Here is a 57,671-nt window from a genome sequence, read left to right as displayed (position 1 = left end):
CCCGGTAGAATCTATGACACCTGTCTCTAACAATGAAACATTTTCATCGACCTTTTTCTTCTCGTCGAACAGGAAAGTTTTACTGATATATTTACTAACCGAAATTCCGATTTCCTCGCTCGTCATATTTTATCCTTTACCATTTTTTATTTTCTCAACCAATCTTATCAATTCTTGTTTTAAATTCTATCTTTCTGCGATTTGAGTAATCATTATACGGAATATACTTAAAATATAAAAGCTGTGAAGATAAAATCCCCACAATTCCCATGTTATCGTTATTACTCAGAATTGATTTACCTGTTTTAATAACTGATTTGCATTTCTCGAATAGTGAACGTGCAGTCTTTGGATTGAATAATCCAGTTCTGACAAGTGATTGTTCAGAGAACATTTCATCAACATAATCCGGCGCGTCTTCCAAAAGAAAACTAACCGCATCCGGTGCACGATATGGCTGCTTTTTCCGGTTGATGATCGCATCGGGAATTTTTCCTTTCGCCAAACGTTTCAGGATGTTCTTTTCATTTAGTCCGATCAATTTATATTCAGGCGGAAGGTTATTCGCGAATTCCATTACATCTTTATCCAAGAATGGAAATCTACCCTCTACAGAGTGAGCCATCAGCATCCGGTCACCCTGGGATGAGATGATGTAAGGTGAGAATAAAGTTAAGATTTCCAGATATTGCGCACGAGAAAGCTGATCCCATGATGAAAATTCTATTGGAAGATCAGCCAAGATGTCGGGATATTTTTTTGCTTGAAGCTTCTTTTGAATCTCATCAGAAAAAAATTTCTTCAGGTTAGATGTTGTATTCCAACGTGGATCGTGTGAAAAAGAAGATGAGTTAACTTTGTCAAGTCCGCGTTTCCAGAATTCGATTGCCATCCCCTTTGCCTGTTGTGGCGATCTGGCGAGATACGGATATAATTTATCGAAAAGTTTTGAACGAATTTTCGAATCGGGATTATTCGCCATGAACCGGCGAATTTTATCTTCTCTGAATAAATCGTAGCCGGCGAACATTTCATCAGCACCTTCACCCGTGAGCACAGCTTTGAAACCGAAATTATTTACAAGTTTAGAGAGTAAATAAAGCGGTGCCGGAGCGGTTCGTAATACCGGTCGTTCAGTATGATAAATAACATCGGGAAATATTTCCGCGATATCTTTTCCGGTTACCGTAATTTCCTGATGTTCGCTATCGAGTGTGGATGCCATGATGCGTTGATATTCCGTTTCATCGAACTCAGCATCTGCAAACCTGATGGAAAATGTTTTAAACTCTCCCTCTTTAACCTGCCGCCCCATCCATGAAACAAGTGAACTATCGAGCCCACCCGACAAATAACTTCCAACAGGGACATCTGAACGAAGCATTCTAAGTTTGGTGGCATTCATTAACTTTTCATCTAAAATTTCAGTAGCTTCATGCAACTTCATTTTATTGATCTGCTGTCGTTCTTCTTTATCAATGATCGGGAACGAGGGTTGCCAATAAATTTTATCGCGTTGATTTCCACCGACATCATATATCCTCATCGTACCGGGTCGAATTTCTTCTATGCCCGAAAATATTGATACAGGCGCAACAGTACCCCAGTATGTGAAGATTTGATCCATTCCAATTGGATTAATTTCACGAGTAATGGAAGGATCGGCGAATATTGCTTTTACCTCGCTTGCGAACCACACCTGATTATTTTTTTCATAAACAAAGATAGGACGAACTCCCACCCGATCGCGGCAAAGGATAAATCTTTTTCGTTTACTATCCCATAACGCTATTGCCCACTGACCGTTAAATTTACTGAAGCAATCTTCTCCCCATTGTTCATATGCATGAACTATCACTTCGGTATCGGATTGAGTCCGGAACTGATGATGATAACGTTTAAGTTCATTCCGCAATTCTACGTAATTAAAAATTTCACCATTTAAAATAAGCCATAACGTTTCATCCTCATTGCATAGCGGTTGCTGACCGGTTGAAAGATCAATTATGGAAAGGCGCGCGTGAGCGAGTCCGGCGTATGCATCGCGGTAATAACCGAACTCATCCGGTCCGCGATGGTGGAGTGCACCAATCATTTGTCCTAATAATTCAACTGATGGTGGAGATAAATTATCGCGTAAATTTACATGTCCGGCAATTCCACACATAATATTTTAATGTTTTATCTCGATAACCGGTTCAACAAGAAGCGGACTTAAATGAAGGAATTTTGTTCCTCGCCTTTTTGATTCTATATCTTTGTAAACACGTTCAACTTGCTCTGCCGTTAATTCAACTGCCGGTGCAACATCTGCGGGAGAAATATTATGGTTGATGCCATACAAACATAAATCCATTTTGTCGTACGGCAAAGCGAAATAAAATTCTTCCTGCGTTTGTGGAAGAGAATAAGTATCGGTTGTGGGAGGTCTCGATCTGATTTCCTTCGGAACTCCAAGAGCTTCAGCGATCATATACACCTGAGATTTATATAAATGGGCGATTGGTTTGAAGTCGGCGCTGCCATCGCCATTCTTAACAAAGAAACCCTGATCATATTCCAATCTGTTCGGTGTACCGCAAACTGCGTAATTCAAACGGTCGGCGTGATAATATTCCATTATCTTTCGTGAACGCTGCTTCCAGTTTGTTGCGGCGATGAGTTTAAGATAAGCGCCTATAGGCATGCGAGTGGTTTTTTGTTCTCCCGTTGGTAATTCAACGGTTATGCGTAAAACATTTAATCTTTCTTTATCCAAAATTGATGGAATGGTTACTTTAGATTTCCAATTATATCCATACTCAGGAAATACTTCACGTATCGCTTCAGATTGCCGGCGGTAGCATCCTGCCCCTTCCAATAATGGCTTGATATCTTCCACTATCGAATTTATGCCAAAAGTTTTTGCCAATAAAGTACCGAGCAAGAGTGATTCCGATGATGAATCTCGTTCGGGCATAAATAAACCGAAAACATTTTCTTTACCCAGAGCGCTAACGCAAAGCGCGGCGCAAACTGAGCTGTCAATTCCTCCGGAGATTCCAACCACCGCACCTCTTTTATGAAGTGTATCGATAACGTGTTCACGGATTGCGGAAGCAATTTTTTCAATTTCTGCTTTTGTATTTATTTTCAAAACATCTTTTGAGAATTTCATATCTATGTATTTATTTTTGAATGGCTATAATTTACGAGGAATTTAGGGAGAGAGCAAATGACGGGCATCAAAACCCTCAAATTATTCTGTATAATGGAAGATTATAGGCAATAAAATATAGGCAGCGCTCATTCCGGCAATAATAAGTCCAGCTAAACCGGCAACCGACCAGATAAACATCTTAAAACCATCCGGGTCTTTTCTATAATCGGCATTCTTGAACGCACGGTAGAATGCAAAAGCAGACCAGCTTAGACTGATGATTATTACCGACAAAAATAACCAGAAAAGTATGTTATCGAATTTTGCCATCTGATTATCTACCTAAGATTGAAATAATTAAAATGCACTCTTGGATCATCTAATTCCATATCTTCAGTAGATTGCATAAGTCGGTAACTGCCACTTCCAATCATATCTATAAAAACGTATTGTGTCATACCGAGATTGTTGTGCGAAAAAACATTTTGGAATTTACTTGATTGTGCAGATTTATTATATGTCCAAATTTCAACTTCTTTAATCATGATATGACTAAATTTAACATTTATTGAATTCAAATCAGAATTATAATCTCCAATTGTATTTTGATGAAATGGTTCACGAATCACATCATAAGGAGATCCATTTAAAATATATATTCTGCCCCGATCAGTTTTCCATCCTTCTTTACCACATTCTTTGAAATAACGATTAGCATGACCGAATCTTTCTTCATAAATTTCTTTAAATTCATTTTTAGAAGTTTGCGGAGTTGGATCGTAGATAAGCCAAACATTGTTCTCAAAAGCGTATATTTCTTCATCAGAGGTAAGTTTACTTAATTCATCTTGTTGTAATTCGCTTGTCAGATAATATAACTTATCCGAGATTTCTTCTTTCACATTTTTTTCGGGTTTATGTATATCAAAGATTGATGCGCAACCGAATGCTGTGATAATAATAAACATCACAATTAAAAATTGACGATAATATTTATTGAATGAGGTTAGCATGAAATTAATTCCCGACATATACAATTTACCTTATGCAATCTACCAATAACAATCTCAACTGTCAAATGTAAAGGAAATAATAATTTCTTTTTCTGAACCGTTTTTCTTATATTGATTCTGTTATTTTCTTATTAACTCTAATGTGATTCTTAAAATCAGCAGGTATCTACTTAAAATCTGCTAATTTAACAGATTGCGGGAGTAATTCAGCGGTAGAATGTCAGCTTCCCAAGCTGAACGTCGCCGGTTCGATCCCGGTCTCCCGCTCTTCGAAAATGACACAACTTAGCGAGACCGCGAAGCGGGTGAAGCTAAGGTGTATGTCATTTTCAGAATCCCGTTGAGTTCCTAACAGGGAACGAAACGGGAAAGAAAAATTTTCGGGTGCTTAGCTCAGCTGGTTCAGAGCGCCGCCCTTACAAGGCGGAGGTCGCAGGTTCGATCCCCGCAGCACCCACGAACGAAAATCCCGCACTCAAGCGGGATTTTGAATTTAGTAACTCAATGTTTAAACGACAAAGTAAATCGGGAATTAGCTCAGGTGGTTCAGAGCGTGCGGGAGTTAACAAAAATAATCTTTTACTGTCACTCCCGCACTTTTTAAGCGGGAGTCCAGTCCCCAGATTTATTCAGATTCATGGATTCCTGATAGAAGCATTCGGGAATGACAACACTAAATTTACTTATTCGTTAATCCTCAGCGCCCACAAAAATCAAATTCCTCACTGAAAAGTGGGGCATTTTTATTTGGAACTGAAAATTATTTTACTCAAATTATTCTTACACATCATTCAACGATATTTTATGATTATAGCAATTGCCACTAAACGCGGACCAAAAGTTGAGGCGGTAAAGAAATGTTTCGAATCAATCAAACAATATTTTACCGATACGCCTACAGAATTTCTTACTTGCGAAATTGATGCCGGCATTGTTATGCCACGGTCAATTACTGAATTGATGGAAGGCGCTAAAAAGCGTACGATACTTCTCCAGCAAACAGTTAAAACTGAAAATCGACATGCTGATTTCTTTATCGGCATGGAAGGTGGTTTTCATTCAATGCATCACGATGAAAAAGAGCTTGTCTTTTTACAAAGCTGGGCTTACGTCAGCAACGGTGTTACGGGATTCTTCGGCTCATCAGGGAATATTTTAGTACCGGAAAAAATTGCTGCGGAAGTCATGAATAACAAACGGGACTTAAGCGAGGTGATAGATGAATTTGCAAAGCAATCGGATATCCGAAGTAAACAAGGCACATGGGGAATTTTAACGAAAGATTTATTAACGCGACAGCAATCGTTCGAAACCGCGCTTACTGCCGCATTCGCGCCATTCTATAATTCAGAAATATTCAGTTAATTATTTTCTCTTGACTGATGCGTACAGAGATGATATATCTGAATCTTTAAAGCCGTTGCTGATAGCACGCTCTAACACTTGATTAACAGCATCTCCTAACGACGATTGCAGTCTCACATCATCTTTCAATTCCATCAGATACCCAATATCCTTTTTGATTGCCGCTATTGAAAAATGCGGCGCGAAATCTTCTTTCAACAATTTTTCTTTCTTCGCATTCAATACGCCCGAATTTCCTGCGCCGTTTGAAAGTATTTCTAACACTTTCTCCTTATTAATCCCAACAGCTTCGCCAAACACTACCGCCTCAGCAAGAGTTGCCATAAACGAGCCTAGCACAAGATTATTCACAAGTTTCATCTTGGTTGCAAGACCAGGTTCTTCCAGAAAATATATTGTTTTACCGATTGAATTCAGAATCGAATTAATCCGATCATATGCTTCCTTTTCACCACTGACTAAAATTGTAAGCATACCCTGACTCGCAGGCACAACACTGCCGAGTACAGGAGCTTCAAGATATGATCCACCCTTTGATTTCACAAGCGAATGGAATTTCAGAACTTTTGCAAAATGGTTTGTTGTGGTATCGATAATGATTTTTCCTTTAATTTCCGACGACAATAAACCATTTGAACCATTCAATACTTCATCTACCGCTATGCTATCGAATAAATTCAGAATTACAACATCGGTGCTCTGAATTACTTCTCGAGGTGTTGCAACTTGCGCAATCGGAAGAGCAAATAATTTTTCTTTAGTTCGGTTCCATCCTACGATTTCATAATTCTTCGATAAAAGATTCTTTACAATAGCTTTTCCGAGAGATCCGAAACCGATAAAACCGATTTTCATAATGATACTCCTTGGTAAATAATTCTGTTGGATAAATAACAATGATAATTAGACGTGGTTTCGCAACATCAACTCTTTCGGGTGGGGATTCAGATAGACCTGATCGCGGATGTAAGGAACATTCCGCTTCATAACGTAATGTTTGATGAGAGTTATCGGCACAATTAACGGTATAAGCTCATGATGATAGTCATCGATGACGCGAAGAATATCGTCTCTTTCCATGACGGTAATTTCTTCACGGAGGAATCCGAGAATATGATGTAGTACGTTAACATTTTTCTTTGTTGTCGATTTAATTAAGAGTCCCTCCATAAACATAGCGCAATATTTTTCCTTGAGATCAGAAGGAGAATATTTTTTAGCATCGGCAACAATCCTGCCAAGAAGATCATAATGTTTCGGACTGTGCGATAGGAGCAGATATTTGTGGATCGTATGAAATTTCACAAGCGAGCCGCGAGTGAATCCATTTCCAAAAAGCATTTGTAACCTGTGGTAGCTGAATACGCGGACGATAAAATTATCTCGGATCCTTGCGTCGTTCAATCTCCCTTCTTCTTCAACAGGAATGTACGGAAACTCTTTTAAGTAAGCATTGGCATACAAACCCACTCCGGTTTTCGAAGGCATACCGTTTTCAGCATACACACGAACACGCTCCATACCGCAACTCGGAGAATCACTCTTTAATATGTAACCACTAAGGTTCAGCTCTCGAAGTCGGTGAACGCGCTCTGCTGAGTATTTTATCATTTTCTCAGTCCAATCAGTTCCTGATTTATGCCCAACCATTCGAGGGGAATCTGTTGAACCAACGAGCCGTACGGATTCACGCGGCACACCCATACCTACTTCCAGTTCTGGACAAACGGGAATCCATTCAAAATACTTTCCGAGAACATCGGTGAGATAGCGATCTTTTTTATGTCCCGCATCAAAACGGACATTCTCGCCCAGGAGACAGGTGCTGATGCCGATGCGAATTGGTAATTCTTTCACGACTTTCATGCAAACAATTTAGTTAAAACTCAGCACTTATACCAATCGATGGTAAAATACCAATTGCGTTAGATTGTTCAACCTGTTTCGTCCTTTCATTATATCGAGGAATATCAACCGGCTTACGGTTATAAATATTCTGGATATCGACATAAGTTATGAGTGTCCAACTGCTGAACATCCACCGGCGATCTGCCCTGATATCGAGACTGTGATTTACTCCTAAACGAGAACCGTTGTAATATGCGCTTGTTTGAGAGCCGTCGGAATTATACGGAGTATAAGGTCTGCCCGTAGCAAATCGGAATTTCGTGCTTATCTCCCACTTTTCATTGAACAGATAACCGCCGCCAATATTCATAATCCAGCGCTGATCAAAGCTTGATGGCCTTGAAACACCATCGAGCGCTTTGAATTTCGATTGATTGTAGCTGAGACTTAGAATTCCGTAGCAAGGGATTTCCGATAATTTTTTCTGAAGAAATAATTCAACACCGAATGTATTACCGCTGCCGGCACTTATCAGCGGATCAAGCCCGAAAGACGCGAACGATTCGGTTGAACCGCCAAAACCGGCACCGGTATTAGCTAGAACAAGATACGGTTGTGTAGTACTTGCAGGATAATCGGAATATTTCTTTATATATCCTTCTAAACTGATCTTAGTATCCGAACGTAAAAGATGATCAACACCAAGAACAAACTGATTAACACCAATATATCTTAATTGACGATTTAGAGGATTGGAGACAAGCCAGATGTATGACGGGGACTGATAATATCTCCCCACACTTGCATTAATATTTGTGATAGGCGATAGCATAAACGTTGCCGACAACCTCGGAGCAATGACGAAACTCTTCGCAATCAGATTGAAATGATCTGCCCGGGCTCCGAATGTTACTCGGAAACGTTCAAAACCGTGCGATAATTGGATATAACCGGATGCTTTCAGTGCAGTTGTATCGAAGTTTGAATTTACCGAAATCAAATTGCCATAGCTCGACTCAAAAGTTGGCAATATTATGTTGCTGTTGAAACCGATAATCTTACTTTGAATTCCAAATGAAAGTTCAGTCGTTTTTACTATTTCATAAGTTATGTCCCCTCTCAGCGACCACTCGCGCTCAAATGAATTATTGATAAATATCGGATTCATTAAAGTATCATTTTGTCTGTACCTATAATCTGTATACAGCTGACTTAAGGTAACGGTAGAGTAACCGCTTGAGAATAAATGCCGCCATGTAATTCCCGCTACTCCCTGGTTTTGTTTACTGTAAAGGATACGTGCATTATCTAATCTTTTCTTATCCGTATCATTGAAGAGTCGCACGTTGTCCAATGCAGCGATTCCAACTATGGAGATACGGTTTGACCCGTCAAAATCATAGTTTGCCTTCGTCATAAAATCCCAATACTCAGGCACAAACCCGAAACCCGCACCTTTAAAGATAAAATCGAGGTAACTACGACGTGCGGAGAAAAGATATGCTCCCTTCTCTGATATAGGTCCTTCTAGATTCAAACCAAACTGAGTGGCTGCAATTGTCGCCTTTCCACCAAAAGCATCCTTCCTTCCATCTCTCAGGTCGATTGAAAGAACCGATGAAATTTTATCGCCATAACGAGCACCGAAACCGCCGCTGGAAAATGATGTGGTGTTCACGAAATCAAGATTCACATAACTTAACGGACCGCCACTGGCACCCTGGGTCCCAAAATGATTTATATTGGGCACTTCAATATTATCTATGACATACAGATTTTCAGATGGTGCACCCCCGCGAACAATCAGATCATTTCTTCCCGCCTGAACTTGAGCAACACCCGGTAGAATTGATACGGCACGGACAACATCCTCGAATCCACCCGGAAGACGGCGAATTTCTTCATATGATTGTGTTTGATTGCTAACTGGTACATCGGGAGATTTCTGGAAGTATTCAGCAGTCACCTCCACTTCGCCAAAATTAAAAGTAGATTCTACAAGTTCGATATTAAGTTCGACCGGTTTTGCAGGGGAAACAAAAATGTCGGTTTTAATTACATCATTAAATCCGAGTAAAGACGCACGTATTGAATATGTACCTGCAGGAACATTTGTGATAATAAATTTACCCAAGGAATCTGTAGAAGTTCCAAGTTTTGTACCGAGTAAAAAAATGTTCGCTCCTTGCAAATTAGCTTTTGTGTGATTATCGATGACATGACCTGCAATACTGCCAACCGATCTATCATTCTGTTGAGAATATGCTTTCTGACTAATTAGAATAAAAATTAAATAAAAGTATATTAATATTAATTTCATTGAATAATTACCTTTTCATAAGAGCTATAAGTGTATCATTGATATCAATAAATTTGAATTTGAATCCGGCATCGATTAATTTTTTTGGAATGATTTTTCTTCCTCCCAATACAATTTCCGACATTTCACCCAAGAGTAATTTTAGAATAATTGAAGGCACAGGAAATAATGACGGTCTTTTCAAAACCTTTCCAAGTGAATAGGCAAATTCACTCATAGTTACAGGATTGGGAGAAGTAATGTTTAAGGCACCTTTTATTCCATTATTTTCTATTGCAAATTGAATAATTCTAATTACATCTTCTAAATGAATCCACGGGAACCATTGTTTTCCGGAACCAAGAGGTCCACCGATAAAATACTTGAACGGCGTCAACATTTTTTTTAATGCACCACCGGAAGGTGATAGCACAACCCCAATTCTTAATAGAACCACTCGTACGCCATATTTTTCAGTAACCATTGCATTTCGCTCCCATTCTTCGCACAAATCAGCAAGGAACCCCTCACCTTTTGTCTCCGATTCAAAAACATCTCCGTCACCAAAATTACCATAAAATCCCGCAGCAGAAGCATTAATAAAAACTTTTGGTTTATTGACCGCTTTGGATATTGCATCTGCTATTGCCATCGTCGGTTCAATCCTGCTATTTATCAAATTTTCTTTTTGTGTGTTACTCCAACGTTTAGAAGCAACATTTTCTCCTGATAAGTTTATCACTGCATCAGAGCCATCTATATATTTTATCCATGATCCGGCATGTTTACCATTCCAATTTACAATTTGTAACGATTCATTATATCCCGACTTAAACCCAACAGGTTTTCGGGAAAGTAATACCACCTGATGATTCGAAGCGAGCAACTTTCGGATTAATTCGGAACCTATAAAACCGCTACCACCTGCAATAATAACTTTCATTTTTTCATCCTTATTTATTATCGGAAAATATTTCACGGATAACTTCTGCGCGGTATGAAAATATTTTATCGAGTTGTCTACGAATAATTATCCTGCGCACAACTCTTCCAAGAATTCCAAAAGGAACAGCATATTTGACTTCATCGGTTATGAGCGTACCTCCCTGATGTTCTTTAAACGTATGGGTATGATGCCAGAATGAATATGGACCGCGTAATTGTTCATCGACAAACCGCATTGGCGGGTCGTAACTGGTGATAATGGAAATCCAACGTACACGAATACCAAAGATACGGATCATATAGCTTATAAGTACACCGGGCCGCATTTCGATTGGTGAAGGCGTAAGGATTATAAATCCTAGCGCTGTAGGAGTGATATGCGCGAGATTTTCTGGCCTCGAGAAAAATGTGAAAATTTCGTTTCGCGGCCGAGAGATATACTGTTCGTATTTCAAAGTAAATATTTTCATTTACTATTTTTATTCTTCTTTATATAAAGATCTGTATCAAATTTTCGCTTACATCCTGATTGATTCATATAACGTACTTTCCCAAATATTTTCCGCTCACCCCATGCTCTGTCATGCGTTCCGCCTATACTCCATGCGATACCAGCATAGCCGTTAGGATCTCTTCCATCAAGTTCATATTTATCGTTCAGGTAAACCGCTGTGGCAAATGCATCGGCCGGTGTCTTGCTCCACTCAAGAATTTTCTTTGCCCAATACATCCGCATATATCCGTGCATCTTACCGATCTGAACTAGTTCCATTTGTGCTGCATTCCATAATGCATCATGAGTGCCACCCCGTTCAAATTGCTGTTTAGTATAAATTATGTTCCTTGTATCTTTTTCATGCTGCTGCAAAGATTTTCTACTCCATTCCGGGAATCCCTTCATTGAATCATAATTAGGATTGTAAAAGCAAAAATTATCTGAGAGTTCTTTGCGCACGATTAGTTCTTCAAGAAACGCCTCAACAGATTTCAGCGGGTGACCAAACCGGTTTATCTCATATGCAACACGCTGAGCAGCTATTTGTCCGAAATGAAGGTATGGGGAAAGATCAGATTGAACATCAGCATTTGGATCGTTCCTTCCTGCCTCATAATGCTTGAATCTTTTTTCAATAAATCGTTCCAGAATTTTTAGGGCTGCTTTCTCACCGGGGATCAACCAATCGATAATCGATACAGATTTATCCACGTGCAATGATTGGTATGCTTTATTCCAATCTGTCAGGTGGAAGACATCCTTTAATGAAAAAGGATGTTTTTTTAACGATGGAAATTGATCTAAGAATTCGGGAAGCAATCTCTGGATTTTGGGACGAAAAGTATACGCACCATATTCCATCTTAGGCGACGCATTCCAGCATGGCACAATATTATGTGTGTCAACTTCATAAAAAGGGATGGAGACAGAATTGGCAACTTGTTCTTTCCAAACACGAGAAATGCGTAATGGAGAAAAATCGGTTACTAATATACCAACTTTATGTCGGGAAATAAATTTCGGAATAGTTTTATCGGGAGACCCGATAAGAAGATTAAAAGGTATCTCATATTTCCGTAATTTGTTTTCCAATTCTTGAAACCCACGAAGCATAAAATCATATTGCCGTATCGTTGCACCGAGAAATTCCGGGAGGAGGTTGAAAACGACAATTAGAGGTACAAGATGTTGCAACGCCAATTCTTGAGCAAAAGTAATTGCCCAGTTATCACCAACCCTCTGATCACGGCTGATCCAATAGACCACTGAACCGGATAGATATTGACGGTCATTGAGTATTTTTATCCGCCTAGGATCTGTCATTTTATTCGACTTATCATTCTATTAAAAGTATCAGCCCCCGCTCTCAATTATGAATATCGGGGGCTGATAAAACATGAATGAATGATTAATTAATTAAAGTAAAAGTGGAAACCGAGATTATTGAATCCAAGTGCCCTGAGACCGGTTATACCCCATTTATCTTCCCTAGCTACGGTCACTTGCTCCAATTGTAAGCCATGACCAACGCTCAGAGAAAATTGATCGGTAACAAACCACTCGGCACCTAAGTCGGCACTTATGATAGTTGTTCCCTTTACTTCGTTACCAACCATACGTGAATTGGTTTGAAATTCAATACCGGGACGGATGAAGAAATTCACTTTCTCGGTTCTTACAACATTCACCGGGACGCCGACGTTGATATGAAATCTCGACTTATCACTTTGAAGTGCATTTTTGTCTGCAAAACCGAGACCGATATCTACGCCAACCATTTCGTTAACCCATACTCTGCCGCCTATTGGAGCAGAGGCTGAGTACCAACCGAGCCCGAATTGACCTGGCTTTGGATCTGCCGCATACAGTGATGATGATATTGTTGTTAATGCTAATGCAAAGATTATTAATGATTTTTTCATTTTTATTTTTCCTTATATTTTATTGTTATTGGTTTTGTTTTATTTAATATTTGCTGTTTGTGGTCGGCGTTGCAGCGAACCAAGCACCATCGCCAGATAGATGGCGGAAATTGCAACAAGTAAATATACTATTGTGCTCATTATGCTCACCGAACCGAAAATTGCGGTGACAATATTAAAATTTAACAGGCCCACCATTCCCCAGTTAAGTCCGCCCACTATTAATAATACCGAGGCTATAATATCTGTTGTTTTCATTTTATTATTTTCCTTATTTTAGTTTTCTGTTTTTATTTGAGTTAATTATTTTTACTACTTTTCGCGCCCTTCTTTGGTCCAGGTTGTAAATTAAATACATCCCTTGCATAAGCAATTGCTTCTGTTGAAGATAAAATTATTTGATCACAATGGATTTCTTTTTCGGTATAATTTCCCGAATAAAATCCTCCTGCAATAAATTTTCCCCCGTACGAGTGAATATGTTTTGAGATAATTCCAAATTCGCCGAACAATTTCTTTTTATCCTTAACAATCGTAAACGATAACGCAACCAGTTCAGGTTTATATCTCTTTATAAACGATATTAAACTGCTCGACGGAGTATTCGCACCGATGTAATGCACCTTCCATCCTTCGGTTTCAAAAGAATACGCAAGACCTTTTAAACCGATTTCATGATATTCACCTTCCGGACATGCGCAAAGAATTGATAACCCGTTCGAAGGTTTTCTATACAAACTTGGTAAAATTCTGATCATCGCTTCAGAAACTGCATGTGATGCTCTATGTTCCTGATTGATATCGATATCTCCCTTTTCCCACATATCTCCGATCTTAACAAGTGCCGAGCGAATAATTTCATCGGTTATTGTTGGAAATCCTATCTGGTGTCTGATTAGATACAACAATAATGTTACTAAACCTTCGCGATCACCCTGTAATGCTTCCTGTAAAAATACTTCAGATATTTTAGAATAATTTTTTGTCATTACTGCAAACTGCAATTGCTCCATCTGTTCATTATCCATCGGCGGTGGAAGCAACCCGAGAAGAGTATATCCATTTTTTTCAGCAAAACTTATTACATCGGAAATATTAAATTTCCGGTGTCCACCAAGTGTTTTGGTACACTTGATCTGTCCGACATCCGCCCACCTTTTTACGGTTGTTTCAGTGACGTTAAGTAAGATTGCCAATTCCTGCGTTGATAAAACTGTATTTGGTGTAATATTCATTATATGTGTTATATTCGTTTTGTACGTTTTAATATAACACTTCTGAATTCAAATGTCAAGATATTTTTTAAAATATTTTTAAACCACCGCATTTTTTGTTAAATTGAAGCAATTTTAGGAATAATAAATTGAATATCATCAACATAGAATCACTAGGTCAAACGGGTCTAGAACCATACTTAACGCTGAGGAGACCTGTTGAGCACCTCCAACAAGGGATCTTTGTGGCTGAGGGTGAGAAAGTTGTCCACCGTCTTCTGGCTTCCTCCCTGCTTATCCGTTCGATGCTTTTAACACACGACTGGTATTCAAAATTAGAAACTGAAGGTCTGTTTGAAAAAAAACAATTTGATATTTTCATCGCTGATAAATCGGTGCTTGAAACGATTGTTGGATTTAACCTGCATCAAGGGATTATGGCAGTTGCAGAAACACCGAAGCAAAATAGTTTAGACAGTATCGTTCAGAAGTTGAATCGACCTTATTTTTTTGTTGCGTTGGATGGACTCGTCCACGCTGAAAATGTCGGAGTCGTTGTTAGAAATTGTGCGGGTTTAGGCGTCGGTGCAATTTTGATCGGTAAGAACTCAAGCAGTCCATATTTACGCAGAGCTGTTAGAAATTCTATGGGGAGTGTCTTTGCATTACCGATTTATCATTCAACAAATCTTCGAGATGATTTACTTAGTTTAAAGAAAGATTATTCCGTTAAAATTATTTCAGCACACTTGACAAATAGCTCAAACATTAATTCGGCTGATTTCGGCAAAGACATTTGCATCATTTTAGGAAATGAGGGGTACGGTATTTCCGACAATATAATAAATATATCGGATGAACTGATATCAATTCCCATGGAGAATAATACCGACTCACTGAATGTTTCAAGTGCAAGTGCAATTTTTCTATATGAAGTCCAAAGACAAAGAACTCAATTAAAATGAATAAAAAGATAATTATCTATTGCGATGGTGCCTGTTCAGGGAATCAATTTTCTAAAAACGCCGGCGGCTGGGGGGCTGTCTTAAATTTTGGTGACCTCACTAAAGAAATTTACGGAGGCGAAAAAAATACTTCGAATCAGAGAATGGAGATTACAGCTTGCATTAAAGCGCTGGAAGCGATAAAAAAGGAAGAGGTTAAAATAAGCATCTACTCAGACAGTGCCTACTTAGTGAATTGCATGAATGAACGCTGGTACGAATCATGGCTGAAAAACGGATGGAAAAATGCTAAGAAAAAACCGGTTGAAAATCAGGATCTATGGATGAGATTATTAGAACTATTGAAAAAACATGAGGTGGATTTTCACAAGGTAACCGGGCACTCGGGGAACAAGCTCAATGAACGGGCAGATAAGCTTGCTCACCATTGTATAGAAAATGCGGGAGAATAAAAAAGCCGATCCTGTACATGAATCGGCTTTGATAAAAACATCTTGATATTTTAATTAAGTTCAATAATTTCTTTTTCAGAAAAGAAATAACCAATTTCGATCTTACCATTTTCAACTGAATCAGAACCGTGGACAATATTTTCACCTTTATTATCGGCATAAAGTTTTCTAATAGTTCCCGGTGCAGCATCTTTCGGATCTGTTGCTCCAATCAAAGTGCGATAATCGGCAATAGCGTTCTCCTTTTCCAGAGCGATCGGGACGCATGGTCCTGAACTCATAAATTCTACAAGTCCGTCATAAAAAGGTTTACCTTTATGCACCGCATAAAATCCGCCTGCAGTTTCTTTAGTCAGTTTAAGCTTCTTCATTCCAAGAATTTTGAATCCGGCTTTCTCTATCCGAGCTATCACTTCACCAGTTAAATTCTTCCTGACACAATCAGGTTTTAAAATTGCCAATGTTCGTTCAATCATTTTTTACTTTTTCCTTTTGATCTTATACTTTTTACATTTGATTTTTTATTCTTTCTTGATACAACAACAAATTTCTTCTTTGATCCCTTTTTACCTAACACTTTTTTCACCATCTCGCCTATCAAGGCAGGACTTTCAACCACATGAATTCCGGCTTTCTTCATTGCCGCCATTTTCTCTGCGGCTGTTCCTTTACCACCTGAGATAATTGCACCCGCGTGCCCCATTCGTCTGCCGGGGGGAGCTGTTCGCCCCGCAATAAAACCGATTACAGGTTTCTTGAAATTCTTCTTGATGTAATCAGCCGCTTCTTCTTCCGCTGTTCCGCCAATTTCACCAATCATAATTACAGCGTCAGTACCATCATCATCTTTAAATAATTTTAGCGCATCAATAAAACGAGTACCAATAACCGGATCGCCGCCTATGCCGATGCATGTAGATTGCCCCATTCCGAGTTGAGTAACTTGCCATACGGCTTCATACGTCAGAGTTCCACTGCGCGAAATAATTCCGACCTTCCCGGGTTTATGGATGAACCCCGGCATGATTCCAACTTTCGATTTACCCGGAGAAATTATACCCGGGCAATTAGGACCTATCATCCGCGCACCTGTGCGTTGAAGATATTCATAAACTTTTACCATATCGCGCGCGGGGATTCCTTCCGTAATCGCAACGATAAGTTTAATCCCGGCTTCCGCTGCCTCCATAATAGCTTCCGCAGCAAAATTGGAAGGGACAAAAATCACGGAAGTATTAGCCCTCTCATTTTTGACGGCATCCGCGACTGTATTAAAAACCGGCACTGATTTTTTAAACGGATATTGATCGCTTCCGTTATATACCAAGCCGCCTTTGCCGGGTGTTACTCCCGCAACCACTTTAGTGCCGTAAGCGATCATTTGTTGAGTATGAAATGTTCCTTCACCGCCTGTAATTCCCTGAACTACCAAACGGGTTGATTTATCGACTAATATGCTCATAGTTCCTCAATGCAAAATTAAAAATTGAAAAATAAAGAAAATGTTAATCGGAGTGTCACGCATCCATTAACAATTCAACGAAAATAAGATTATAAAGAATCGTGGAATCCGGATGCTATTTGTTTTCGATCTTTTTGTTTTCTTCCGGTGGTTTGTTTATATCTTCCTGAATATCCTTCGCCGCTTTCCGAAATTCTCGTAATCCTTTGCCTAATCCTTGCGCAAGCTCAGGGATTTTCTTCGCCCCGAAGAAAATCAGAACTATTAGAAGTATAAGTATTATTTCGCCAGTGCCTAAATTTCCGAACATATAGTAACTCCTTTCAACAGTAATTTAATTCTTTAAAGTATTTCTACCAACTAAACTTTTAATAACCGAACTGAATATTTTTTTCCCGTCTTCCCGCCCAAGCACAGGATCTGAAGCTCGTTCAGGATGCGGCATCAGTCCCATAACGTTTCCATGCTCATTCATAATTCCGGCGATATTTTTTATAGAACCGTTTGGGTTTGATTCCTGCGAAATAGATCCATCCGAACTGGAATATCTAAATAAAATCTGTCCGTTGTGCTCGAGCATATTTAATGTCTCATCGTCTGCAACATAATTTCCTTCTCCGTGCGCAATCGGTATTCGCAATACTTCACCAGCCGTGCAATCGGATGTGAAGCAAGTATTGGAATTCTCAATCCGTATATTAACATCTTTGCAAACAAACGTCAGTCCCTCATTCCTCAGCAACGCACCCGGCAATAAACCAGACTCGCACAAGATCTGAAAGCCGTTACAAATGCCGATGACGATACCGCCGTCGCGGGCAAACGATATCACCTGTTTCATTATGGGTGAGAATCGGGCAATAGCGCCACATCTTAGATAATCGCCATAAGAAAAGCCACCCGGCAAAATCACGACATCGACATTTTCAAGTGAGTTATCTTTATGCCAGAGAAATTTTGTATCCTGATCGAAGATATTTTCTAAGACATAAAACGCATCATGATCACAGTTCGACCCCGGGAAAACAACTACACCGAATTTATGCTTTGGATAAGACACGGTTGGTATCAACTTGAGATTTTTTCAACTGTATATGTATAATCTTCCATTACAGGGTTTGCCAATAATTTTTTGCATGCTTCTTCAGTAATTCGCTTCGCGTCGGTTTCGCTATCCACGTCAATCATCAACTCAATATATTTTCCGATTCGAACTTCCGTAATAGATTTCAATCCCTGACTCTCAAGTCCGTGATGAACCGCTTTACCTTGCGGATCCAGAATCGATTTGCGTAATGTTACGTTGATTTTAGATTGATACATTCCGTCACCTCGTCAAATATCAATACTTGATATTTCAGAATCTTTACTCTCCGCTATCTTTTCCGATTCGCGGAGATGATGTGAAAAAAAATTTATTACATATCTTATCGGCCCGGTAGCCAGAAAGAATACGAAAAAAGGAAAAAGTGCCGCTCCTTTCGTCATAATAATCACCGTCAAACCTATGATACCGACGGTAAAACGAAGCGGATGTTGCTTTATTCCGCGTTTAGAAAACTTAGGTACTGTGTCGTACTTAATATTACTGACCATCAACAATGATAGAATAACGACCATATACGGCAGTATTGAAGCAGCTAATATTGGAAGTTGATTTGATTCATTGATATATTGCAAAACGAACGAAACAAAAGTGATTGCCATTGCCGGTATCGGTAATCCTTTGAAGTAGTCTTTATCATGACCCACTAATTGTACATTAAATCTTGCCAAACGAAGAGAGCCGAATATCATCGGCATGGCGCTCAACAACATCCCCCACCCTTGCAGTGTGTGCAGATGCAAGTTGTAAAGCATAAAAGATGGAGCCGCACCAAACGATACCACATCGGATAAAGAATCTAACTCTACACCAAAGTCGCTTGTTGATTTTGTAATTCTCGCCATCACTCCATCCAGCATATCAAAAACTGCGGCAAGTATTATAAACCATCCCGCAAGCACATAATCATTTTGAGATGAGTGAATGATCGACCGAAAGCCGCAAAAAATATTCAGAACGGTAAACAAACTTGGTACTACAGCGCGTGTAATCCTCATTGTCTTGTACCTTGAGATGATTTTGGAATCCGACCTAGAATTGTTTCACCTGCGCGAACTTTATCGTTCAACTGCACGGTTATCGAACTGTTCTTCGGCATAATAACATCGACTCTCGAACCAAACCTGATCATACCGAATCGCTTGCCTATTTCTGCTTTATCGCCAACTTTTGTCTCTGCGATTATACGTCGCGCAACGGTACCTGCAATTTGCTTGAATAATATCTTCAATCCGTTTTTTTCTAAACCAATCAACGTGCGTTCATTTCTTTCAGAAGATTTATTGTCAAACGCTACAATATATTCCCCCTCGATATGTTTGAAATAACCCACTTCACCGCTCATGGGAAATCTGTTGACGTGAACATTCAGCGGAGACATGAATACACTCACTTGCAGTGCTTCTGATTTGAGATAATCGGGCTCATATATTTCTTTTATCAAAACAACCGTACCATCGGCAGGTGAAACGATAATATTTTCTTCTGTGGGAGTTTCACGATCGGGATCTCTGAAGAAATTCAAAATTAAAGCGACAACAACGATGGTTGCAACCGATATCAGCCACCGAAGCCAATCTCGTTCGATATATAAATAACTGATAATTAAAATAATCGCAGCTGATACCAGAGCTATCACGACGATATCAATACCGTATTTCGTAATCACGTCGGGTTACGCCTTAAGCATGATTCTATCTGCCAACTGTAAAATCACGGTGGTGGTATCCTCCTGGTCCAACTGGAACCTATCTCTCTTAGTCTTACCATCAACCGACCCGTCTAAGAAATGGCAGGTAATTGGCGATAATTCATCGGCAAGATATATCTGAGTCTTCGCTCTCCCGAATTCAAACTGAACATCTGCCAATATCAATTGTCTTCGCTCGCATAAACTTTTCAAGATAGCATTTGCCTTGGCGGCGATCCGATTGATATGTTTGAACTCGTCGGGTGTGGCTATTCCCAACGCATAAATATGATGCTCGTTGAGCCATGCGCTATTGCCCTGGCCGTTCCTGAGATAATGCTCGATGATTGGAAAATCAATATTTGCGGTTTCTTTTATCCCCAATCGTTTGATAAGTGAACCGTTGATTATATTATGAACTTTGAGTGTGATCGGAACCGGCTCGGTTCTTCGAATCATCATTTCGACTGCAGAAATCTTCGCGATGAAGTGCGTGGGGATATGAAATCCATCTAAATATTCAAACAGATAACAGGAGATACGATTACGCAGTTCATCCAGCTCGCCTGTATTTGTCGATTGCGAATTTTTATCGACACCGTTTGAAAAAAATTTTTGAACAGCGATATCGGGTCTATCGCCCTTTTGGATTAATTTGCCTTGATGTTCGAATAAAATATTTTGGTTTTCAGATTTTATTCCCTCGGTTAGTGTTCCATCGGGAAGAGGTTGATTTTGTAGTTTCATAATGCCATAATACTTACGATTGCGATTAATATATAACAAAAATACGTGTGAAAGTCAAAAAAGCATGTGGTTTGATGCTCTTATCTAAACTGTAACATTAAATAAACAACCCTGCCAAAGAAAATATTGTCGATACTAACTTCGTTAATTTCAATTATTGGGTTTTGGATTTACGCAATTTTTTCAAAATTGTTTTTGAGAGAAGTTTTTTGTGTTTCAATGACTTCGAATTATTCATCCCTTCAATAATGCTATTAAATGTATCTATGCCGATGTTGATTCCGAATTCATATCCGAGGTTAAATGCTTTTTCGGTAGATTCGAACTCCATCATGTTTTTTGATCTGGGGAATTTAACCGCTTTAATTTTACAGTAACTCATACTCTTACCGCTTAAAAAATCATTACGTCTGGAGTACAATTCAGATACATCTTTTCCGGCATATGCGAGAAGCTTCATCATAAATTGATTCTCTAACTTCTTGTAATCCATATTTTCCTCTTAATATCGTACGAAAATAATTATCTTTACATGTTTTAATTAATATAAATTTACACCACAACCAACATTATTAATAAATTAAGAGATATTCTTCGGATAACCAAATTAAGTTAAGCACGCTAATAAATTGAATAGTCAGCAAAATTCATATTAATTTTGGAGAATGATAGGTGAGACCGTAATTATAATCAGTATGCGAACTAAAATTAATCGCGCATTCCAAAAACATGCTTCATCATAATTCAAATGATAGACAACTTAAGGATCAGATACACCGAATCTATAATTCACAAATGACTTAACGCTGATTTGATAGAGTGAATAGCATTTCATATCTTACATCTAATTCAACTGACCAAATATCAATATACAAGGAAAAACCATGAGGAAATTAACAACGCTCTTCGCAATTCTGCTATTTCTGAGTTTCAGCGGACTCACGAACGCACAGGAAGTAAAAGAAAAAGTGAAGGAAGTCAAAACCACAGAGCAGGTTACAAAGAAAGTAACTAAAACAAAGAAAATCAAAAAAGTAAAAAAAGACTGTTCCGCAACTTGCTCTGATAGGTCGAAATGCGCCTCTGAGAAAAAAGAAAAAGAGAAAGAATAATTTATTATTTTCTGTTTCTTCAAGGCAGTTGGTGCAAACCTTCTGCCTTTTTTATTGCCCTCCCCCTTCTACACGAGTCAATTCGGAGACATCATAACTTCTCCCCCCACCGTGATATTCTAACGGATTGTCTACCTCTTCTTTCTCTGTCTCAGTTATATAGAATGATATTTTATTTTTTTGAAGCAACGAAATGATCTTCTCCACTTTGATGTTATTTTCATCATAATAAATATAACCGAAAACACCCTTGTTATATCTAACGGCGAAACGAATTATTCCGTCTTTGCTCGAAAGGTATCCGGAAAGATATTCGAGAGAATTCTTGAACTGAAGGTTTTCAAAACCAATTAATGGGAATTTAAATATCTTCAATTCATCCTCATTCAACGAGCCATCTGAATAATCATCATCAAACTCTATAAATATCCTTTTTAAGTATTCATCAGGAGCGATTTTATTTTTGACTTCATACTTCTCCTCAGCGTCAAAATCTAATTCGAGTTTATTTTCTCCAGCTTCGGTTTTATATGATATAGATTTTTTTTCGATTTGCATTTTGATTTCTGGCGGCTTGATAAGATGCGGATAGTAATAAACAGTAACACGAACCGGTTCACCGAAATATGATTCATACCCGACTATCCCTTCTTTCTGTTTCAACAAAATATTCAAATTATTGAAATCAACCGCATCAAATAGCCGATATATACCGATGTCCAACACTCCTATTGAGTCGTAACTATTCACAATCGTTCTCATCTCATATTTACCGGAAGTAAACAATGCTGACTTAACATTCTTTTCGGTAATTACAGTCGGATCATAATAAATTTTCACTTTGTTGCTTTTAGCATAAGTATCCAATCCGACAATTCCTTCAACCTGTTCAAGTGTACCCGCCAGCGACATGGAACTTCCGTAACATTTTATTGTTTTAATTCCTGATTGTTCATACATCTGAGTCCCACCGGTCAGTTTTCCCCATCTGAGTGATACTGTAGTAAATTCAAAATAATTTGCCATACCGAGTGAGATTACGATTAGAACAATAGCCGAAATGGGTGCGAGGTATTTGAAGCTTTTCTTTTTGTTGATAGACAAAACCTGCTTCTTCGGACAAGCATAGACACAATCGGTGCAAAGATGACAATCGATATGATTCACAACGGGCATCGATGAAACCTTGATTCCCTGCGGACAATTTTCGTCACAGTTACCGCAATCTGTACAAGCATTAACATCCCGTCTGATTTTGGGAATTGGTAGGAGAACGGATTTCATAAACAACGATTCATTAAGCCAACCGGCAATTACAAGTCCGCTTAGCAGCCACAAGATGCTTAATTGAGCTCCGAGAATATTTGCCCCAAGATAGAGAGCAATTACACCAATTGATAATCCGACATTCATAAATATATTGCTGACAGCTCCGAGGGGACATAAATATTTGCACCATGCAACTCTAAGAAATATTGCGCCCGCGATGGTGAGAATCAATGCGGGAATTGCATAATAAAGAATGATGTCGTTGTTTGAGAATAGATTTACCGTCGAGAAATACGGATCGAAAATTTTACAAAGCAATTCTCCCGATGTCATTGTAAAATAGACGGTGATAAATAAAAGTAAATATTTCAGTCCTCGCAGGATTCTATCTGCAATATCAGGAACATTGAATTTGACTCTGTCAGTAAACTTGCTAAGCCATTCGCTTGTGCTTCCGATCGGGCAGATGTAACTGCAGAATAATTTCCCGACGAATCCCGCGCCAATGATAAGACCCAATCCGAGCAGAACCTGCACTTCACTCATACTGCACGACATGGTATCTTGGTTCAGCTTACTGAAAAATGCCGCTATGCCTCCGAACGGGCAATATTGTTCGAAGTCGGCAATGTAAGATTTATCAAACGCAGGTCTGATGGCGACATATAGAATTAGTATTAAAACTGCCGACTGGAAATAAATTCTGATTCGGTTTATCATTTAATTGATATTAATAAATACAATTTGCAACATGATTAAATCATTAGTACGCATGCCGTTTACTCTTGATTATTTCAAATCGTAAATCGAATGCAAACGCTGAGTTACAATTCATTGTCCTTCAGCATTGTCCCGAAGCACCACCTGCCCCATCCTGGAATAGTTTATCGATTCACCAAGTATTCGAAGTGCCTCACCGGGCGCATGAAACCCTGTTGAATTTTCAGCTTCCACAAAATCGAGAAAGAATTGTGCCTTCCTCTGGTACGAGCGTGCTGCTTTAAGTCCGGATTCCGATCTACCAGCTTTAATTTCTTTTTCGATGTCAGCGATCAGCATTACTAATGCATCCATTGCCAGGTTACGCATCCGGAAGGTTCGTTCTTGTATCGATTCGGCTCTTGATTTCATCTCCTGCTCAGACCATTTGTGGCATGTCTGGCAAGCACGGTTTATACTGAGAAGTGGACTTCTCACCTGATGGTCACTTATCTTCATTGCACCCATACGCATGTATGGCATGTGGCAATCGGCGCAGGCAACCCCGGAACGGGCATGGACTCCCTGAGTCCACATCTCGAATTCGGGATGCTGGGCTTTGAGAACCTCTGCTTTACTATCTGCGTGTACCCAGTCTTTATGCTTTACTTCATCGTAATATGCCATTATGCTGTCAACCGATAAACCTTTCGCCCACGGATAGACGAGCCTTTTTTCAGGTCCCTTGAAATAATATTCCACATGGCACTGTCCGCAGACATAAGATCGCATTTCTTGTCTGGTGGCAACCTTATTGACCTCATAATTTGGTATTCCCTGTGAAGCTTTGAGTGAACGAATCCCCTCAATGAATCCCGGACGGGTTACTCTTAACTGCATGTTTATAGGATCGTGGCAGTCTATGCATGCGACCGAATGATTGACTAACTTTCTTGCCTCGACATACGGCATCTTGTTCATCATCTCGAATCCCTTAATAAGATCACCATTCCCGAGCTTTTTATAAGGCACATAGACAGATGCATGGCAGTGCATACATGTACCGGGTTGTTTAACAACGATCTGCCTTTCTGTGAATGTTTGGTCGTCGAGCATATAAGCGTGCCCCCTTTCCTCCCGGAAATCTTTCGAAAAAGCATAACCGGCCCATATTGTTTTCAAACGTGGATCTTCCTCCAACTTGGACTGAGCAACCACGGACCGTGGATCTGATTCTGTCGGTGTGCGAGGTACTGCTTCGCTTCCGCCGAAACGTGTGCGTACCTGATCGACCGTTCTTAGATATCCCTCATACTGCATCGGAAAATTCTTACCCCAGGTTTCAGGAGCTTCCGTGGTATCTGTGAGTTCGACGATCCGATAGAACGGGTTCCTCGACTCTTGTTTCCTTTCAAAGATATTAACTAAAAGTGCCGTCAATCCGATAGTGACAATTGATGAGACAATGACAACCAAGGCGATAAAACGGAACGAATGGCGGTTCGACTTTTGAGTGCTCTGATTTAAATTCATAGATTTACCTTTAAAGTTAATTATTCCATATGACCGACTGAGCGGTGACAGGGGATGCAAGATTTTGATTTATCACTTGTGCTATGTCCTCCACCGATGGTCTCAGTAATTTCCTCGTGACATTTGATGCAAGCCCCGTCTGTAATTTCAAGATTTCCCTGTTTAATCTGAATCTGGTCTGGAAAAAGATCAGTTGTGAAAGCGAACGAGTGCCAAAAACCGTTCGAGGCTTTAGTGAGGTATTTGTTTATCAAGCCGGGTGGTGTGTGGCAGTCGTTGCAGGTTGCAACTGACCGATGACTTCCTTTCATCCAACCGCTGAAATGACCCTCCATCACATGGCAATTATCGCATGCAGCCGGGTTGTCGGTCATATAAGAATATCCCTTGGCATAAATGAAAGTATAAGACCCGATGCCGATAATGATGCCAACTATGGTGGCAAGGAAGATGGATAGTGATAGTTGAATATGCTTCATCGGGGTAGTAATTATAAGATAGGCAAATATAAAAAACTTGACTTAAGAATCAAAATATTTATACCAAGATAACCGTGAAGGGGCATGATAACTATTCTAACAAATTTTAAAAGGTAAAAAAGTAATTAATAAATTTACCACGATTTGTTACGGTTGCAGAAATAGAAACTATTTTGTATCATTAGATGTAGAAATTCTCAGTAATGTAGTTAATATTCGATTTCTGAAAGAATTTCGAAATAAATCAAACATTGCCCGGTGGTGTAATTGGCAACACACTTGACTCTGGATCAAGGAAGTCTAGGTTCTTTCCATCTATTTTAGCCAACAATTAACCTGCTGTTGAATGGTTTGTATAATGAAAGGGATTATACAATGCCATCTCACGAAAAGTTTTATCTCTACAAAAGAAAAAATCAGATTTACTACATCGGATATTTTATCGAGGGTAAATTATTTTGGAGATCTACGGAAGAAACTCAGAAGTCAAAAGCATTGAAAGTACTTTCCGAGTTTAAAGAATTACTAAAACAAAAAAACAAACCAAAGTTATTATCAGAATTCATCAGTGAATTCATATCATTCGCCGAGAAAAATTACCAAAAAAGTACAGTTGTAATTTTTAAGCTTGCATTAAATTATTTATTGACCATCATCGGCGATTTATTCTTACCCCACATCACCCCAAAGCATGCTGATACCTATAAAACTGCAAGACAGGGTCAAGTATCATTAACCACAGTAAATGTTGAGTTGAGACAACTCCGGTCTGCATTTAACACCGCTTTGCGATGGCAACTTATAGATAGCAACCCGTTTTGCAAAGTTAAATTGTTGAGTATTCCGGAGAAGTCACCAGTCTTCCTTGCAAAAGATGATTTCGAAAAACTCATTTCAATCATAAAGGAGACATGGTTGAAAGAGATTGTCATCTTTGCGGTTTTAACCGGAATGAGGCGAGGCGAGATTATCAACCTACGATGGCAAGACATTGATCTCTCACGTAGAATTCTAAATATCCAGAGTAATTGTGCTTATAATACTAAACAAGGTAAACGAAGAATCATCCCATTAAATGCGACAGCATTTCATTTACTGAGCTCGAAACAGGTTACTTCCATATCAGAATATGTTTTTTGTATAAAAGAGAAAAAGATTTCTGATTGGCATGTCTCTCATAAATTTAAAGACTCAGTAATTCAGGCAGAGTTAAATGATAAGCTCCACTTCCACAGCTTACGCCATACCTTTGCTACCTGGCTTGTGCAGGATGGAGTGAATATTTATGAAGTGCAGAAACTACTTGGTCATTCCAGCGTGAAGGTAACAGAAGTGTATTCACATCTTGTTGCTAGTGAACTACACAGTGCTGTTAATAAGATATCGGTGAGATTAAATTAGAATCGCTACCCATCACTAGAGGGATATAAAATATCTTGGATGACAAAATTTTCATTCATATTTAATTGCCTCTTTTTCCGTCTTCCCAATTTTTCGTAATGCCCTTATAGTCAGGAAATGTTTTGTCAATGCCCTTTAACCACTTCCCAACAAATTTTGGATTGTCGCTATTCGGTTTCGGTGCTGCAGTGTTTACTCTCATTTGAACTGGAGTTCTCACTCCATCACCCATGATAACCGCAACTTGTTGTGGTAATATAGGAAGTTGTTGTAATATGTCTTCGTTTGCTGCTGACACCAATTGCTTGACATACTTTTGATCATCAGGGTTTTGTAAGCGATGAACTATAAAAGAATTGCATTGAGATAAAACTGTTTTTGATAATTCAGAGGGTCGTTGACTTGAAACTACCAATGATAACCCAAATTTTCTTCCTTCCCTTGCAACTCTTTCAAATACCTTTTTTGAAATTGAGACTTTTTCTCCTCTGTCCTTTTCAGGAATGTAATTCTGTGCTTCTTCTAAAACAATTACAATTGGAAAATCGCCTCGTTGTTCATTATTGAATCTGGAAAGAAATTCAAGAATCAATCTTCCAATTAACCCTGTAATTGTTTCTAAAACCTCATAAGGAATCAGAGACATATCAATAATTGTAATTTGGTTGGGCTTTTCTGAGTCAACTTTTTCGGGTTCCGTTTTTTCAACTTGCTCTTTGAAATACTTCGTGTAGATATCTGGCTCTGTTTTATTGAGAATTTTAAAAAAGTCTCCTAAAATAAAAGCTAAAAATTTTGAAAGTGATTCATTGATGTTTGTCGTTTGGTTCAGCAATAATGGTTCAGAAATTCTCTCATCATTAAGATAAGCTTGTAACCTTAAACGAAGTGTTGATACAAATTCTCTTATTCTATTATTTGAAGATTCGTTTTCATTTATGGCTTCGTCAATAAATGTCGAGATCATTTTGTCATAATTGAAATAAAGAGGCAGGTCAATATTCTTATCCTGGAGTATTTTCTTTGAGGAGATATAAACTGAGAGCTTTCTCAATTCATTTGCAAGTTCATTGCTGACGTCAAAAAGTATATTTTGCTGCAGATGACCATTAATCCAACCTTTTTCACCCGGAGTCAATGCATTACCTCCGTTCTTCACAAGTTTTGCCAAACTTTGAAGAATAGGATTAAAATCAAAACCTATATTTAATGCTTTTAAGTAAGTTGCTATTCCTTGAATATCATGAAATACAATAGGTTTCAATTTCATTTGATCCGCCGTCTTAGCTAAATGGACAATTTCGACAAGTCTATTGTAATAGTATTGCGGAATGCTATCACTACTCAGAGCATTTGTCTCATTTTTAGCGAAACTAATTGCTCGTTTTAAAATTGGGGATTGAGTATTTGCACTCGGCTCAAACAAGAACTCAAAGTCATCATAGTTCATAAACCAAAAAGGAACTTTTATTCCTTCCTTGTCGATACAAATAGCATTTACAAGTATTTTGTCTTTGTAATCATTTCCTTTCCCGTCTCCGATAAACGCTCTTTTATATTCTCCGTTAGTATCAAAAACTATGAAGTGAGCATTTTGTAAATGCTTGCCATCTTTGTCGGAAAAGGAAAATAAACTTTGAAGTATTGAAGCAACAGTGCATGATTTTCCTGAACCTGTGTTGCCTAGTATTGCTGCATGTTTACCGAAAAATCTGTCAGGGTTGATTCTAATGTGATAATCAGAAAATGCTGGTGATGTTCCAATTGGTAAATAAAAATCCTTTGTATAATCAATCCCTTCTTTCACTGCTGTATCAAAAATTTTGTCCAAGTCCCCTTTTACTACATACCAAACTGGATTATCCAGAATTGGATAGTTGTAAACGCCTTGCAAATAATCTTTGCCGTTCTCAATGGTTCCAATCATTGTAGCAACTAAATATCGATGTGCTTTAGGCAAAGTGATAAAACCGCTTGTCTTTTCAATTTCTGTTTCATCCTGAATCTTTACCCTTGTTACTATAGCAACAATTCTATCTGCACCGACTGGAATAATTAAGTAGGAATTGATTCTTGCGATTTCATAAATGTCATTGAAACCACTTTTATATAGACTTTTCAAGTCCTCGTCAAGTTGAACAACAACACGAAAACTATCTACGGAAATTACTTTACCAATTTTTCTTTCACTCATACTACTGGTGGGGTTGGAGTTGTTACTGAAGGTGTAGTAGAACTATTATCAAATAATTTTCGCAATGTTTCAGCAATTTTCTCATAAGTATTCATCTCAATTAAATCAGGCAATAGTTCTTCAACGAAAAATGAAAAACTCCCAAGTTGTTCGCCCTGCAATATGATTACTCTTGGGTCTTTCAGTTCTTTCAGCTTCTTAATTTCTTCACTTGTTTTTGTCCCATTGTAATCAATGATAATTAATGTGAAAGATGGAATTGTTAAAGCCTGATATATGATATCGTTAATATGCTCATCACTGAAAGAATAACCGTAGGTGATGAGAACCGATTGAGATTGTGAAATAGTCGCAGAGAATTGTCTGAATAACTCCGAATAAGGAAAATCTAAAGTGAACGATTTCTTTGCTGTAGTAGGGTAGATCATAATGTTCTCAAAATCCTTCATGCCCCTGATAAGTTCTATTGGCACTTCTGATATTCCGTAAACATTATTCTCTGACGGGGTTTCTTTTAACCAAGTAAGTGAGCCATGAATTTTGTAATAACGTAAAACCTTTTCAATTCTCTGAACTCTGCCTTGTGTCGTTGAACCTGGGAAAAACAAATCATACTCAAACGCTTCGGGCTTGAAAGTTCTTTTTTGAAACCCTGAAAATCCGCTTATGAAATTTACTCCCAACTTATCAAAGGCATATTCAAAAGCCAAATCATAGTTTGTTGTGAAAATATTTGCTCTCTTTAAGTTCAAGGGTCTTTGAAGAATCTTCTTTGTAAACTTCTCATGATAAAATGATTTATTCTTATCAAGGTTTGATTTTACATCACCCGTCAGCCAAGAAGCATTTGACAGTTTTTCGATGTCGCAAAGTTCAAACAATCCTTGTTTAATTGTACGGATTAAATCTGGAAGGTATTTAAGTTTTATAGCAGCAGGATTAAGTTCAAGAACATATTCCTGTGCAACCAAATAGTTTAAAAATGTTTCAAGGGAATATTCAATTTCTCCGGTACCCGTTCTCTTTTCTGTTTCTGCTTTTTGAAGTTCCCTGATTGTAGAAATAAATTCGGCATAAAGAGTATCAGGTAATGGAGCTCCGCTTATATCAACGGAAGTTGTTTTTATTCTGTCTTCAATTTTTTTAGGAATGTTAGCTATTGAAACGGAACCGATGTTCATTGATGAACCTGCACCGAAAAGAAAACTCACATTGTCAAGTTCAAGGTAACTTTTCAAAAGTGCTTTAATTTTCTGGATGCCCTTACCCTCCTCCCCCCAAGATGGTAATTGGTCTTTGCCTTCCACAAAGAGATTATTCGTTCCAAGATCCAAAGTCATATTAAATAAATTTCATCATTTTCTAGAATGTTTGTAAGCATTATCTATTTGGTTTGCAAAATAATTCTGTGCGGAGTGAACTCTGATTAATAAATTCTTTGTGAGCGAGTCAATAGATTATTTCACATGTTTGTTGCTTTATTGTAAGCTTTAAACACAATTAATCAAGAATAAACTTTGTCATGTGAATTTTCTGAATACCATCATCCCAGAATGGACGAGGGACAATTCTGAATTTTGTTGGAAGATCGTTTAAAATGATAAAGTTAGAATTTCCAACTTTAAATGGAACAATCGATACAAGGTCCATTTTCTTGTAAAGATTTGCAATGGTACGAATTTTCATCATTTCACTATCAGGTTTTAAAAATATACTGGAAAACTCTGAAAATAATGCTGGTGCTGTATGTGAATATAATTGTGGAATATCACCAGAATCTAAAGTTGAAGTATTGTCTTTAAGGAACCAACGTCTAACAGGGCCTTGTTTTTTATAATATGCTTGCTGTTGCTTAATAAATTCCATGGCTTTTGCCCACCATTCAATAAACGCCTTTTCCTGATTGGGATCCATTTCATTTATACTTTTATATGAACACCTTGAATTGTGATCACCAGCTTCATTACGGTTTTGAAAAGTAAACTGTATTTCATTAGGTTTGTCCGGTTTATCAACTATAACGATAATTGCTTCCACATTGAGTGAAACACAGAGATAATTAAGCATATTAGCGGTAATTTTCTTACTATTTTTTAAAACAAATTCAAAGAAATTACCTGCAAAAGTGAAGACATTTCTCAACCTGTTTTTTGTTTCGGCAAGAAAAATTAGTGTTGTAAGAATCATCATGATGTTAGCAATTAACAGCAATTTAAAGTTTTCCCAATTAGTCATTGCTGAAGGTGTAGAAACATAAGACGAAAAATTTGAACCCATATTTCCCAAAATTGGTGAAATATCTATCGTAGTTATGTAAGGTGAATTCGAAAATATTGATACAAGAGTAACAAATAATATCGCAGAAAGAGTTGTACAATATGGTTTCCATGAAACATAGTGACGTGCCATGGTAGTTATTGGCACGAGGAACATAATCCAAGTCGGATTGCGCAAACCTCCATTATAACAGAAAATTAAAGCAGCTAATATTAAGTCAGCAACTACTCTAAATCCTCTGAAGAAATGCTTATGATAAGCTGGCAAGTCATATGTACTTGTCATGAAATAAAAGTATGTGAGATAAATTAACGCAGGCCAATATGAATATAAACCAGAAAAAAAACTCACCGAAAGGGAGATGGTTATAACAAAACGAGCCAAAGCTGCGGTTGTCGGTATGTAATGAAATGGATTTGGGCTAAACGGGCGATCATAAAGTAGCTGTAACCTGAATAGATTAATAATGACGATCAATAAAGTCACTCCAATATATATCAATGCTTGGGTACCAGCATCTAAAGTCGCAAAGTCCAAAACCTTAACCCCGAAGAATGTGATAATAGCAGATATCACCGTTAACAACACCCATCTATTTGTGATTAGTTTCATAATATATTTGCCTTAGTAAGATATTTAATAATTGTTAAAATAGTGATCTCAATTTTCCTCGGAAGAGTGACCATTACATACGGGTCTGTTTTTGCATCCAACGGTTTCACTAGAACTGTTTTAAATCCACAATTTTTGGCTCCGATAATGTCTGTCAGAATTCGATCACCTACCATTGCTATTTGCCCAGGCATCAGCTTAAGTTTCTCGATTGACGCTCGAAAAGCCACTGGATCTGGTTTCTTTTTCTCTGCTAGGACTACTGGAATACCCAATTGATTTTCTATATTATTTAATCGATTGGTTCTTGATATCATCTTTGGATAGTTTGATAGAAGACAACATGAATAATTTTGTTTGAGCTTATCTATTTCTTCTAGAATATGTTTGTCAATTATTGTTTGACCGTATGGAATTAACGTTTGATCAATATCAAAGACAATTCCCTTAATAGTACTGTCAATAACCTCCCTGAGTTCAAAGATCGAGTTCACCTCAAAGTCCGGTACCCATAACGAAGGTTTAAAGATCAAATTAATATTTCTAAAAAAATCTATATTGAAAAGCGAGCTTGACATGTATTATATAATCTATCTAATTATCTAAGTAATATACTACTTGATCATAAGTTATCTTTGCGTCTTTTTATTTTTAATCGGATATCTGATACTATTATTCGTCATTGATTCAAACATTCATCTTTCATTTCTATGAAATTTTCTTTCATCATCCGTAGGCCATCATCATCTTCATCCTCAATCGCAACCCTAAATCTATCCAAGCCGCTTCATATGCCTGAATTTTATTCCGCTAATTTATCAAAATCTCATAGCAAAGTCAACTATTTTCGCGCAATATTTCTCTATTTTCGCAAAATATTTTTTCACCTTCAGATGATGGTCATTACATAAATCTAACCTCTGACATAGCACCAAAATCCTTCCAATTTAAACAATAAAGTCGAACTATTGTTCAGCCCTAACAGTATATCCTTTCAAAAATTATATTATAGTGCGACCGCGGTTTTCATCAATCACCCCACCCCCCATTCAAAGTCCCTCATACCCCCTCTTTTTAGTTGAAAATTCTATTGAATTAGAACAACCCGAATTAGCACATGGGGGTGGTGTCCGCTTGTGGATGAAAACATTTAATCATCATGGAGTTCATCATGGAAACAAACAAGTTCAAGTTCAATTTCTACAGATTCACCGGCACACAAGATAACCGGACAACCGAGATTACCAGAGACATATCAACTGCCGACGGTATGAGAGGATTAGTCGATATGAAGGCCGATCAGATCAAGCTTGCTACACAAAGAGCAACTGATTGGGCATCGTCAAACCATTTAACTATTAATCCTAAACCACCATTCCCATCCACAAAATACCCTGGTAAAGCTTGGCTAGAATTCCGCTTCACCGGACTTGCCTTATAACCCACCGCCAGAGAGCATGGAGTAAAATTCATGCTCTCCTCTTCTTAAATAACAACCATCAAGGAGTAATAACAATGAAACATTACATAAAAACAATAACGTGGAGATTTTCAGATTGCAGTACGACCTATCCTAGTCTGAAGGACAGCAAGATATATATCAATTCACCTTCCGATGTATCACAGCATTTTCAATTCCTTTTCAAAGATCAGGTCAAAGAACGGTTTGTAGTTCTCTGGTTAAACAGTGCCAACAGAGTGATCGGATTTGAGATTGTAACCGAAGGCATTTTAAACTCTTCGCTTATTCATCCTCGTGAAGTATTCAGAGGAGCAATAGTAGCAACATCGGCAAGTGCAATCATTATTCATAACCATCCATCGGGTAATCCAGAACCATCTTCTGACGATTTATCAATCACAAAACAGATTGTAGAAGCAGGAAAGATTATCGGGATTCCCATTCACGACCACATCATCATTGCAGATGATAATTACACCTCGTTCGCTGAACGAGGATTAATTTAAATAACAATTCAATTAACAATCAAAGGAGATATTTTTTTATGAACAATCCATATGCTGAAATAGAAGTTACACCCTTGTTTTCCAGAGATGGAATGCATTCACAAGGCAGGTCTGTACGCATCAGAGATGAAGATGAAAAGACTGGCTGGAATGAGATAGGTGTAGTCTCACCTAATTATTTACTCGTCCATAATACAAGAGTAAAGAATGTTGTCGATCAGATAGCTGAACGATCAAAGATTGATGACTGGAAGATGCGGAAATGTTTTTTCGATGGTCGAAGATTCGTTTACTCACTTTCAACCGATAATATCACCGCAGAAATCTCTCCCGGTGACTGTATACGGTTCGGTTTAATCGCTCATAACAGTTACGACGGCTCACTTGCAGTATCTGTCGGTGCATATGCCGAACATCTTGTATGCAGTAACGGTATGACGAGTGAAACATTCTTCTCTCGTTTTACATTCAAGCATCAGAAAGGCAATGTCAACTGGGATGAGCAAACGGAGAAGGCATTTCTGACACTCATGCCAACCTCTAAATCAAAGCTTGCCAATCTTGCATTTACACTCGGCAAGCTAAACCGCAAACAATTGACCATACCTGACCTTAAGATATTACGGAAAGAATTCCTCAAAGAATTCAATCTGAGTTCTTGGGGAAAAGTTATGGATCAATACCTTATGCATGAAAAGCATACCGCATTTGGTTTACTCGATGCCGCTACAAGGATATTCTGGCACAACGAGAAGCCAACCATAACTGATTATCGCAACAATAGCTATGCAACTGATGCGTTAATCTCATTCGCTCAACGATTAAACTAAAGAGGTATAACATGTCTAAACCAAATCCATTCTATAAAAATGACAAGGAACGTCAAGAGTTAATCACTCAACGTGACGCCTTCAAGTTCTCTGATCCCGAAGATGCATCAAAACTGGTAGTTCTAATTGCCGGTAAAGAAGGTTCAGGGAAAACTCATCTTGCTTGCACGATGAATGAGCTTGCTCCTGTGTATTTACTCGACACTGAGTACCGTGCACAGATAGTTACTCGTAAGTTCAGGAACGTCAAGGTTGCTCTTGTGAGGAATTTCTCTGAGATGGTAGTAGCAATTAAACACATTATAAAATATCAACCGGAAGGAACAATCGTAATAGATTCCGGTTCTGATCTTCAAACATTTGCTGAGATTGAATATCTGGATAGAACCAAAATGGAAAAGGTATATCCAACGTTTAATTGGGCAGATGTCTGGGGAATGTGCAATGCAATAATTGATGAGATTAAATTTTCTAAGAAGTTTAATCTTGTTATAACTACCAGAGTGAAAGAAGAGTACGTGGGTGATAAACCAACAGGCTCTATCGTACCACGTGTTTATAGCACTCTTCCTTACAAAGCTGATATCGTTCTTCAATATTCTCAGGATAAAGACCGTAAGCTTAACCTAACGAAGAACGGTTTCACCGGCGATCTATCCCCTGCCATTCAACGGGAAGAAACATTATCTCAAATAATAACTAAGCTGTCTTTGACTCAACAAGCATTAAAGAGAGCGTCTTAATTAACCAATCAATCAAAATATCATAAAGGATTAACATCATGACATTATCATGCAATAAGCCATTCAGCAAAACAACATATGGTCCTGGAATTTACATCAATGAAGTAACAATCGTAAATGCCAGCGACATTTCAGGTGAGCAACTTCCATTGTCAGAACAGCCAATCGATATTGGCATAAAACTCACACTCGATATCGGTAAGGAGTTCCAGCCGCAGATGATTATCGCTGGCAACTTCAAAAGAGATTTTGATTCTGGAGAAGTTGTCGGATGGGGATCTGGATTCCTCGTTCAAGAAGCCTTAGCGAGATTCGGTTACAATGGTACTCTCGATGAAGCTAACCATATACCAACAGATATCATCGATTCACTCGCTGGCAAGAAATTCTTACGGCTGTCTTATATCTCAGGCGTAAGAGAAGGCGGCAAGTATCGGTATACGGATTGGAATCAGATTGCTTCCGTTGAAGAAGGTGCTGACTTTCTCTTGAGCAGATTCAAGCGTTCACTGGCAAAAGGATATCCGAGAAATTACCACCCGGATCTTTTGGATATGCCAGCTCCCGTGACCGAGCAAATGGAATCAATGGCTTTCTAGCTCGAGAATAGCTAAACTTCACCCCACACCCAGCGCCTACCGGCGCTGGGTTATTTTTTTCTCTTTCTCTTGAACGCTCAAGGTAATTATCCCATTATTGATTGTCACCCTGGAATATATAAAGCATTACAGTCGCCATGACAGCAGTGTACAGATAAATGAATATATAAGCTCAGACTGAAACCCGATAATCTATAAGTGTGGCTGTTAGCATGACAGCAATCAGCATATCCCTGGAACCCTAAGGCACTGCTCATATCAAGAGAGTACGGAAAAAAGACATATAATTTTTAAGAGCTACCCCATCGACTTTGCCATTTCTTCGTCGCTTACAGAGCTGGCGCTCCTACCACAAAGCGTTGGGCGTGACGGGAAAGAAAAAGAAACGGTAGATCCTATAGCTACACCACTAGAAGGCAGAAAGGCTGCCCCCCACAAAGGGGGGCAGCCTAATCTGCCGTGGTATAGAATTCTACTTTATACTCCCTATATAAGGACCAGTAGAAAGTAGAATTTCATTTATTCCAGCATATTTTCAAGGATTTTTATCACTTTTATCATATATCCCTCTCATTTTCAGTAGAATTTCTATAACTTAATATATCTCATGGGGTTATAGCATATTTCAAAACATAAATTCTACTGTAAAATATAAAAGTAGAATTTACTGAAGTGAATATGTTCCGTCCTTTGTAGTAATCAGATTCTTCGCAACTGCACGGTCAATTGCCTTATATGCGCCGCTGTCTGAATATGAATGCTCATTCATTAATATATCCACTATCTCCTTCTTGGTGGCACTCGAACCGATTGCCTTGATAACATTGACGACTGGAGTTTCATTTAAAAAAACATCGAACCATAATGTTTTATCATCGAAAATGATCTTCCGGTCTTCAGGTGTCTTCACGTGTCGCATATCGAATGACAGACTGCTCGTTTCACCGCTATTAGCGATATGAATACTCGAATCGTATTCACCGACAATAGCAGATGAACCTCTTAATCCTCTTGTATTATCTTTTCCGGCATGATGAACCAGTATAATCGAAAGATTATACTGCTCGATTAGGTGCCGGATGTTGCCGAGGACTTTCGACATTTCACTTGCTGAATTTTCATCATTATCATGGAAACGAACAAATGGGTCAATGATAAGAACTTTTGGCTTATATGCATCAATATGTTCTACAATAAGATCCAGATCCTCTTCGACCATCAGATTTAATCTTGCATTAAAGCACATCTTGAAGTTATTCCTATGTTCTTCCTTTATATCAGTAACCATTGTTTTTATCCTATCACGGATAGGGTAATAACCACCCTCAGCTGATAGAAATAACACCTTCTGTGCTCCTGGTATTTTAAAACCAGCGAATGATTTACCCTGAGCTATTGCCAATCCCATATTTAAACAGAGAAATGTTTTTTTAGCTTTTGGTTGACCAAATACTAACAATAATGTTTTATCCAAGAGGATTCCGTCATCGATAATAGGGCTGGGAGCTTTATCATTATCCTTCATTATGGTATCAAGCGATTTTATATCGATGCTTTTTGGCGTTTGTGTATTACTTGTACTCATTTTTTCTACTCCTTATTTTTTTGTAACCTTTTAATTTCAGTTGTCTATTAACCACTTCACGATATTGGGGGTGACTTGGATCTAACGTAATGCGATGATCCTCCTTGCACATATTATCGCAGTAATATCTTCGTTTTCGCTTCATATTTTTATGCTGTCGGAATTCCAACTTGGTGCCGCAAAAAGGGCACCAAGTTCTGATTACTACTAGATCGGTAATTATCATACATCCTCCATCAATTCTTTTGAAATACGGAAAGATGAGAGATGATGATAGCAAAATACCGAAGTGCTGATTTTCGAAATATTGATAACGGGATTATCTTACAAAGGGCGTTTGTTCCACCCTTTTTTATTTCTCCGCTTTCAATGACCAGCTTTATCAAACTTGGAAGATCAAACTCATAAGCAATAAAACCATCCTTTTCCATAACTATATGGAGCCAGATATTGGCTTCTGTTGCTAGGATACCAGATGGTCGATTTGTCGATGAGTTCCAGAACTCGATTGCCACATTACCAGTTCGGATCGGTGTTGTCTCGACCTTCACTTCCAGTCTTTTATCTTCAGATAAAGAAGCGATGTCATATCCTGGATAATCACCGACCATAACAACGTAAGGTTGCTTATCGAGATTTGAATAATATCTGGCCACGTCAGTGAGGACATGATCATGGGTTAGAAAAGGGCTTAATTTCGTATTCATGACATCAACCCTCCTTCCGGCCGGAATCCCCTGTTTGATCTATGGGATTTATGGTGTCGGCGAGCTTTTAAAATCGATTTGTTGGTAGAAATAGGCCAGCTATCTAAGGATTTTTGGGCTATCTTTCCCTGGGGGTTGTTTGATATACCCCCTGGAATTTTAATCGAAAAATCTTGAGTTTTGCGGATCTTGTATTTAGGATTTTTACCGAGGCGGTAGATATAAAGGCTACAGTTCGTCACCGGGCATAGCCTTACCTCTTTTGGCTGGAATACTGAGCAATCAAGGCATTTGTCTCTGATTGCTTTTATGGGGGTTGTTTGTTGGATTTGAGACATGGTCTCTTCTCCTTTCTTGATTATTTAAGTGTCCGCGATTTAATATCGCCGACAGATAAAGGAGAAGGTTGGGTGCCAGTCCCATTTCCTAAAAATGCAAGATTTTAGGATTTAGGAATTAGGGGGAATTCCCAATTACTCGATTTTGTAGAAATCACACCAACTTTTTGCGGTTTTATTATTAACTCCCAATTGTTTAGCAATTTGGGAATAATTGATTTTCCCATTTTTAAATCGATGCTTGGTTGCTAGATCAACAAGATCTTCTTTTGGGGCCCGGATTGTGTTCCGAAGCTTTCTGGTTAGTAACTTTATTTTCTCATTCTGAATTCTAATTATATTGTCCTTTTCTCTTTCAGAATCAGATTTAAAGACCGGAGTCTCATTTAAGGTGTGATCAACAGAAGGTAAATCTAAATCATTTTCATCATACCATTTTTCAAACTCCTTTAACACTCTAGCAAGAAAGTCAACTATATTTTTATATTCTTCGTTATCCGGTCTTCTATTCAATCTCCCTGACCAATGGTAGTATTCATGTTTAGCGCGGATGTATCCATTATCATTTTCAGGCTTTAATATTTTCAATTGATTGCTAGTCAGATTTGGTGACAGGATGGGGCTTCCTTTTGGGATTGTTCTCCATGGATCACGCCTCCAATTTGGTTTTTCGTTGAAAACTACTTTACCATTTTCGTAATCAAAAGATTTGCCGGCGAATATATAAACATCATTCTCGATTTTATCCTTGTTTAAATCCTCAAGAATATAATCTATCATGAATATGCCCATTTCCTCATCATAGATGGACATTAAATTAAAATTGACGTAAAGATAAAATAGATTTGAATATTCCATAACCATTATTTCGTTATATTCGAGATAAATTATACTCTAATTATTCCTTATATCCGAATTCACCTATTCAAACTTTCAAAACCTTTCCGAATTATATTTGCCATTAACTTCCTACGTTCATTCAAAAATAATTCATAATTCATATTAATCCAATTATCCGGAAGACAATGCCAATAAGTCATACGCTCAAGTTCCTCCCTGTTAAATCTTTGAACATATAGAGGATAATACTCCGTTGGGGAAAGATCAGAGATATTAATATTATCAGACCATTCGACCAGCGCATAATTGGCGATCTGATTTGTATCATTTTTCTCAGTAATATTTTTCTTTTTTAAATAATTCTTGGGGAATAAATGGTGTCTCTCAGTCGATGATTTCTTTGTTCTTAGACTAGGGTCAAGAAGTTCTGCAACTTTTAACTTCGAAAATAGTACATTTGCATCTAGCAAACATAGCGATGCAAAATACGCGTACATAGCAGGACTATTGGGAGACGAAGTGGCTAATTCATTAGGCAGTGTAATATTCCAATAGTCCTCCGTTAACGTATCATCTATGATACTATTTAAAAGGCCAATAAATGATTCAGTATTTTTTGAGGATCGCAACTTTACAAAATCGCCCTCCATTCTAGATTCCGGCGATCCTGTATATCTTCCGGTAAGTGATGACATGAAAAACCATCTGGCAATAAGATCTCTTAATATAAAGGGTTGAATTTTGAATTCTTTTTTTCCAATTAGAAATAAGGTATAAGAATAAATAAAAGCAACCTCAGACGTTATCATTTCACCACCCCGATAACCAGCACGTAATAAGGTTTTTAAAAAGTCATGCCAATTTTGAAGATCAAGAGCATATGATTGCGCTTTTTTTAACACCTCAAATTGCTCGATGCGTCTTTCATCTGAAAATTCATCAGTTTCCATATCTTTACCACGAAGTATGGAATACACAAATTTTAATCGGGCTCGTCTAAATCCTAGACCAACCGCTGCTCTTAATATTTGATCCGGTTCAGGCTTGATGTAATGATTAAATGATGAAGGTTTACCATCAGTTGGATTACGGGCATCTTTACAAAAATGTTCCAACTGTGCACGGCCTTCATCCCAAAATACTGACATTAACGTCAGGATAAAATCTGCTTGATTTAGCGTAACACCCTTGCTGTTAATACGGACAAACACTTCGGCAACGTGTTCTTCATCTATATTCGATGATAATTCAAGTGCGGTAAAGGGATAGTTCTGGATATCATATAATCTATCTATCGCTGAAGATAACTGATTCTCTTCAGTCTGCGATACCTCTCTATGCTCACGTAGGTCCGAAAGAAATTTTTTAATATATATATACGAAGACGATCCATTTGCCCATAATGCTGAAATATCAGGAATGTACTCTGGATCTCTTTTAATTGCTGCATCAGCAACTTCGAATTTTAAGTCACTCGGTCGAAATGCAATATGTATATGATCTTCCGAGTAATCATCAGTTAGAACTGGTTTCCCTTTAATCACGGCATATAATGATGTTAAACGCTGTTGGCCATCGACAATTAAAAGCCTAGGTATTTTTTGTTTTTTTGATGTTCCTATTTGTCGAGCACCATTACCTGTCCCATTTGACCAAAATAATAAATAACCAACAGGAAAACCTTTAAACATAGAGTCAAATAAATCTCTGACCTTTGACGCGTTCCATACAAATGGACGTTGAATATCGGGTAAACCAATTTCTCCCATATCAATATCATGAATTAGCTTTGAGAGTGAATAACCGACTTCTTTAAATAATGTTGCTTTCATAAATACGGTTCCAATATTTAATGATTATCAATATTTCAATACAGGAAGTTTTCTATTCTTATCAATATTATCTAAACTTTTTATACAATCTGGGATGTTCTTGATTGCATGAGGAATCCAATCTTTGTTTTTAGAGGTCTCGGCATCAAGATAATCCTGTATCATATTATCGACATAAATATCTTCAAGTCCTAAGCCAACTGCTTTTAGATTCTTCAGTATTCCCTGAAAATATCTTGTGTAACCATCGCCAATTCCAAAAACCTTAGTCAGATTTCTTCGTTTCCCATCGTCAGAGAAATTACTTGGATCTGCACCTAAAACAATTGCCTTTACTTTTTTTGTATTAAAACAAAACGCAGTTAGATAAGATAATATTTTCATAGAATCCCTTAAGATATTTTGATTAAATTACTGAAATAGGATGTAAGCAACAATCTATATTGCCATAATCATCAGAAATTTGCAATTTGACTCTTTACCGGTGTTTGTATTCAAGGTTTCTCTGCCTATTAGGTGGGTCTATATATACCAAGTAGCGCCGCCGCGATGGGACCCAATTTTTATTATATCTGACTTTTTATTGTTTCGCTTTCAATTAATTAGGAATATTTTAACTATGTCCAATTTTTAGTAATAGTTATTTTTCCATTCTACTCTTAAAAAATTTCTCAGTATCTTTATCCATAAAATACACATAGCAACCCTTCATTCCACGTGTAAGTAGAACGTAGTAAGAACTTTTAATTAAATCTAAAAATTTATTACCTGAACGTCTAACGATAGTATCATGTGATTCTTCAGCGTGACCTTCCCAACTTTGTTTATCAAAGTTATAAATTAAGTCTTTGCCAATAATCACCCCAACATAATCAAATTCAAATCCTTGAGCAGTGTAGATACAACCAATTTGGTCTACTCCTTTGGGATTAATATTCCATAGTGGAGCTTCAGGAACTCCATCTAATAATTTTACATACTTATTTTCTTTTCTTTGGTCACGTGGTTTTGCATTCCAAGGTCTTTCAAATGACCCAACGCGGACATCGTTAGTCAAGCCTCCAATCTCATTTGGGTCTGACCATTTCCAGCAAAAGCCCGCAGTCATTCTAGCAGTAACATTATTATTAGCTTTTTCAACAATTACTTTTTCTAATTCACTTACATCATCAAAAATTTTAAAATCAAATTCATCCTTGCTGTCCCATAGAACATTCGCTGTGCGTTTTATTTCTAAAGTATTATTTATCCAGTTAATGAATGCATCCGAACCGTTACATCTAAATTGGTGTTCAAGTTCATATTCAAATATTTTGCATTTATATTTCTCTGCAAAATCTTTGATGTATTCCACAGAGCCAACTTCCTTTGGACGCACAACTTGATTATCATCAATAAAAAACACGATTACTTTTGATGAACGAATTATTTCTTCAATCTGGTATAAATCCGACCTCTTGTTAGCCTTAGTAAATTGGGAATTACTTGTCTCCCTTACACGATGGGATTCATCACAAATTAGCACATCAATTTCATTTGACTTAGCATCTATATAACTGTTGAAATATTTGAATTGAGCAGCACCTCTCTTGCCGATTATATCCCACAAAGTATTGGTAAAAGCTTTTGAGCCAGTTGCATAGTGTGTGTTGTACCCTTTTTGTAGAAGGTCTGCCATTAGATTTAATGCAATTACAGATTTTCCTGTTCCCGCGCCGCCTTTTACGACTAGAACAACTTTTTGTTTATCATGGAAACCATCTTTTGCAATTGAGAGTACTTTGTCATACACGACTTTCTGAGAATCCAGCAAAATATATTCTGACTTACCCTTAATTACTTCTGACACATGCTCCATCAATTTTTTACTTGCCCGATACCTGCTCTTTTCAATTCGGTCAAGTACTTCTAAACCACCACCTTGTTCAAGTTTTTCAACTAAATAATCCTTGAACAATTTAGTATCATCTCCAGTGAAAAGCGGATATAACTTTAGTATTTTTGAATATTTATTATCAAAAATAACATCCTCTTTATAATAATTGTAATTATGTAGATAACTACATGCATTCAATTTTATTGGGTTAGGCAATTCATAAAACGCAGTATGGCTATCTTCTAAATACATTTTATATTGACCGACTTGTGCTGATGGATGTAGCACTTCTCTCACAGCGCCTCCAACGTATGTTGAGACTTCGTTATCACCACTTGCTTCGTCGCATTTATTCCATTGCTTCAATTCAATTATCACAGCGTTGTCGTCATTTGTTTTGTCCCTGCCACAAATTAGGCAATCAAGTCTTTTAGAAGTCATGGGCAATTGGTATTCAAGTATTATACCTTGCTCATATAGATTTCCCATTTGGAAAATATCTTTTACTGCACGAAGTGAAGATTTCCAAGAATTGATTTCACTATCAGAAGGATAAAATCTGTAATGATTGAAAAAAGAGGTTTTCAATTTTTCTGCAATCTGATTTTGCATCGTATCTTGAATATATTGCTCAGAGGATCCGGAGTAAAGTCTCATAAATTATGCAAGTCAATTGAATGGCCATATGAAATTATTTGACTGTTAATTACCGCGGTCGTTTGAATGCCCAAAGAGTTTATGAATTTGATGTATTCCGAATCATCTGGTTTCTTTGAAGTGGCTAACACTTTAAAATCATTATTAAATTTTAAGTTGTTCTTTGTTTTATATTTTGCAATTTCAAAATAACTGTATTCGTAAAGCTGAATAATGCCTTTTCTTGATTGTGATTTAAAATTTTTATTTTCAACGCTTTTGGCTTCTATCAAAACGGAAGTTTTTGAATCATGGGCGAAGATATCAACATGATTATTGTTAAATACTTTATAACCCTTGTTCCTAAAGAACAATCTTAAATATGATACAATATCGAAATGCGCTTGTTCTGCCCTCGAAAGCAAATCGAAATTCATCTTCTTTGAAGAAGAACCGCCTCTGATTACTTTTCTTTTTATGTCATCAAAAACAGAAAGCGAAGTAGCGTATCTCAATGATTCATTTTCATCAGCGAACTCAGTAAGAGATGTTGATTTTGTGATAATGTTTTCTTCGTTTTCTCCAAAATAAAAAGAATATTCACGGTTTGCTTTTAGAAGTTGGCTAATTGTATCTGCATTTTTAATGCTTGAATAACTACCCATATGAGGAAAACGCTGCAGGTCTGCTAAAGGAATTCCATTCTCAATCAACTTTTCGATAATCTTTAGAGTAATATCCTTTTTCTTTAGGGTCGTTGAGTCCCAATCGTCATTAATTGGAATATCGGAAAAAAGATAAATTTCGGAAAAAGAAAATTTGAAAGGATATGACTTATCATCTATCTTTTCATCAATCCATAGAGGTGTATTATCAGTGAAAAAATTATTTCCAACTACCCCAAAACCAACTATACAAGACATTGGGTGAGACTTAAAAACCGATTTACCCTGGCTGTGGAAAAATATTATATCCCCTGGTTCTTGTTTTTCCCAATCAAGCTTGTTATTGAAACCCCAAACCTTATATCTCAAAGCAGTCAGGAAATTTTCCGGAGTGCCTGTCACTCGAAATATTCTTTTGATATCGCTTTGAGAACTCAATTCCATTTATAACTCATTGTATTTTTTTGCTGTTCCTTTTGACTTATCAACTGGATATTTTTTTGAATTATCTTCCAATTTTTCTTTGATTATTTCCTTTATATCAAGATTGTGTTTTGATGCAAGTAGCAAAGAATAAATTAACACATCCGCTAATTCCATTTTCAATTTTTTCTCGTTGACTTCATCGGAATTTTTCCAAAGGAATAATTCATTGAGTTCGGCAGCTTCTATTGAAATGGCTAATGCAAGGTCTTTTGAATTGTGAAATTGCTTCCAGTTACGTTCATCTCTAAATGTTATCAACCATTCAGTAATAATATCAACGTCTGATTTTTTGGCAATACTCTTTTCCATTTGATTATTCTTCTTCTGATTTAGAATAAAGTTTCAACGCTGTTTGATACGCATCCTTAAAGTCAAGTCCGACATTTAGAGATGGGTCAATGTTTTGAAAACCAACATACATCATTGCTAATAATTGCAAACCAGTAAATTGCTCTTCTGGTATAGACTGAAGTGAATATCGTTTATTTGATTTTGTATAATCAATTCCCGTTCGTCCTAATAATGCAATTTCTCCAGCAACTTTGTAAATATCATCTTTATGCATTTTCTCAAACCGTTTCATTGCAGATAATAAATACATTACAGTTGCGGGTTCTTTTTGTTTTAATAACTCTGGATTTGTTGCACCTTCTCCTACAATTTCTTCCGCCTCATCAATATCAATGCTATACCAATCTTGTAGTTTTAATACTCTAGCAAATTTATCAACCAATAGATATTCATCACCGTGTCGGTAATTATTTTCTGTATCCAACCAGAGCTGAAATAATTTTTCCCCGTTACTATAATAATTTGAATTCTTATATGGTAAAGAATAATTGGTACGACCCTGATATAAAGAATCAATGCAAAGCGCATAAGCAACATTCATAGTAATATTAGCTCTGTAAATTAATTCAGGTGTTAATCGTTTTATATCAGCATTCGTGAAAACATTCAGATTTTGTTCAGCAAAATTAAAGAGTGAAATGAATTGACTTGGTCGTAAAACATCAAATTCTTGGAATAATCTTTTTTCAATGACCATATCAAGCGGTATATTGAATAATTGGTTAGTCAATCCATGAACCAATTTCAAAGTCGTGTCGGTTATACTGTTTTCTGAAAACCCCATAGACTTTAATTTATAAACATGGTCACCAATAGAATTAATTGCTATTTTTCTATTCTCTGAGGTTGACATAAAAATTCGATTTCTTCCAATTTTTCTCGCTTCATGCTCCAGAGATATATGTTCCATTTCGTGTGCCAAAATGTGTGGAATAATCAGACGTTCTATTTTTTTGAACTTGATTTCATGATAATCACGGTTATGTTTCCACGCCATTTGAGTACGAGCCGTAACATTTTCAAGATTATTATCTTCAATCATCTTTATTGGGTGATTACCTAATGTTTCAAGATTAATCTTTCTGTCCTCAATAAAACTTGTTATCATACTCAGATTTTTATTTGCAATCTTTACATTTAATTCAAAATAAAGCTCTCGTGCGTTTTGATATACTGGCACACTCCTTAAATCTTCACCCGATGCATTCTTAAATAGGTCATTCAGAGTAGCAAGGGCTAATTCTATTCGCCCTTGACTTGAGTATGAGAGGGCTAATCCGTAATATGAATTTGGGTATTTGGGATTAATAGATAATGCTTCCGTGAAAAGATTTTCAGCTTCATTAAATTTTTCTAATTCCAACAATAGAGCCGCATAGTTGTTTAGCATGTATGAATCTTTGGGATTAAGCTCATAGGTCTTAAGATAAAATTTTTCAGCAGTTTTTAAATCATGTTCATGTTTTGAATATATATTCCCCAAAAGCAAATAAGACCATGTATCTTTTGGCTCTATTCTTAAAACGTCAATCAGATAATTTTTGGCTTCGTCGTATTGTCCAATTTCCATATGTGCCATACCAAGATTTCTGCGGGCTTCTATATGGTTAGGCAATACTTCCAAGACTTGCTGAAATAACTGAATCGCTCTTTTGTATTTACCCTTCTCTGCATTGCTAACAGCTTCTCTATTTATCTCTAAAGCTTTATCGACTTTGTGTTTTTGTTCATCAGGAAAATTGATAACCGCTTTACCATCAATTATTTTTACATTGATTGCGCTCGATAAGAAGCCATAAGATTTTTGAATCAATTCAATTGCTTTTTCCTCAGACATGCCAGTAAGGTCAATATCCTTATTTGGGTCAATTACTATGTCTTTAAGTGATACTATTATTGTCATCTTATATGTGCTAAAATTAATAATTTTATGAATGTACGAATTATTTAGGAATATTTCACTTTGCAAGTCGCCAATTTCAACAATGCAAAGACATTTAAAGATATGGTATCAAAAACTTGATTTTCAAAAAGCTTTTGGTTAAATTTCGGCGTGAATCGTTTCCCGTTGTAGAGCCCAGCCAATTCATCGGTTGGGCTTTTTCACATCTGTACAAAACTGCCTAAGAAAAACAAATTTTATTACAATTTGTATATAAGGGAAAGTTGTTTGAACAAAAACAGCGTATGTGTCGCCAAAACACATACCATCATGAAATCCATAGAATCCGATCTAAAATCCATAAAAAAAAGTAGCCGTAATACCGCGTTTGAATTGTTTGTTGGTTCATCTATCATTTCCTTTACTTCTTATTCCAGAAAAAGAGATTGAGCAAAACGATATAAGAACGTTATAACGTTATCAATCACAATTTAAAGGACATAATATGTCACACAATCTACATATCAACAACGGCAAAGCCAGCAAGTTCAATGTTGGCATTGCCAGCCACCCCGCTAAAATCAATTCCTTGTTAAAAAACCTCCTCTCAGCAGCCGATTTCCAGACGATCTCTGCCTATGGATAGCTTACCTACTCCTCAAAGGAGGTAATTTAAAAATCGTGAGTTATGGTAAATAAATTTAATATATTAACATAATCAAAAGGAGATGAGTTTATGGCATGGACAAAACAAAAACCTACAGCACCAGGTTACTATTGGTTCAAAGGATTTCCCGGTGATGAACCAATGATTGTATTGATAAATTTCAAGGGACAATATCTAATGGCGGGTGGTGGTTTCAACTTAACTCAAAATATTCTTGATAATGGCGAATGGTCTGACAAGATAGAACCACCCAAAGATATGTAAGCATAAATAAAAGTGTGTGTGCCTGGCAGTGAAATCACGTGGGAGGGCCGTGATTTCTGGGGAGAGAACCAGGCACACACCGAACGGGACGTCCATATATTATAACGAAGTTGTGCGCAGAAAGATTCCGAATTAAGGCATCGATATCTTGCTTACAATAGCCTGAAAGGATTCAGGTTGGAGATTAGCCTCAGCGTACATCCCGCTGAGGCGTTTCATCTGTTTGTAAAAAAGTTTTAGGTTATGTATATTTAGGACGCAACAGAATTATTCAAAACATCATAAATGATACGAATTACAAATGTCCTCCCTCGTGTTGCGACCTTCGGATGTGGGTGAATGGCGAGTAAGGACGTTCCGTTTAGCAGCAAATTAAGTGTTGAAAAAAGTGTTGAATGGAATCTAAGATTTAAAGATTATTTGCAATTTTGGTTCGTTTTCAATCCAGTGTAGATACCGAATTTTGCAAGTATTTGAGGTTTTCATTATTGCCCGGTGGTGTAATTGGCAACACACTTGACTCTGGATCAAGGAAGTCTAGGTTCGACTCCTAGCCGGGCAGCTTACAAAGGGCAGTTTCCACTGCCCTTAGTTGTTCAAAAAAACTTCTGTAACATTATCTCACTTGAGTTGTATAGATCCTACTCTATTTATTAGCCGGAAAGTTAGTAATTCATATTCGTCCTTAGTTTGGAAATTTTTGAATCTCTTGGTAATAAGCCATTTAGGACCAGAAAAACAAAACCCCTATCATCGCTGATCAGGGTTTTCCGCTTCCGCTCTGAGACATTATGGTTTATATTACTTCATCAATAAAAGTTTTTTCGTATCAATAAAATCTTTTGTTTGAAGCCGGTAGAAATATATGCCACTGGACAGAGATGAGCCATCTACTCTCACATTGTGTCTACCTGCAATCCTGTTTTCATCCAACACTGTTATTACTTCTTGTCCAAGCATATTATACGCTTTGAGAATGATATGTGATTATTTTGGGATCTCGAAATGTATCGTTGTGCTTGGATTGAAGGGATTAGGATAATTTTGTGTAAGTGAATACGGTATTGGAAGTTGATCAACATCTTTCACCAAATTATTATACCTATGAACAAAGTAATAGCCAATAATCCACAAACAATTTTCGTGTTTGGTTGTTGGGATTCCCCCACAAAACTCTGCCCTATAACTGATTTCACGAAAATGTTAGATGTTTTTGATTCGGCAAAGCTCATATTGAATGACGACCAAGTAACTTGGCTGTTTTGAGAATGAGAATAATTTATTACCGCCAATAAGCAAAGAAATTGGAATTTATCTGCTTGCCGTGTATTTTTAAAAGAAAATTTTTTATTCATGATGTCGCCTGATTTTTAATTTGTTTATCAAAGTTCCTCTTCACCAAAACATCATTGCTCTTACATGGGAAGGATCATTATAGAACTTGTATTAACATAGCCCCAGACATCCGTTCCTGTTCCGTGGTCCAGTTTGAGATCTAGTGTGTATGTCCCGGGCCCAATGTCATACATGAAATTGGCAATGGCTGTAGTGGAAATGAGTCCATTCGCCGTGTTGAAATAACCGAAGATGTATACATCCGCTCCATTGATGCGCAGGATGAACCGATCATTTGAGAACCCGCAGGCAGCACACCATAAGCTCCAGACAGAACAGTTGAATGTTATTACCAGTCGTGAATTTCTTGCGACAGTGAATGAATATAAATGATTATTGAAAACGAACGCTGTGTTATTTGTCATAGTGGGAGAGCGTTGCGAAGTGTTGTTGCAAAACGTTTGAATAATGTTACCTAGTGTTTCCCAATGGGCTGGTGAGCTTGATCCCTCGGATGTAAGCACCTGCCCAGAAGTACCTGTATTTCCGTTTACTGCTAATGCACTGTTGGGTTTAACTGCGAATCGTTCATTGAACGTACCAGCGGCATCATACCCGATAGCAACATCGGCATTAGGATTGTCGGCATAGATTTGCATTCGGTTTCCGGCTACGCCAATGCCATGATCACCGCTTGGACCTGGATACAATGTTATCTTCTTTCCTAGTGTCGGTGGAAAACCCAGTGGTGCATTCGGTGTCGTTGTGCCGATACCAAGTTTTCCGAACATTTTGATATCACCCGTTCTGGTGTTCACCCCGAACGACCATCCTGCTCCATTATACCCGTAGAATCCAACGCTGGAATCATTCTCCATTCCAACGAATGCACTCAACGAGGTATTATCCACATTGTTCAGCCATAATCCCGCTGAGGTTGCGAGGTTGCCACCACTTCGAATGCGCATCCGTCCGCCAACATCCAATACACCATCTGCTATTGAAGGGATGGCGCCAATACCGACTCTTCCTCCATTGTAATAAACATCCGATCCATTAAGCTGCCACGGATTGCTGCCGAGTGTTTGCCATTGTGCTGCCGAACTGTTTCCATTCGATTGGAGTACCTGTCCAGCCGTTCCAGTATTTCCATTCACCGCGAAAGCCCCGTTTGCTTTTACTGCGAATCGTTCGGTAAACATACCAGCAGAATCATAACCTAAAGCAACATCTGCATTGGAATTATCAGAATAAATCTGTAAACGGTTTCCTGCGACTCCAAAACCGACATCACCAGTTGCGCCAGGATAGAGCGTGATTTTTTTGCCTAACACCGGTGGAAAACCAAGCGGTGCATCGGGCATAGTGGTGCCTATCCCTACATTTCCATTTCCTTTGATACGCATACGTTCTGTAAAGCCGGACGTTCTATCGTCGTATCCAAAGGTTATGTCGGCACCGGAATAATCCGAATTGATTCGAAGTTCGCTTCCGAATACACCAAAACCTGCATCGCCATATATACCGGGAAAGAGTGTGATTTTTTTCCCTGTCCATGCTGGAAAACTCAGTGGTGCATTGGGTGTCGTAGTCCCAATGCCGACATTGCCGATTGAGTCAACGGATATCCCCGCAAAGCTGCTCCCAAAAAGATTGAGGGTATTTGCACCCGCACCATGAAACAGATGCGACTTCAAAACCCCTGCTTCGTAGAACCGAAGTCCGGCATCCTGACCATTACTGTCGGTATCAAAATAACCAAACGAATTTGGGAAATTCGCACCCTTTACATGCAATCTTGCTAATGGTGCCGAGGTTCCAATGCCGACATTTCCGTTGTTGTAGTATATATTCGAACCGTTTGTTATCCACTGGCTACTTGTTCCTACTGTCCCAACCGAATCATTCGCCGCAGACCACAATACACCATTCCATTTCATTACTTGTCCGGTGGTCGCACCGTTTTGTGCAATCTTGCCAAACTGAATTGTACCATTTGCTATCTTTGCACCTGTAACACTGTTATCTGGAATCGTGCCAGCGATTCTCGCACTATCGACAAAACCGCTCTGTGGTGCAACACGTGCATACGCGGCAGTGTCAGCGTAAGGAGCTGTGAATGTTGGTACTACATCACCTTGCTGTATTGTTCCATCGAGAATTTTCTGACTCGTAATCGAACTATTGGGAACCGTTGACGATATCCTCGCACTATCAACAAAAGATGTTTGTGGCGTTGAAAGTGCATACGATGCAGTGTCTGCTTTAGGTGCAACAAACCCTATCTCTAGATCTTCCCTCTTAATCGTTCCATTGACAATCTTTGCCGTCGTAACGATGTTGTTTGGAATTGTTTCAACCACACGAGCACTGTCAACAAACACTTGTTGGGGTGCAGTTATTGCAAACTTTGCTGTATCGGATTTGATCGAATACAGACTATACCCGACCGCAGTTAGCGGAATACGCGGTGAGAGTTCTACTTCAGTTCCCACTTGCAGACTGAGCCAGTACGGATGATCGAACGTGAGCGAGTCATCCATCGGTTGTTGATCTCCAAGTATTGTAGAAAAGAGTCCACGTTTTACCTGAAGCGACTTGGTCTCCGACCAGAGCACGATCCCACCGTTCATCACATCATACAACCGGAACGTGATGTTGTAGGAATTATCTGGTTTAGGATTACCCAAACTGTCAGTCAGTACACCCTGGTAAGAAAGCGTACGCGGAATTTGTGCATACGTCAAGGTTACAAATGCAAAGAGCAACATGAGGATTGAAAGCCTAAATAATTTCATAACTACCTTTGTGATTGTTAGTTTATTCATGTTCATGGCGCGTTATTTCACTAATAAAAGTTTTTTTGTTTCAACATATACGCCAGCACTTAAACTATAATAATAAACTCCGCTCGCTAACTTGCTTGCATCGAATGTCACCGACTTGCATCCTGAAGTCTCAACCGCATCGACCAGCGTTACCACTTCCCTGCCGAGCGCATCAAACACTTTTAGTGTAACATGACTATTAACAGGTAATTGATAACTGATGGTAGTTACCGGATTAAATGGATTGGGATAGCATTGATACAATTTGTAATCAGTCGGTATCAATGAACCGTGGTCGCGTGCGTCAGTCAGTATATTCTGGAGATGCAGTGTGTCATCGATTGTTCCATCGTTATCAACATCAACCAGTATAATAAGCAAACTGTCCTTCAATGCGCTCCAGTTTGGTTCAATAATATGTACTGCGTTGGCGGGCATCTGTATATTGTCTCGTTCAAATTGCTGGAGTTGCGTTGCCGTCGCATATTCTAACCGTAAATTGTAGTGCCCCTCTGATGAGCTATTCGTTAAACGAAGTTTGTCCACATCTTGATTCTCCATCTGAAACATCGCGCCGCCTGTTAATTCGAGAGAATCGACTGTATATGCCTTCACCACCGAAGTCTCATCGATTATATTTGTGAGTGTTATTGATTTGTTGTACAAATCTGGATTTGAAATTTGTAATCCGGAAGAAGTGTTCATGAGCGTATCAAAATAAACGAAATCTGTTTGCGATGAGTCAGCATCCGATCGTTCGAAACCGTACGTTCGATTCCCTGAGGAAAAAAAGATTCGTGACTGAGATGTTTTGAAGCTGTCAAGGTAAACCACATATCGATCCGCTGGAAGTGCGTAACCGTATGGCGGGGTTTTCGTCCCATTCTTCAATATGAAAGGCGTAGATCCGAGAACGTCAGTGACTACCTGATTGTTATCAAAACCTGTCATCTTTCCATTTCGATCATAAATCATAATCGAGGCATCCGGTGTATTCATGACTTCAAGATTTGTACTATTTAATTTGAATGGCGAGCTAGAACTCGGAGATGTACTGGGAGTGGCGATGCCAAGGTAATTCTCCGATGGTATTTCCAGATAGAAATTTTTTGTTCCACCCCAGCCGCTCCATCCATACATCGCTCCCCACACTCCATTGTGGGAATTCATGGAGGTGTCAATTTGAATGATCGCACTCAGTACATCTGGATAACTGTTATCGTAGACGTAGATGTTCCACATGGGTGAATCGCTTGCAGTTCTTTCAACCTTATATGGCAATATTGTATGTCCTCCACCACCTATGCCGTTATTTATAAGACTGATTGTCCTAATTGGTGCATCGTCCGCACCGAGCATTTGCTTGAGATCATTCAACGTTTGTGTTGGCGTTTTGATATTGTAACAAGCGATGTCATTCTGCTGTGAAAGTCTGCCAAATTGATGAGTAAATATTTCAGTTACTGCTTTGATTACATTTGTATCCGATAAAACATCGATGGGATCAGTGAATGCAGGAAAATTCTCAAACTTCTGAACAAACTGGTCTTTGTGCCGAAATGCGAGGGCGTTTGTACCGGCGATTCCAAAGCACGAACCATTCCACACTACCTTTGCGCGACTTGTCCATTTGGCAAGCAAAGGTGGTGAGTATATTCCGAGCGACGTACTCAAATAACATACGCCCGGAGTAAATGCTTTAACCCAAGTTTCCCAATTAGGAAAGCGTGATGAAGCGGCTCTACTGAAAATACCCCCGCCTTGCCACTGTGAATATTGAATACCTGTGTAAGGATCCATACTTCTGTAATTAAAGCGGTTATACCACGTCGCAGGCCACATGTCCGCCTCGTTGTTAGAAAAACCCCACACGTCTGTGAATCTGTTATAAGGGACATAATCTCCACTGGGACTTAAGCGTGTAAGAATGTATCCTTTAATCTTAAAAACACCGCTGGTATCATTCAGCGAGGCATCGGTGAAGTCGGTGAGAATAATCCTGCACTTTCGTGACAATGAATCGGGTACCGTCCAAACATACTTCATTGAGTCGGCTGGATAGACGGCTTCGATAGGATAAACTGTATGTCCGTTGTCTAAACTGTAATCGATGCGAACCCAATGAATAGTATCGGCAGCAAACCATCGTATCGTATCCTGATCACCCGGTCTCCATACATCGGTAGTCGTCGGTCGGGTGACACTAAGACTCGGTTTCCCAATCTTATTAGCATAAATATTCCAATCTGTACCGTTACGAAGATCCGCCCATGTGATAATTGCTCCATGTGAGCCGTCGGATACAATACTATTGTAAGCTTGCGTGTTTGGCGCCGTTGTAACCACTGTACCACCGGAAGCCCATCGCACGATGCCAGAAGCATCGATACGCTGCGCGTAGATGTTCCCGTTGATGCTATCGCGGTAGTCATCCCACGCAATGATCGCTCCTCCAGAATCATCACTTGCAATACCGGGAATTCCTTTATTGAAATCTCCGGTTGAAATTGCAACACCATCGGTAGTCCATTGTACCAATCCCGAAGCATTGATTCTTTGGGTATAAACATCCCAGTGCGTGCCGCTGCGATAGTCAGCCCACGTGATGATCGCTCCACTTGCACCGTCATTGACGATCACAGGAGATTGTTGATTATTTGTTGCGGTGGAGATCGCCACACCATTGGTTGCCCATTGCGCTATACCGGAGTTGTTTATCCGCTGGGCATAGATATCACCATCCTCGACGGTACTCTGTTCAAACCAGGTGATGATTGCCCCACCAGAACCATCACTTATCAACTCGGGCCAATTTTGACTTCTCAACGCAGTAGAAATTGGTACACCGTCGGCTGTCCATCGCACAACAGCAGAGGCATCGATGCGCTGAGCGTAGATATCATTTTCGGTTCCATTGCGAAAGTCACTCCACGAAATGATTGCACCGTCAGAACTATCGCTTATGATTGTCGGATCTGTTTGATCGTTTGCCACAGTGCAAATGGGAACTCCATTTGTCGTCCAATGCACTACACCATAAGATTTGATCCGTTGGGCGTAGATATCCCAATTCGTGCCGCTGCGATTATCTTCCCATGTAATGATAGCGCTGCCCGCGCCATCCGAAACAATCGCGGGATTCGCTTGATTGCTTCCAGCAGTCGAAATGGCAAGACCATTCGTTGTCCATAGTGTCTGACCTAAGGCATTAATGCGTTGAGAATAAATATCCCAATCTGTGCCATTGCGGTTATCCTGCCATGCAATAATAGCGCCGCCTAAACCGTCACTAACAATTACGAGAGCATTTTGATTGCCTCCCGCAGTTACAATAGTAACACCGTTTGTTGTCCACCGCACATGCCCGGAAGCATCGATGCGCTGAGCGTAGATATCAGTGCTTGTTCCGCGATTATCCCACCAAGCGATGATCGCTCCGCCTGCGCCATCGGTAACGATATGAGGGGCTAATTGATTGCCTGTAGCTTGGCAGATGGCAGTGTTTACGTTTGGGTTGAACGTCCATTGGGCGTTCGTTACACGGGTGATAAGCACCAGAAGAAAAAATATGCAAAAATATTTCATGGTAACCTCTGCTAATTGTAGTTGCTTTATTATCTAAGCAGTAATAATTTCTTCGTTTCAATATAACTTCCAGCCGATAAACGATAATAATAAACTCCACTCGATAATATGCTTGCATTGAACGTCACCGACTTGTAACCTGCTTCTTCAACTTCGTCTGCAAGCGTTGCTACTTCTCTGCCAAGCACATCAAACACTTTTAGTGTTACACGACTATTAACAGGTAACTGATAACGGATGGTTGTTACCGGATTAAATGGATTGGGATAATTTTGTTCTAGGGCAACCGCTTTTGGAATTTCGCTTTCAAGGATTTCTTTCACAGAGGTTGTCACTTCAGCCAAAGGTCTTCGCCACACACCCTGTCCCCAACTTCCGGCATAGAGATCTGATCCGACCAGCGTAATTGCCATGGACAATTGTGTGGCAAGCCCGGTGTCGGTCCTGGTCCACGTAGTACCATTGTCTGTGGACAATACAATACCGTTTCCCCAAGTGCTCGCGATAATGTTATTGTCACCACCACCATTTGGCGTAGCAACAATGCCGGTGATGCGCACCGGTGTGCTGTTGTCCATCACCGGTGTCCAACTACTACCTTGATCGGTTGATCGGTACGCTGCCGACATACGAGGCCAGGCAAAGAGATCGGTCCCTACCATTGCCAACCCCGAGATGTTGTTACCTGTAAGTCCGGCTGGGTTCCAGCTTGTTCCATCGTCCGTTGAACGAAATACCCCGTCACCGGTTCCCGCGAAGATCCCTGAATCACTGATGAGGAATGTGCGAACATAATTGCTGGTTAACCCCGTGTTGATCGGATTCCAACTCGTTCCATTATCTACAGAAAGAAATGCTCCCTGCCCATTTGTACCGGCAAACATTTTAGTCGCACCGAGCCCAAAGGATTTCACGGTGATGTTCAAAACATATTTGCCTGGTAAACCAGCCTCGGTCCAGGTCATTCCATCATCGATGGAACGGAACATCCCACCGTAAAGCCCAGAGCTGGCAAAGATTTCGTCACCACTTATCGCAATCGACATTGGGTTCCATGCGGAAGCTAATGGCCTACCACTCCAATAGTCACCTTTATTTTGGGTAGCGTAGAGACCATACCCCGCTCCTGTAGTTAATGCAAACAACAGACCATTTGGCTTACTCGCAAATTGCATTACAAAATTCCATTCAACACCGGAGTGAATCCATGATGCACCAACATCAGTCGAAAGAAATACCCCTCCTTGTCCAGTCCCTACAAATAGTATCGGACCGTTCGCTACAAAACAATATGCAAAACAGTATGGTATCCCATTATTGGCTTTTGTCCAGGTATCACCGTTGTCATTGGAAACAAGCACACCGCCATCTTGAGCGTCCGATGCGGCAAACACCGATCCGCCAACTCCAATGAAC

Annotated in this window: 55 protein-coding genes and 3 tRNA genes (1 of these 58 running past the window's edge); 15 read left to right on the top strand and 43 right to left on the bottom strand. The window is 38.6% G+C overall.

All coding sequences use genetic code 11. The features are described 5' to 3' along the window. From HZB59_04075 to HZB59_04055, 5 genes are all read right to left on the bottom strand, one after another. Positions 1-126 carry the 5' end (the start) of an acyl carrier protein gene (locus HZB59_04075; protein MBI5020590.1) on the bottom strand. It extends 138 nt beyond the left edge of the window, so 126 of the gene's 264 nt are visible here — the first part of the coding sequence; it begins with the start codon at positions 124-126; the stop codon falls past the left edge of the window. Between the two features lie 28 nt (positions 127-154). Next, complete coding sequence (gene asnB, locus HZB59_04070) at positions 155-2,167, bottom strand: asparagine synthase (glutamine-hydrolyzing) (protein MBI5020589.1); 2,013 nt, start codon at positions 2,165-2,167, stop codon at positions 155-157. Positions 2,168-2,173: 6 nt separating this feature from the next. Beyond that, positions 2,174-3,157 (bottom strand): NAD(+) synthase, encoded by a 984-nt coding sequence (gene nadE / locus HZB59_04065; protein ID MBI5020588.1) that lies wholly within the window; start codon positions 3,155-3,157, stop codon positions 2,174-2,176. A gap of 81 nt (positions 3,158-3,238) precedes the next feature. Next, positions 3,239-3,469, bottom strand: coding sequence for a hypothetical protein (locus HZB59_04060; protein ID MBI5020587.1), 231 nt, complete (start codon positions 3,467-3,469; stop codon positions 3,239-3,241). An 8-nt stretch (positions 3,470-3,477) separates the two neighbouring features. Beyond that, on the bottom strand, positions 3,478-4,107 hold the full coding sequence (locus HZB59_04055; GenBank protein MBI5020586.1) for a GWxTD domain-containing protein: 630 nt from the start codon (positions 4,105-4,107) through the stop codon (positions 3,478-3,480). A gap of 240 nt (positions 4,108-4,347) precedes the next feature. Between HZB59_04055 and HZB59_04050 the strand changes: the two genes are divergently transcribed. From HZB59_04050 to HZB59_04040, 3 genes are all read left to right on the top strand, one after another. Further along, positions 4,348-4,419 (top strand) — tRNA-Gly (locus tag HZB59_04050). 115 nt (positions 4,420-4,534) lie between these two features. Next, positions 4,535-4,609 (top strand) — tRNA-Val (locus HZB59_04045). 347 nt (positions 4,610-4,956) lie between these two features. Next, positions 4,957-5,517 (top strand): DUF84 family protein, encoded by a 561-nt coding sequence (locus tag HZB59_04040; protein ID MBI5020585.1) that lies wholly within the window; start codon positions 4,957-4,959, stop codon positions 5,515-5,517. Here HZB59_04040 and HZB59_04035 read toward each other — a convergent pair whose 3' ends face one another. The 9 genes from HZB59_04035 to HZB59_03995 all read right to left on the bottom strand — a co-directional run bounded on the left by HZB59_04035 (position 5,518) and on the right by HZB59_03995 (position 14,262). Next, positions 5,518-6,375: an NAD(P)-dependent oxidoreductase gene (locus HZB59_04035; protein MBI5020584.1), complete on the bottom strand. Its 858-nt coding sequence runs from the start codon at positions 6,373-6,375 to the stop codon at positions 5,518-5,520. It abuts the gene before it with no gap. A 45-nt stretch (positions 6,376-6,420) separates the two neighbouring features. Further along, the gene (locus tag HZB59_04030; protein ID MBI5020583.1) at positions 6,421-7,383 is read right to left on the bottom strand and encodes a DUF523 and DUF1722 domain-containing protein; all 963 of its coding nucleotides are present in this window, start codon (positions 7,381-7,383) and stop codon (positions 6,421-6,423) included. A gap of 13 nt (positions 7,384-7,396) precedes the next feature. Then, positions 7,397-9,685, bottom strand: a complete 2,289-nt coding sequence (locus tag HZB59_04025; GenBank protein MBI5020582.1) for a TonB-dependent receptor — start codon at positions 9,683-9,685, stop codon at positions 7,397-7,399. A gap of 7 nt (positions 9,686-9,692) precedes the next feature. Then, on the bottom strand, positions 9,693-10,607 hold the full coding sequence (locus tag HZB59_04020; protein ID MBI5020581.1) for a TIGR01777 family protein: 915 nt from the start codon (positions 10,605-10,607) through the stop codon (positions 9,693-9,695). A gap of 10 nt (positions 10,608-10,617) precedes the next feature. Then, positions 10,618-11,079: an SRPBCC family protein gene (locus HZB59_04015; GenBank protein ID MBI5020580.1), complete on the bottom strand. Its 462-nt coding sequence runs from the start codon at positions 11,077-11,079 to the stop codon at positions 10,618-10,620. Then, positions 11,076-12,428: a deoxyribodipyrimidine photo-lyase gene (locus HZB59_04010; protein ID MBI5020579.1), complete on the bottom strand. Its 1,353-nt coding sequence runs from the start codon at positions 12,426-12,428 to the stop codon at positions 11,076-11,078. Before HZB59_04010 ends, HZB59_04015 begins: the two co-directional genes overlap by 4 nt. Positions 12,429-12,517: 89 nt before the next feature. Beyond that, entirely contained in the window at positions 12,518-13,027 is a 510-nt protein-coding gene (locus HZB59_04005; protein ID MBI5020578.1) for a hypothetical protein, read from the bottom strand. Between the two features lie 39 nt (positions 13,028-13,066). Continuing rightward, positions 13,067-13,285, bottom strand: coding sequence for a DUF378 domain-containing protein (locus HZB59_04000; GenBank protein ID MBI5020577.1), 219 nt, complete (start codon positions 13,283-13,285; stop codon positions 13,067-13,069). Between the two features lie 41 nt (positions 13,286-13,326). Beyond that, on the bottom strand, positions 13,327-14,262 hold the full coding sequence (locus tag HZB59_03995; GenBank protein ID MBI5020576.1) for a cobalamin B12-binding domain-containing protein: 936 nt from the start codon (positions 14,260-14,262) through the stop codon (positions 13,327-13,329). A gap of 128 nt (positions 14,263-14,390) precedes the next feature. On the opposite strand from HZB59_03995, the gene HZB59_03990 reads away from it, so the two are divergent. Next, positions 14,391-15,206 carry an RNA methyltransferase gene (locus HZB59_03990; protein MBI5020575.1) on the top strand — a complete coding sequence of 272 codons (816 nt, stop codon included), beginning with the start codon at positions 14,391-14,393 and terminating at the stop codon, positions 15,204-15,206. Then, positions 15,203-15,658, top strand: a complete 456-nt coding sequence (gene rnhA, locus HZB59_03985) for a ribonuclease HI (GenBank protein ID MBI5020574.1) — start codon at positions 15,203-15,205, stop codon at positions 15,656-15,658. The genes HZB59_03990 and rnhA overlap by 4 nt, the downstream gene beginning before the upstream one ends. A 50-nt stretch (positions 15,659-15,708) precedes the next feature. On the opposite strand, the gene ndk is transcribed toward rnhA, so the two are convergent. The 9 genes from ndk to HZB59_03940 form a co-directional block, all read right to left on the bottom strand. Next, positions 15,709-16,131: a nucleoside-diphosphate kinase gene (gene ndk / locus HZB59_03980; GenBank protein MBI5020573.1), complete on the bottom strand. Its 423-nt coding sequence runs from the start codon at positions 16,129-16,131 to the stop codon at positions 15,709-15,711. Continuing rightward, complete coding sequence (gene sucD / locus HZB59_03975; GenBank protein MBI5020572.1) at positions 16,131-17,120, bottom strand: succinate--CoA ligase subunit alpha; 990 nt, start codon at positions 17,118-17,120, stop codon at positions 16,131-16,133. Before sucD ends, ndk begins: the two co-directional genes overlap by 1 nt. Positions 17,121-17,235: 115 nt before the next feature. Beyond that, positions 17,236-17,430 carry a twin-arginine translocase TatA/TatE family subunit gene (tatA, locus tag HZB59_03970; protein MBI5020571.1) on the bottom strand — a complete coding sequence of 65 codons (195 nt, stop codon included), beginning with the start codon at positions 17,428-17,430 and terminating at the stop codon, positions 17,236-17,238. A gap of 24 nt (positions 17,431-17,454) precedes the next feature. Beyond that, positions 17,455-18,180 carry a phosphoribosylformylglycinamidine synthase subunit PurQ gene (purQ, locus tag HZB59_03965; protein MBI5020570.1) on the bottom strand — a complete coding sequence of 242 codons (726 nt, stop codon included), beginning with the start codon at positions 18,178-18,180 and terminating at the stop codon, positions 17,455-17,457. Between the two features lie 8 nt (positions 18,181-18,188). Next, on the bottom strand, positions 18,189-18,443 hold the full coding sequence (purS, locus tag HZB59_03960) for a phosphoribosylformylglycinamidine synthase subunit PurS (GenBank protein MBI5020569.1): 255 nt from the start codon (positions 18,441-18,443) through the stop codon (positions 18,189-18,191). 12 nt (positions 18,444-18,455) lie between these two features. Further along, positions 18,456-19,223: a CDP-diacylglycerol--serine O-phosphatidyltransferase gene (pssA, locus tag HZB59_03955; GenBank protein MBI5020568.1), complete on the bottom strand. Its 768-nt coding sequence runs from the start codon at positions 19,221-19,223 to the stop codon at positions 18,456-18,458. Next, positions 19,220-19,894, bottom strand: a complete 675-nt coding sequence (locus tag HZB59_03950) for a phosphatidylserine decarboxylase family protein (GenBank protein ID MBI5020567.1) — start codon at positions 19,892-19,894, stop codon at positions 19,220-19,222. The genes pssA and HZB59_03950 overlap by 4 nt, the downstream gene beginning before the upstream one ends. Before the next feature lie 6 nt (positions 19,895-19,900). Beyond that, positions 19,901-20,662, bottom strand: coding sequence for a hypothetical protein (locus HZB59_03945; GenBank protein MBI5020566.1), 762 nt, complete (start codon positions 20,660-20,662; stop codon positions 19,901-19,903). 154 nt (positions 20,663-20,816) lie between these two features. Continuing rightward, entirely contained in the window at positions 20,817-21,155 is a 339-nt protein-coding gene (locus HZB59_03940; GenBank protein ID MBI5020565.1) for a hypothetical protein, read from the bottom strand. Between the two features lie 391 nt (positions 21,156-21,546). Here HZB59_03940 and HZB59_03935 point away from each other — a divergent pair, with 391 nt between their 5' ends. Continuing rightward, complete coding sequence (locus HZB59_03935; GenBank protein ID MBI5020564.1) at positions 21,547-21,774, top strand: hypothetical protein; 228 nt, start codon at positions 21,547-21,549, stop codon at positions 21,772-21,774. 51 nt (positions 21,775-21,825) lie between these two features. Here the strand turns inward: HZB59_03935 and HZB59_03930 are convergent, their stop codons facing one another. The 3 genes from HZB59_03930 to nrfH form a co-directional block, all read right to left on the bottom strand. Continuing rightward, positions 21,826-23,763 carry a 4Fe-4S binding protein gene (locus HZB59_03930; GenBank protein MBI5020563.1) on the bottom strand — a complete coding sequence of 646 codons (1,938 nt, stop codon included), beginning with the start codon at positions 23,761-23,763 and terminating at the stop codon, positions 21,826-21,828. 111 nt (positions 23,764-23,874) lie between these two features. Continuing rightward, on the bottom strand, positions 23,875-25,275 hold the full coding sequence (locus HZB59_03925) for an ammonia-forming cytochrome c nitrite reductase subunit c552 (protein MBI5020562.1): 1,401 nt from the start codon (positions 25,273-25,275) through the stop codon (positions 23,875-23,877). A gap of 20 nt (positions 25,276-25,295) precedes the next feature. Next, on the bottom strand, positions 25,296-25,754 hold the full coding sequence (gene nrfH / locus HZB59_03920; GenBank protein ID MBI5020561.1) for a cytochrome c nitrite reductase small subunit: 459 nt from the start codon (positions 25,752-25,754) through the stop codon (positions 25,296-25,298). A 375-nt stretch (positions 25,755-26,129) separates the two neighbouring features. Here nrfH and HZB59_03915 point away from each other — a divergent pair, with 375 nt between their 5' ends. Then, the gene (locus HZB59_03915; GenBank protein MBI5020560.1) at positions 26,130-27,155 is read left to right on the top strand and encodes a site-specific integrase; all 1,026 of its coding nucleotides are present in this window, start codon (positions 26,130-26,132) and stop codon (positions 27,153-27,155) included. Positions 27,156-27,216: 61 nt separating this feature from the next. On the opposite strand, the gene HZB59_03910 is transcribed toward HZB59_03915, so the two are convergent. The 4 genes from HZB59_03910 to HZB59_03895 all read right to left on the bottom strand — a co-directional run bounded on the left by HZB59_03910 (position 27,217) and on the right by HZB59_03895 (position 32,816). Next, on the bottom strand, positions 27,217-29,349 hold the full coding sequence (locus tag HZB59_03910) for an ATP-binding protein (GenBank protein MBI5020559.1): 2,133 nt from the start codon (positions 29,347-29,349) through the stop codon (positions 27,217-27,219). Further along, entirely contained in the window at positions 29,346-30,689 is a 1,344-nt protein-coding gene (locus HZB59_03905) for an SIR2 family protein (GenBank protein MBI5020558.1), read from the bottom strand. The genes HZB59_03910 and HZB59_03905 overlap by 4 nt, the downstream gene beginning before the upstream one ends. A 160-nt stretch (positions 30,690-30,849) precedes the next feature. Continuing rightward, a complete protein-coding gene (locus HZB59_03900) occupies positions 30,850-32,238 on the bottom strand; it encodes a hypothetical protein (protein MBI5020557.1) in 1,389 nt (462 codons plus the stop codon). Continuing rightward, complete coding sequence (locus tag HZB59_03895; GenBank protein ID MBI5020556.1) at positions 32,235-32,816, bottom strand: YqeG family HAD IIIA-type phosphatase; 582 nt, start codon at positions 32,814-32,816, stop codon at positions 32,235-32,237. Before HZB59_03895 ends, HZB59_03900 begins: the two co-directional genes overlap by 4 nt. A gap of 593 nt (positions 32,817-33,409) precedes the next feature. Here HZB59_03895 and HZB59_03890 point away from each other — a divergent pair. The 5 genes from HZB59_03890 to HZB59_03870 all read left to right on the top strand — a co-directional run bounded on the left by HZB59_03890 (position 33,410) and on the right by HZB59_03870 (position 36,378). Next, a complete protein-coding gene (locus tag HZB59_03890) occupies positions 33,410-33,679 on the top strand; it encodes a hypothetical protein (GenBank protein MBI5020555.1) in 270 nt (89 codons plus the stop codon). Between the two features lie 74 nt (positions 33,680-33,753). Beyond that, positions 33,754-34,206 (top strand): hypothetical protein, encoded by a 453-nt coding sequence (locus HZB59_03885; GenBank protein MBI5020554.1) that lies wholly within the window; start codon positions 33,754-33,756, stop codon positions 34,204-34,206. Positions 34,207-34,244: 38 nt separating this feature from the next. After that, positions 34,245-35,036 carry a DUF932 domain-containing protein gene (locus HZB59_03880; protein ID MBI5020553.1) on the top strand — a complete coding sequence of 264 codons (792 nt, stop codon included), beginning with the start codon at positions 34,245-34,247 and terminating at the stop codon, positions 35,034-35,036. Positions 35,037-35,047: 11 nt separating this feature from the next. After that, on the top strand, positions 35,048-35,779 hold the full coding sequence (locus HZB59_03875) for an AAA family ATPase (protein ID MBI5020552.1): 732 nt from the start codon (positions 35,048-35,050) through the stop codon (positions 35,777-35,779). A 38-nt stretch (positions 35,780-35,817) separates the two neighbouring features. Further along, a complete protein-coding gene (locus HZB59_03870; GenBank protein MBI5020551.1) occupies positions 35,818-36,378 on the top strand; it encodes a hypothetical protein in 561 nt (186 codons plus the stop codon). A gap of 664 nt (positions 36,379-37,042) precedes the next feature. Here HZB59_03870 and HZB59_03865 read toward each other — a convergent pair. From HZB59_03865 to HZB59_03825, 9 genes are all read right to left on the bottom strand, one after another. After that, positions 37,043-37,963: an AAA family ATPase gene (locus HZB59_03865; protein MBI5020550.1), complete on the bottom strand. Its 921-nt coding sequence runs from the start codon at positions 37,961-37,963 to the stop codon at positions 37,043-37,045. Between the two features lie 236 nt (positions 37,964-38,199). Then, positions 38,200-38,670: a hypothetical protein gene (locus HZB59_03860; protein ID MBI5020549.1), complete on the bottom strand. Its 471-nt coding sequence runs from the start codon at positions 38,668-38,670 to the stop codon at positions 38,200-38,202. A gap of 473 nt (positions 38,671-39,143) precedes the next feature. Beyond that, positions 39,144-39,866, bottom strand: coding sequence for a hypothetical protein (locus HZB59_03855; protein ID MBI5020548.1), 723 nt, complete (start codon positions 39,864-39,866; stop codon positions 39,144-39,146). Between the two features lie 59 nt (positions 39,867-39,925). Beyond that, positions 39,926-41,680 carry a DUF262 domain-containing protein gene (locus HZB59_03850; GenBank protein MBI5020547.1) on the bottom strand — a complete coding sequence of 585 codons (1,755 nt, stop codon included), beginning with the start codon at positions 41,678-41,680 and terminating at the stop codon, positions 39,926-39,928. Positions 41,681-41,707: 27 nt separating this feature from the next. Next, positions 41,708-42,064 (bottom strand): hypothetical protein, encoded by a 357-nt coding sequence (locus HZB59_03845; protein ID MBI5020546.1) that lies wholly within the window; start codon positions 42,062-42,064, stop codon positions 41,708-41,710. Between the two features lie 256 nt (positions 42,065-42,320). After that, positions 42,321-44,213: a DUF2075 domain-containing protein gene (locus tag HZB59_03840; protein ID MBI5020545.1), complete on the bottom strand. Its 1,893-nt coding sequence runs from the start codon at positions 44,211-44,213 to the stop codon at positions 42,321-42,323. Next, positions 44,210-45,301, bottom strand: coding sequence for a hypothetical protein (locus HZB59_03835; GenBank protein ID MBI5020544.1), 1,092 nt, complete (start codon positions 45,299-45,301; stop codon positions 44,210-44,212). The genes HZB59_03840 and HZB59_03835 overlap by 4 nt, the downstream gene beginning before the upstream one ends. Beyond that, the gene (locus tag HZB59_03830; protein ID MBI5020543.1) at positions 45,302-45,652 is read right to left on the bottom strand and encodes a nucleotide pyrophosphohydrolase; all 351 of its coding nucleotides are present in this window, start codon (positions 45,650-45,652) and stop codon (positions 45,302-45,304) included. Positions 45,653-45,656: 4 nt separating this feature from the next. Continuing rightward, positions 45,657-47,597 carry a tetratricopeptide repeat protein gene (locus HZB59_03825; GenBank protein ID MBI5020542.1) on the bottom strand — a complete coding sequence of 647 codons (1,941 nt, stop codon included), beginning with the start codon at positions 47,595-47,597 and terminating at the stop codon, positions 45,657-45,659. 484 nt (positions 47,598-48,081) lie between these two features. Between HZB59_03825 and HZB59_03820 the strand changes: the two genes are divergently transcribed. The 3 genes from HZB59_03820 (at position 48,082) to HZB59_03810 (ending at position 49,069) form a co-directional block, all read left to right on the top strand. Further along, positions 48,082-48,222, top strand: a complete 141-nt coding sequence (locus HZB59_03820) for a hypothetical protein (protein ID MBI5020541.1) — start codon at positions 48,082-48,084, stop codon at positions 48,220-48,222. A 90-nt stretch (positions 48,223-48,312) separates the two neighbouring features. After that, positions 48,313-48,507: a hypothetical protein gene (locus HZB59_03815; protein ID MBI5020540.1), complete on the top strand. Its 195-nt coding sequence runs from the start codon at positions 48,313-48,315 to the stop codon at positions 48,505-48,507. 489 nt (positions 48,508-48,996) lie between these two features. After that, a tRNA-Gln gene (locus HZB59_03810) sits at positions 48,997-49,069 on the top strand. Positions 49,070-49,308: 239 nt separating this feature from the next. Here the strand turns inward: HZB59_03810 and HZB59_03805 are convergent. The 4 genes from HZB59_03805 to HZB59_03790 all read right to left on the bottom strand — a co-directional run. Then, positions 49,309-49,467, bottom strand: coding sequence for a T9SS type A sorting domain-containing protein (locus HZB59_03805; GenBank protein MBI5020539.1), 159 nt, complete (start codon positions 49,465-49,467; stop codon positions 49,309-49,311). 455 nt (positions 49,468-49,922) lie between these two features. After that, a complete protein-coding gene (locus HZB59_03800; GenBank protein ID MBI5020538.1) occupies positions 49,923-52,640 on the bottom strand; it encodes a hypothetical protein in 2,718 nt (905 codons plus the stop codon). Positions 52,641-52,682: 42 nt separating this feature from the next. Further along, a complete protein-coding gene (locus HZB59_03795) occupies positions 52,683-56,255 on the bottom strand; it encodes a T9SS type A sorting domain-containing protein (protein ID MBI5020537.1) in 3,573 nt (1,190 codons plus the stop codon). Positions 56,256-56,284: 29 nt separating this feature from the next. Next, positions 56,285-57,671 (bottom strand): T9SS type A sorting domain-containing protein (locus HZB59_03790; protein ID MBI5020536.1); only part of this gene is annotated, 1,387 nt, incomplete at its 5' end.

The organism is Ignavibacteriales bacterium, from assembly GCA_016214905.1.
In the GTDB taxonomy this organism is placed as follows: Bacteria; Bacteroidota; Ignavibacteria; order UBA10030; family SZUA-254; genus PNNN01.
The sequence above is the reverse complement of the archived record's forward strand: the minus strand, read 5'-3'. Positions and strand labels throughout refer to the sequence as shown.

What these genes read in the sequence shown, in the direction of transcription:
- HZB59_03910 (MBI5020559.1), bottom strand. Translation starts at nt 29,349, where the DNA reads ATGAGTGAAAGAAAAATTGGTAAAGTAATTTCCGTAGATAGTTTTCGT.
- HZB59_03850 (MBI5020547.1), bottom strand. Translation starts at nt 41,680, where the DNA reads ATGAAAGCAACATTATTTAAAGAAGTCGGTTATTCACTCTCAAAGCTA.
- asnB (MBI5020589.1), bottom strand. Translation starts at nt 2,167, where the DNA reads ATGTGTGGAATTGCCGGACATGTAAATTTACGCGATAATTTATCTCCA.
- HZB59_03870 (MBI5020551.1), top strand. Translation starts at nt 35,818, where the DNA reads ATGACATTATCATGCAATAAGCCATTCAGCAAAACAACATATGGTCCT.
- HZB59_04015 (MBI5020580.1), bottom strand. Translation starts at nt 11,079, where the DNA reads ATGAAAATATTTACTTTGAAATACGAACAGTATATCTCTCGGCCGCGA.
- HZB59_03925 (MBI5020562.1), bottom strand. Translation starts at nt 25,275, where the DNA reads ATGAATTTAAATCAGAGCACTCAAAAGTCGAACCGCCATTCGTTCCGT.
- rnhA (MBI5020574.1), top strand. Translation starts at nt 15,203, where the DNA reads ATGAATAAAAAGATAATTATCTATTGCGATGGTGCCTGTTCAGGGAAT.
- HZB59_03800 (MBI5020538.1), bottom strand. Translation starts at nt 52,640, where the DNA reads ATGAAATTATTTAGGCTTTCAATCCTCATGTTGCTCTTTGCATTTGTA.
- HZB59_03795 (MBI5020537.1), bottom strand. Translation starts at nt 56,255, where the DNA reads ATGAAATATTTTTGCATATTTTTTCTTCTGGTGCTTATCACCCGTGTA.
- HZB59_03875 (MBI5020552.1), top strand. Translation starts at nt 35,048, where the DNA reads ATGTCTAAACCAAATCCATTCTATAAAAATGACAAGGAACGTCAAGAG.
- HZB59_04025 (MBI5020582.1), bottom strand. Translation starts at nt 9,685, where the DNA reads ATGAAATTAATATTAATATACTTTTATTTAATTTTTATTCTAATTAGT.
- HZB59_03930 (MBI5020563.1), bottom strand. Translation starts at nt 23,763, where the DNA reads ATGATAAACCGAATCAGAATTTATTTCCAGTCGGCAGTTTTAATACTA.
- purS (MBI5020569.1), bottom strand. Translation starts at nt 18,443, where the DNA reads ATGTATCAATCTAAAATCAACGTAACATTACGCAAATCGATTCTGGAT.
- HZB59_03905 (MBI5020558.1), bottom strand. Translation starts at nt 30,689, where the DNA reads ATGACTTTGGATCTTGGAACGAATAATCTCTTTGTGGAAGGCAAAGAC.
- HZB59_04030 (MBI5020583.1), bottom strand. Translation starts at nt 7,383, where the DNA reads ATGAAAGTCGTGAAAGAATTACCAATTCGCATCGGCATCAGCACCTGT.
- HZB59_03815 (MBI5020540.1), top strand. Translation starts at nt 48,313, where the DNA reads ATGGCATGGACAAAACAAAAACCTACAGCACCAGGTTACTATTGGTTC.
- HZB59_04005 (MBI5020578.1), bottom strand. Translation starts at nt 13,027, where the DNA reads ATGAAAAAATCATTAATAATCTTTGCATTAGCATTAACAACAATATCA.
- HZB59_04040 (MBI5020585.1), top strand. Translation starts at nt 4,957, where the DNA reads ATGATTATAGCAATTGCCACTAAACGCGGACCAAAAGTTGAGGCGGTA.
- pssA (MBI5020568.1), bottom strand. Translation starts at nt 19,223, where the DNA reads ATGAGGATTACACGCGCTGTAGTACCAAGTTTGTTTACCGTTCTGAAT.
- nadE (MBI5020588.1), bottom strand. Translation starts at nt 3,157, where the DNA reads ATGAAATTCTCAAAAGATGTTTTGAAAATAAATACAAAAGCAGAAATT.
- HZB59_03835 (MBI5020544.1), bottom strand. Translation starts at nt 45,301, where the DNA reads ATGGAATTGAGTTCTCAAAGCGATATCAAAAGAATATTTCGAGTGACA.
- HZB59_03830 (MBI5020543.1), bottom strand. Translation starts at nt 45,652, where the DNA reads ATGGAAAAGAGTATTGCCAAAAAATCAGACGTTGATATTATTACTGAA.
- nrfH (MBI5020561.1), bottom strand. Translation starts at nt 25,754, where the DNA reads ATGAAGCATATTCAACTATCACTATCCATCTTCCTTGCCACCATAGTT.
- HZB59_03945 (MBI5020566.1), bottom strand. Translation starts at nt 20,662, where the DNA reads ATGAAACTACAAAATCAACCTCTTCCCGATGGAACACTAACCGAGGGA.
- HZB59_03885 (MBI5020554.1), top strand. Translation starts at nt 33,754, where the DNA reads ATGAAACATTACATAAAAACAATAACGTGGAGATTTTCAGATTGCAGT.
- HZB59_03855 (MBI5020548.1), bottom strand. Translation starts at nt 39,866, where the DNA reads ATGGAATATTCAAATCTATTTTATCTTTACGTCAATTTTAATTTAATG.
- HZB59_03900 (MBI5020557.1), bottom strand. Translation starts at nt 32,238, where the DNA reads ATGAAACTAATCACAAATAGATGGGTGTTGTTAACGGTGATATCTGCT.
- HZB59_03805 (MBI5020539.1), bottom strand. Translation starts at nt 49,467, where the DNA reads ATGCTTGGACAAGAAGTAATAACAGTGTTGGATGAAAACAGGATTGCA.
- HZB59_03995 (MBI5020576.1), bottom strand. Translation starts at nt 14,262, where the DNA reads ATGAATATTACACCAAATACAGTTTTATCAACGCAGGAATTGGCAATC.
- HZB59_03895 (MBI5020556.1), bottom strand. Translation starts at nt 32,816, where the DNA reads ATGTCAAGCTCGCTTTTCAATATAGATTTTTTTAGAAATATTAATTTG.
- HZB59_03915 (MBI5020560.1), top strand. Translation starts at nt 26,130, where the DNA reads ATGCCATCTCACGAAAAGTTTTATCTCTACAAAAGAAAAAATCAGATT.
- HZB59_03880 (MBI5020553.1), top strand. Translation starts at nt 34,245, where the DNA reads ATGAACAATCCATATGCTGAAATAGAAGTTACACCCTTGTTTTCCAGA.
- sucD (MBI5020572.1), bottom strand. Translation starts at nt 17,120, where the DNA reads ATGAGCATATTAGTCGATAAATCAACCCGTTTGGTAGTTCAGGGAATT.
- HZB59_04020 (MBI5020581.1), bottom strand. Translation starts at nt 10,607, where the DNA reads ATGAAAGTTATTATTGCAGGTGGTAGCGGTTTTATAGGTTCCGAATTA.
- HZB59_04060 (MBI5020587.1), bottom strand. Translation starts at nt 3,469, where the DNA reads ATGGCAAAATTCGATAACATACTTTTCTGGTTATTTTTGTCGGTAATA.
- tatA (MBI5020571.1), bottom strand. Translation starts at nt 17,430, where the DNA reads ATGTTCGGAAATTTAGGCACTGGCGAAATAATACTTATACTTCTAATA.
- HZB59_04055 (MBI5020586.1), bottom strand. Translation starts at nt 4,107, where the DNA reads ATGTTTATTATTATCACAGCATTCGGTTGCGCATCAATCTTTGATATA.
- HZB59_03825 (MBI5020542.1), bottom strand. Translation starts at nt 47,597, where the DNA reads ATGACAATAATAGTATCACTTAAAGACATAGTAATTGACCCAAATAAG.
- HZB59_04000 (MBI5020577.1), bottom strand. Translation starts at nt 13,285, where the DNA reads ATGAAAACAACAGATATTATAGCCTCGGTATTATTAATAGTGGGCGGA.
- HZB59_03860 (MBI5020549.1), bottom strand. Translation starts at nt 38,670, where the DNA reads ATGAATACGAAATTAAGCCCTTTTCTAACCCATGATCATGTCCTCACT.
- HZB59_03840 (MBI5020545.1), bottom strand. Translation starts at nt 44,213, where the DNA reads ATGAGACTTTACTCCGGATCCTCTGAGCAATATATTCAAGATACGATG.
- HZB59_03940 (MBI5020565.1), bottom strand. Translation starts at nt 21,155, where the DNA reads ATGGATTACAAGAAGTTAGAGAATCAATTTATGATGAAGCTTCTCGCA.
- HZB59_03820 (MBI5020541.1), top strand. Translation starts at nt 48,082, where the DNA reads ATGTCACACAATCTACATATCAACAACGGCAAAGCCAGCAAGTTCAAT.
- HZB59_04010 (MBI5020579.1), bottom strand. Translation starts at nt 12,428, where the DNA reads ATGACAGATCCTAGGCGGATAAAAATACTCAATGACCGTCAATATCTA.
- HZB59_03865 (MBI5020550.1), bottom strand. Translation starts at nt 37,963, where the DNA reads ATGAGTACAAGTAATACACAAACGCCAAAAAGCATCGATATAAAATCG.
- HZB59_03890 (MBI5020555.1), top strand. Translation starts at nt 33,410, where the DNA reads ATGGAAACAAACAAGTTCAAGTTCAATTTCTACAGATTCACCGGCACA.
- HZB59_03845 (MBI5020546.1), bottom strand. Translation starts at nt 42,064, where the DNA reads ATGAAAATATTATCTTATCTAACTGCGTTTTGTTTTAATACAAAAAAA.
- HZB59_03935 (MBI5020564.1), top strand. Translation starts at nt 21,547, where the DNA reads ATGAGGAAATTAACAACGCTCTTCGCAATTCTGCTATTTCTGAGTTTC.